The sequence below is a fragment of the Thiofilum sp. genome (genome assembly GCF_016711335.1).
Taxonomy (GTDB): domain Bacteria; phylum Pseudomonadota; class Gammaproteobacteria; order Thiotrichales; family Thiotrichaceae; genus Thiofilum.
On sequence record NZ_JADJTF010000001.1, the window covers coordinates 55933 to 112505 of the forward strand.

Annotated in this window: 60 protein-coding genes, 1 tRNA gene and 2 riboswitches (1 of these 63 running past the window's edge); of the genes, 29 read left to right on the forward strand and 32 right to left on the reverse strand. The window is 43.9% G+C overall.

What is annotated here, in order from left to right:
* The 3 genes in view from IPL34_RS00320 to IPL34_RS00330 are tightly spaced (at most 4 nt apart) and all read left to right on the forward strand, a layout consistent with a single transcriptional unit that may run on beyond the window.
* Positions 1-1746, forward strand: the 3' portion of a protein-coding gene (locus IPL34_RS00320) for a DUF927 domain-containing protein (protein WP_296835989.1). 48 nt of this gene lie to the left of the window's left edge; only the last 1746 of its 1794 coding nucleotides appear in the window; the start codon falls outside the window, past its left edge; it ends in the stop codon at positions 1744-1746.
* Positions 1736-1939 (forward strand): hypothetical protein, encoded by a 204-nt coding sequence (locus IPL34_RS00325; protein WP_296835993.1) that lies wholly within the window; start codon positions 1736-1738, stop codon positions 1937-1939. The genes IPL34_RS00320 and IPL34_RS00325 overlap by 11 nt, the downstream gene beginning before the upstream one ends.
* Before the next feature lie 4 nt (positions 1940-1943).
* The gene (locus tag IPL34_RS00330; protein ID WP_296835999.1) at positions 1944-2168 is read left to right on the forward strand and encodes a hypothetical protein; all 225 of its coding nucleotides are present in this window, start codon (positions 1944-1946) and stop codon (positions 2166-2168) included.
* A gap of 175 nt (positions 2169-2343) precedes the next feature.
* On the opposite strand, the gene IPL34_RS00335 is transcribed toward IPL34_RS00330, so the two are convergent.
* The 3 genes from IPL34_RS00335 to smpB form a co-directional block, all read right to left on the reverse strand.
* Positions 2344-2419: transfer RNA gene (locus IPL34_RS00335), tRNA-Thr, on the reverse strand.
* A 36-nt stretch (positions 2420-2455) separates the two neighbouring features.
* The gene (locus IPL34_RS00340; RefSeq protein ID WP_296836004.1) at positions 2456-3220 is read right to left on the reverse strand and encodes an RNA methyltransferase; all 765 of its coding nucleotides are present in this window, start codon (positions 3218-3220) and stop codon (positions 2456-2458) included.
* Between the two features lie 3 nt (positions 3221-3223).
* Positions 3224-3709, reverse strand: a complete 486-nt coding sequence (gene smpB, locus IPL34_RS00345; RefSeq protein ID WP_296836008.1) for an SsrA-binding protein SmpB — start codon at positions 3707-3709, stop codon at positions 3224-3226.
* Positions 3710-3803: 94 nt separating this feature from the next.
* Between smpB and IPL34_RS00350 the strand changes: the two genes are divergently transcribed.
* Both IPL34_RS00350 and IPL34_RS00355 read left to right on the forward strand, forming a co-directional pair.
* Positions 3804-4238 (forward strand): type II toxin-antitoxin system RatA family toxin, encoded by a 435-nt coding sequence (locus tag IPL34_RS00350; RefSeq protein ID WP_296836014.1) that lies wholly within the window; start codon positions 3804-3806, stop codon positions 4236-4238.
* Positions 4216-4566, forward strand: coding sequence for an RnfH family protein (locus tag IPL34_RS00355; protein ID WP_366931015.1), 351 nt, complete (start codon positions 4216-4218; stop codon positions 4564-4566). Before IPL34_RS00350 ends, IPL34_RS00355 begins: the two co-directional genes overlap by 23 nt.
* A 48-nt stretch (positions 4567-4614) precedes the next feature.
* On the opposite strand, the gene bamE is transcribed toward IPL34_RS00355, so the two are convergent.
* Positions 4615-4929, reverse strand: a complete 315-nt coding sequence (gene bamE / locus IPL34_RS00360; RefSeq protein ID WP_296836019.1) for an outer membrane protein assembly factor BamE — start codon at positions 4927-4929, stop codon at positions 4615-4617.
* A 68-nt stretch (positions 4930-4997) separates the two neighbouring features.
* Between bamE and fur the strand changes: the two genes are divergently transcribed.
* The 4 genes from fur (at position 4998) to hemE (ending at position 7289) form a co-directional block, all read left to right on the forward strand.
* Complete coding sequence (gene fur / locus IPL34_RS00365; RefSeq protein WP_296836023.1) at positions 4998-5414, forward strand: ferric iron uptake transcriptional regulator; 417 nt, start codon at positions 4998-5000, stop codon at positions 5412-5414.
* Between the two features lie 87 nt (positions 5415-5501).
* Positions 5502-5717: a 30S ribosomal protein S21 gene (rpsU, locus tag IPL34_RS00370; RefSeq protein WP_020560000.1), complete on the forward strand. Its 216-nt coding sequence runs from the start codon at positions 5502-5504 to the stop codon at positions 5715-5717.
* Positions 5718-5733: 16 nt separating this feature from the next.
* The gene (locus IPL34_RS00375) at positions 5734-6180 is read left to right on the forward strand and encodes a GatB/YqeY domain-containing protein (protein ID WP_296836030.1); all 447 of its coding nucleotides are present in this window, start codon (positions 5734-5736) and stop codon (positions 6178-6180) included.
* A 41-nt stretch (positions 6181-6221) separates the two neighbouring features.
* A complete protein-coding gene (gene hemE, locus IPL34_RS00380; protein WP_296836032.1) occupies positions 6222-7289 on the forward strand; it encodes a uroporphyrinogen decarboxylase in 1068 nt (355 codons plus the stop codon).
* 277 nt (positions 7290-7566) lie between these two features.
* Here hemE and truA read toward each other — a convergent pair whose 3' ends face one another.
* The 6 genes from truA to leuC form a co-directional block, all read right to left on the reverse strand.
* Entirely contained in the window at positions 7567-8346 is a 780-nt protein-coding gene (truA, locus tag IPL34_RS00385; RefSeq protein ID WP_296836035.1) for a tRNA pseudouridine(38-40) synthase TruA, read from the reverse strand.
* A 66-nt stretch (positions 8347-8412) separates the two neighbouring features.
* Positions 8413-12012, reverse strand: a complete 3600-nt coding sequence (locus tag IPL34_RS00390; RefSeq protein ID WP_296836039.1) for a FimV/HubP family polar landmark protein — start codon at positions 12010-12012, stop codon at positions 8413-8415.
* Between the two features lie 250 nt (positions 12013-12262).
* Entirely contained in the window at positions 12263-13279 is a 1017-nt protein-coding gene (locus IPL34_RS00395) for an aspartate-semialdehyde dehydrogenase (RefSeq protein WP_296836044.1), read from the reverse strand.
* Between the two features lie 14 nt (positions 13280-13293).
* On the reverse strand, positions 13294-14373 hold the full coding sequence (leuB, locus tag IPL34_RS00400; protein WP_296836047.1) for a 3-isopropylmalate dehydrogenase: 1080 nt from the start codon (positions 14371-14373) through the stop codon (positions 13294-13296).
* 17 nt (positions 14374-14390) lie between these two features.
* Positions 14391-15029: a 3-isopropylmalate dehydratase small subunit gene (gene leuD, locus IPL34_RS00405; protein ID WP_296836050.1), complete on the reverse strand. Its 639-nt coding sequence runs from the start codon at positions 15027-15029 to the stop codon at positions 14391-14393.
* Positions 15029-16432, reverse strand: a complete 1404-nt coding sequence (gene leuC, locus IPL34_RS00410) for a 3-isopropylmalate dehydratase large subunit (RefSeq protein ID WP_296836053.1) — start codon at positions 16430-16432, stop codon at positions 15029-15031. The genes leuD and leuC overlap by 1 nt, the downstream gene beginning before the upstream one ends.
* 267 nt (positions 16433-16699) lie before the next feature.
* Here leuC and IPL34_RS00415 point away from each other — a divergent pair, with 267 nt between their 5' ends.
* Complete coding sequence (locus IPL34_RS00415) at positions 16700-17566, forward strand: LysR family transcriptional regulator (protein WP_296836056.1); 867 nt, start codon at positions 16700-16702, stop codon at positions 17564-17566.
* Positions 17567-17703: 137 nt separating this feature from the next.
* Positions 17704-18993: a trans-aconitate 2-methyltransferase gene (locus IPL34_RS00420; RefSeq protein WP_296836060.1), complete on the forward strand. Its 1290-nt coding sequence runs from the start codon at positions 17704-17706 to the stop codon at positions 18991-18993.
* Here IPL34_RS00420 and IPL34_RS00425 read toward each other — a convergent pair.
* Positions 18988-19740, reverse strand: coding sequence for an autoinducer binding domain-containing protein (locus IPL34_RS00425; protein WP_296836063.1), 753 nt, complete (start codon positions 19738-19740; stop codon positions 18988-18990). The two genes, IPL34_RS00420 and IPL34_RS00425, sit on opposite strands and share 6 nt — an antisense overlap.
* A gap of 622 nt (positions 19741-20362) precedes the next feature.
* On the opposite strand from IPL34_RS00425, the gene IPL34_RS00430 reads away from it, so the two are divergent.
* A complete protein-coding gene (locus IPL34_RS00430; protein ID WP_296843027.1) occupies positions 20363-23368 on the forward strand; it encodes an NACHT domain-containing protein in 3006 nt (1001 codons plus the stop codon).
* 104 nt (positions 23369-23472) lie between these two features.
* Positions 23473-24075, forward strand: a complete 603-nt coding sequence (locus IPL34_RS00435; protein WP_296836065.1) for a c-type cytochrome — start codon at positions 23473-23475, stop codon at positions 24073-24075.
* A 192-nt stretch (positions 24076-24267) separates the two neighbouring features.
* On the opposite strand, the gene IPL34_RS00440 is transcribed toward IPL34_RS00435, so the two are convergent.
* Positions 24268-25074 carry an outer membrane protein assembly factor BamD gene (locus tag IPL34_RS00440; protein WP_296836067.1) on the reverse strand — a complete coding sequence of 269 codons (807 nt, stop codon included), beginning with the start codon at positions 25072-25074 and terminating at the stop codon, positions 24268-24270.
* A gap of 60 nt (positions 25075-25134) precedes the next feature.
* Here IPL34_RS00440 and rluD point away from each other — a divergent pair, with 60 nt between their 5' ends.
* Genes rluD through pgeF form a run of 3 tightly spaced genes read left to right on the forward strand, consistent with a single transcriptional unit; the run spans position 25135 to position 27826 of the window.
* On the forward strand, positions 25135-26103 hold the full coding sequence (rluD, locus tag IPL34_RS00445; protein ID WP_296836070.1) for a 23S rRNA pseudouridine(1911/1915/1917) synthase RluD: 969 nt from the start codon (positions 25135-25137) through the stop codon (positions 26101-26103).
* A gap of 13 nt (positions 26104-26116) precedes the next feature.
* Positions 26117-27046, forward strand: a complete 930-nt coding sequence (locus IPL34_RS00450) for a hypothetical protein (RefSeq protein WP_296836073.1) — start codon at positions 26117-26119, stop codon at positions 27044-27046.
* Between the two features lie 21 nt (positions 27047-27067).
* On the forward strand, positions 27068-27826 hold the full coding sequence (pgeF, locus tag IPL34_RS00455; protein WP_296836077.1) for a peptidoglycan editing factor PgeF: 759 nt from the start codon (positions 27068-27070) through the stop codon (positions 27824-27826).
* Positions 27827-27853: 27 nt separating this feature from the next.
* On the opposite strand, the gene IPL34_RS00460 is transcribed toward pgeF, so the two are convergent.
* From IPL34_RS00460 to IPL34_RS00475, 4 genes are all read right to left on the reverse strand, one after another.
* Positions 27854-28249, reverse strand: coding sequence for a polyhydroxyalkanoate granule-associated phasin (locus IPL34_RS00460; protein ID WP_296836080.1), 396 nt, complete (start codon positions 28247-28249; stop codon positions 27854-27856).
* Between the two features lie 150 nt (positions 28250-28399).
* Entirely contained in the window at positions 28400-28843 is a 444-nt protein-coding gene (locus tag IPL34_RS00465; RefSeq protein WP_296836083.1) for a YiiD C-terminal domain-containing protein, read from the reverse strand.
* Positions 28844-28912: 69 nt separating this feature from the next.
* Entirely contained in the window at positions 28913-29278 is a 366-nt protein-coding gene (locus IPL34_RS00470) for a hypothetical protein (protein WP_296836086.1), read from the reverse strand.
* Positions 29279-29581: 303 nt separating this feature from the next.
* Positions 29582-29914, reverse strand: a complete 333-nt coding sequence (locus tag IPL34_RS00475; RefSeq protein ID WP_296836089.1) for a cupin domain-containing protein — start codon at positions 29912-29914, stop codon at positions 29582-29584.
* 110 nt (positions 29915-30024) lie between these two features.
* Between IPL34_RS00475 and IPL34_RS00480 the strand changes: the two genes are divergently transcribed.
* Complete coding sequence (locus IPL34_RS00480) at positions 30025-30441, forward strand: XisH family protein (RefSeq protein WP_296836091.1); 417 nt, start codon at positions 30025-30027, stop codon at positions 30439-30441.
* Complete coding sequence (locus tag IPL34_RS00485) at positions 30429-30764, forward strand: XisI protein (RefSeq protein WP_296836094.1); 336 nt, start codon at positions 30429-30431, stop codon at positions 30762-30764. Before IPL34_RS00480 ends, IPL34_RS00485 begins: the two co-directional genes overlap by 13 nt.
* 41 nt (positions 30765-30805) lie before the next feature.
* Here IPL34_RS00485 and IPL34_RS00490 read toward each other — a convergent pair whose 3' ends face one another.
* From IPL34_RS00490 to mtnA, 10 genes are all read right to left on the reverse strand, one after another.
* Complete coding sequence (locus IPL34_RS00490) at positions 30806-31507, reverse strand: endonuclease/exonuclease/phosphatase family protein (protein WP_296836097.1); 702 nt, start codon at positions 31505-31507, stop codon at positions 30806-30808.
* A gap of 5 nt (positions 31508-31512) precedes the next feature.
* Positions 31513-31719: a hypothetical protein gene (locus IPL34_RS00495; protein ID WP_296836099.1), complete on the reverse strand. Its 207-nt coding sequence runs from the start codon at positions 31717-31719 to the stop codon at positions 31513-31515.
* The gene (locus tag IPL34_RS00500; RefSeq protein WP_296836102.1) at positions 31703-32125 is read right to left on the reverse strand and encodes a PIN domain-containing protein; all 423 of its coding nucleotides are present in this window, start codon (positions 32123-32125) and stop codon (positions 31703-31705) included. Before IPL34_RS00500 ends, IPL34_RS00495 begins: the two co-directional genes overlap by 17 nt.
* A gap of 115 nt (positions 32126-32240) precedes the next feature.
* Positions 32241-35129 (reverse strand): aminomethyl-transferring glycine dehydrogenase, encoded by a 2889-nt coding sequence (gcvP, locus tag IPL34_RS00505; protein WP_296836105.1) that lies wholly within the window; start codon positions 35127-35129, stop codon positions 32241-32243.
* 25 nt (positions 35130-35154) lie between these two features.
* Positions 35155-35547 carry a glycine cleavage system protein GcvH gene (gene gcvH, locus IPL34_RS00510; protein ID WP_296836108.1) on the reverse strand — a complete coding sequence of 131 codons (393 nt, stop codon included), beginning with the start codon at positions 35545-35547 and terminating at the stop codon, positions 35155-35157.
* Between the two features lie 42 nt (positions 35548-35589).
* Complete coding sequence (gene gcvT, locus IPL34_RS00515) at positions 35590-36669, reverse strand: glycine cleavage system aminomethyltransferase GcvT (RefSeq protein WP_296836112.1); 1080 nt, start codon at positions 36667-36669, stop codon at positions 35590-35592.
* 54 nt (positions 36670-36723) lie between these two features.
* A riboswitch (glycine riboswitch) is annotated at positions 36724-36870 on the reverse strand.
* 24 nt (positions 36871-36894) lie between these two features.
* Positions 36895-36998: riboswitch (glycine riboswitch) on the reverse strand.
* 48 nt (positions 36999-37046) lie between these two features.
* Entirely contained in the window at positions 37047-37895 is an 849-nt protein-coding gene (locus IPL34_RS00520) for a DsbC family protein (protein WP_296836115.1), read from the reverse strand.
* A 109-nt stretch (positions 37896-38004) separates the two neighbouring features.
* The gene (xerD, locus tag IPL34_RS00525; RefSeq protein WP_296836118.1) at positions 38005-38937 is read right to left on the reverse strand and encodes a site-specific tyrosine recombinase XerD; all 933 of its coding nucleotides are present in this window, start codon (positions 38935-38937) and stop codon (positions 38005-38007) included.
* Positions 38938-38948: 11 nt separating this feature from the next.
* A complete protein-coding gene (locus tag IPL34_RS00530; protein WP_296836121.1) occupies positions 38949-39290 on the reverse strand; it encodes a Rieske 2Fe-2S domain-containing protein in 342 nt (113 codons plus the stop codon).
* A 19-nt stretch (positions 39291-39309) separates the two neighbouring features.
* Positions 39310-40365 (reverse strand): S-methyl-5-thioribose-1-phosphate isomerase, encoded by a 1056-nt coding sequence (gene mtnA / locus IPL34_RS00535; protein WP_296836124.1) that lies wholly within the window; start codon positions 40363-40365, stop codon positions 39310-39312.
* Positions 40366-40409: 44 nt separating this feature from the next.
* On the opposite strand from mtnA, the gene IPL34_RS00540 reads away from it, so the two are divergent.
* The 4 genes from IPL34_RS00540 to IPL34_RS00555 all read left to right on the forward strand — a co-directional run bounded on the left by IPL34_RS00540 (position 40410) and on the right by IPL34_RS00555 (position 43893).
* Positions 40410-41732, forward strand: a complete 1323-nt coding sequence (locus tag IPL34_RS00540) for a TRZ/ATZ family hydrolase (protein ID WP_296836128.1) — start codon at positions 40410-40412, stop codon at positions 41730-41732.
* Positions 41729-42439: a bifunctional 2-polyprenyl-6-hydroxyphenol methylase/3-demethylubiquinol 3-O-methyltransferase UbiG gene (ubiG, locus tag IPL34_RS00545; RefSeq protein WP_296836132.1), complete on the forward strand. Its 711-nt coding sequence runs from the start codon at positions 41729-41731 to the stop codon at positions 42437-42439. Before IPL34_RS00540 ends, ubiG begins: the two co-directional genes overlap by 4 nt.
* A gap of 4 nt (positions 42440-42443) precedes the next feature.
* Complete coding sequence (locus IPL34_RS00550; RefSeq protein WP_296836135.1) at positions 42444-43028, forward strand: hypothetical protein; 585 nt, start codon at positions 42444-42446, stop codon at positions 43026-43028.
* Positions 43029-43287: 259 nt separating this feature from the next.
* Complete coding sequence (locus tag IPL34_RS00555) at positions 43288-43893, forward strand: DUF4360 domain-containing protein (protein ID WP_296836138.1); 606 nt, start codon at positions 43288-43290, stop codon at positions 43891-43893.
* 51 nt (positions 43894-43944) lie between these two features.
* Here IPL34_RS00555 and IPL34_RS00560 read toward each other — a convergent pair whose 3' ends face one another.
* The gene (locus tag IPL34_RS00560) at positions 43945-44391 is read right to left on the reverse strand and encodes a HEAT repeat domain-containing protein (protein ID WP_296836141.1); all 447 of its coding nucleotides are present in this window, start codon (positions 44389-44391) and stop codon (positions 43945-43947) included.
* A 158-nt stretch (positions 44392-44549) separates the two neighbouring features.
* Between IPL34_RS00560 and IPL34_RS00565 the strand changes: the two genes are divergently transcribed.
* Positions 44550-45155: a DUF4360 domain-containing protein gene (locus tag IPL34_RS00565; protein WP_296836144.1), complete on the forward strand. Its 606-nt coding sequence runs from the start codon at positions 44550-44552 to the stop codon at positions 45153-45155.
* A gap of 79 nt (positions 45156-45234) precedes the next feature.
* The gene (locus IPL34_RS00570) at positions 45235-45810 is read left to right on the forward strand and encodes a DUF4360 domain-containing protein (protein ID WP_296836147.1); all 576 of its coding nucleotides are present in this window, start codon (positions 45235-45237) and stop codon (positions 45808-45810) included.
* 102 nt (positions 45811-45912) lie between these two features.
* Here IPL34_RS00570 and katG read toward each other — a convergent pair whose 3' ends face one another.
* Together katG and IPL34_RS00580 are read right to left on the reverse strand one after the other, a co-directional pair.
* Positions 45913-48117: a catalase/peroxidase HPI gene (katG, locus tag IPL34_RS00575; RefSeq protein ID WP_296836149.1), complete on the reverse strand. Its 2205-nt coding sequence runs from the start codon at positions 48115-48117 to the stop codon at positions 45913-45915.
* A 263-nt stretch (positions 48118-48380) separates the two neighbouring features.
* Positions 48381-49754 carry a TrpB-like pyridoxal phosphate-dependent enzyme gene (locus IPL34_RS00580; RefSeq protein WP_296836152.1) on the reverse strand — a complete coding sequence of 458 codons (1374 nt, stop codon included), beginning with the start codon at positions 49752-49754 and terminating at the stop codon, positions 48381-48383.
* Positions 49755-49818: 64 nt separating this feature from the next.
* Here IPL34_RS00580 and IPL34_RS00585 point away from each other — a divergent pair, with 64 nt between their 5' ends.
* The 3 genes from IPL34_RS00585 to IPL34_RS00595 are packed head-to-tail and all read left to right on the forward strand — an operon-like array spanning position 49819 to position 51954.
* Positions 49819-50556 (forward strand): DUF599 family protein, encoded by a 738-nt coding sequence (locus IPL34_RS00585; protein ID WP_296836154.1) that lies wholly within the window; start codon positions 49819-49821, stop codon positions 50554-50556.
* Positions 50553-51434, forward strand: a complete 882-nt coding sequence (locus IPL34_RS00590) for a Rossmann-like and DUF2520 domain-containing protein (protein WP_296836157.1) — start codon at positions 50553-50555, stop codon at positions 51432-51434. Before IPL34_RS00585 ends, IPL34_RS00590 begins: the two co-directional genes overlap by 4 nt.
* Before the next feature lie 34 nt (positions 51435-51468).
* On the forward strand, positions 51469-51954 hold the full coding sequence (locus IPL34_RS00595; protein WP_296836160.1) for an asparaginase domain-containing protein: 486 nt from the start codon (positions 51469-51471) through the stop codon (positions 51952-51954).
* Position 51955: 1 nt separating this feature from the next.
* Here the strand turns inward: IPL34_RS00595 and IPL34_RS00600 are convergent, their stop codons facing one another.
* Positions 51956-52690 carry a phosphatase PAP2 family protein gene (locus IPL34_RS00600; RefSeq protein ID WP_296836164.1) on the reverse strand — a complete coding sequence of 245 codons (735 nt, stop codon included), beginning with the start codon at positions 52688-52690 and terminating at the stop codon, positions 51956-51958.
* Between the two features lie 162 nt (positions 52691-52852).
* Positions 52853-54070, reverse strand: coding sequence for a DUF3828 domain-containing protein (locus tag IPL34_RS00605; RefSeq protein WP_296836167.1), 1218 nt, complete (start codon positions 54068-54070; stop codon positions 52853-52855).
* 330 nt (positions 54071-54400) lie between these two features.
* Between IPL34_RS00605 and IPL34_RS00610 the strand changes: the two genes are divergently transcribed.
* Entirely contained in the window at positions 54401-55462 is a 1062-nt protein-coding gene (locus tag IPL34_RS00610) for a 3-deoxy-7-phosphoheptulonate synthase (RefSeq protein WP_296836170.1), read from the forward strand.
* A 116-nt stretch (positions 55463-55578) separates the two neighbouring features.
* Positions 55579-55926, forward strand: a complete 348-nt coding sequence (locus tag IPL34_RS00615) for a DUF3579 domain-containing protein (protein ID WP_296836173.1) — start codon at positions 55579-55581, stop codon at positions 55924-55926.
* A gap of 134 nt (positions 55927-56060) precedes the next feature.
* Here the strand turns inward: IPL34_RS00615 and rraA are convergent, their stop codons facing one another.
* Positions 56061-56549, reverse strand: a complete 489-nt coding sequence (gene rraA, locus IPL34_RS00620) for a ribonuclease E activity regulator RraA (protein WP_296836176.1) — start codon at positions 56547-56549, stop codon at positions 56061-56063.
* Between the last annotated feature and the right edge of the window lie 24 nt (positions 56550-56573).

Sequence of the window (56573 nt, forward strand, 5' to 3'; positions counted from 1 at the left end):
TTTAAAACCGATAAGCCTCACACCAAGACCGTGCAAGGGGACACAGGCACGTTTTTTGTAAAAGAGGACGGTATCTATTTTGCTGGATTCGCTAAGGAAGGAACGCCACCAACAGAGAAACGTATTTGCTCTAAGCTAGACGTGTTAGCGAGTACCTGTGACGAAAGCAGCCATAATCACGGGGTACTATTGAAATGGAAGGATAACCGGAACGTCACGCATCAATGGGCTATGCCTAAAGCTTTTCTTGCTGGAGAAACCAAAGACGCAGTAAAACCACTTTACGCTGGTGGCTTAGACATTAAGGCAGGTAGAGGCAATAATCAAAAGATAGTTGAATATATCCAGTCGGCTACCCCTCACCAATGGCTAACGTGTGTAAGCAAAACGGGCTGGACTAATGGCGTTTATGTCACCGCTAATAAGGTTTATGGGCAAGAAGCTGATAAGTACATTCTGCAATCTGAAAGCATTACTACCAGCGCTACTAATCAGACCACCACACTAGGCACACTCGAAGAATGGCAAGCCCATATAAGCCGTTATGCAGTGGGTAATGATAGGTTACTACTCGCAATCTGTGCAGCTTTTGCGGGTGCGCTTAAGAAGTTTAGTGACGTAGGGAACGTGATTTTACATTTTCACGGGAACAGCACCGACGGCAAAACAACAGCCGCTAGATGCGCGGTTAGTGTGTTGGGTAGTCCCGACAATTTGCAACTATGGAAAGCTACAGCTAACGGACTCGAAAGCATAGCCGTTAAATACAATGATAGTTTGCTGGCACTGGATGAACTCAGACAAGCAAGCCCTAAAGAAGTAGGCGACATTGTGTATATGCTAGGCAATGGACGCGGGAAAGTGCGAGCTGATAAAGGCGGTAATGCAAGGGAAGCCGCAACATGGAACGTGATAGGACTATCAACGGGTGAAATCACGTTAAGCGACTATTTAAAAAGTGAAGGTAAAGAAGTCTATGCAGGGCAAGAACTACGCTTGCTCAATATCCCTAGCCATGCGGGGGCGGGTTTTGGTGTGTTTACTACGCTGCACGGGTTTAGTCATTCGGCTGATTTAGCTAACCATTTAAATGCTAGCATCCATAAATATTATGGTGTAGCGGGTGACGCATGGTTAGAGCGTATTACTCAAGACGTTGACACCTTAAGCGCTCAAGTACCGAGTGCTATCACTCAATTTGTAGCGTCTCTAGGCACTATCAGCAATCAAGCGAAACGTGCAGCGCGTGCTTTTGGGCTACTGGCAACCGCTGGAGAGTTAGCCACCTCTTACGGTATTACCGGATGGAGGGAGGGAGAGGCAACACAGGCTTGCAAAACCCTGTTTAATGTTTGGTTGCAGGGCTTTGGTACTGGCAATCGTGAAGAAGAACAGATTTACAAGGCAGCCGTCGACTTTATCCAAAAGAATCCTAATCGCTTCCACCTCATTTATAGACCTAAAGATGTTAACGGTGTGTTTTATCCCAATGCTGAGTATCAATTAAACCAGACTCAATACTTGCATAACCGAGTAGGCTTTCAGAAAGACGGTACTTATTACGTACTACTCGCTCAAATGAAAGAACTTGCCCTTCATTCCGCCTATGACTCTAAAGCTATTCTAAAGGTGCTTAAAGCGCGTGGTTTTTTTGTAGGCGATACCTCTAAACCGCTAAGAGTAACAACTTTTGACAACCCAATTAAGGTGTGGGAAGTGTCAAAGGATGTTCTAAATGCTGAATAAATCACTTTTTAGCGCTTTTTTTCATGCCTTAAAAAGCACAAATTCCTTTAAAAACAACCATGTAACCGATGTAACCGCTCAATTTTGGCTGCGGTTACATGAAAACCCCTTTAAAATCAATCGTGTAACCGATGTAACCGATGTAACCGCGAAAAAACGCCAACTCGACATTGCATTCAGAGTAAGAGGGTAGTTTGATGACTGCACACACCAAGACCCACCTAGATGATTTTTTCAAGCGTTTTAATGACCGTCTGAAGAATCCACAGACTCCAGACGAACAAGCCGACTTTAACGAATGCCTAGAGGAACGTAGCGCGATAATGGAGTATGAAGGCGGACTGCCAAGACATGAGGCAGAATTGCAAGCGCGGGTTATCTGTTTGACCGAGTACCGGAACAAGCGAGGTATTAAAGCCTGATAGTGAGTAGGGTAATCACTGGCTACCCGTAGCACCTCAAAAAAATAGTTTTGAGGGAGTCAAAATGCCAAAAGTACACCGCAAAGTACACCGTAAAACGGTTTTAGACCGATTTTAAGCCTTAGCTCCAAAAGCAAAAAGCCTTGTAAGTGCATGACCTACAAGGCTTTTAATTTGGTGCCGGCAACCGGAATCGAACTGGTGACCTACTGATTACAAGTCAGTTGCTCTACCTGCTGAGCTATACCGGCAATGGAGGCGTATAATATAGATCGATCCTTTAAGCGTCAAGCCTTTTCTTGTGCTCTTGGTCGGAATTTTCGCCCTTGAAACGCCGCCAAAATACCACGCAAAATATTCATCTCACTTTGGGTCAAATGCGTGCGCCCAAACAAACGTCGTAAGCGATTCATTAATAAGCGCGGATTCTCTGGATCTAAATAGCGTACCTCAATTAAGGTCTGCTCTAAGTGCTCATATAAACCCTCTAGCTGAGCACCTGTGGCTAAAGGCTCTCCTAATCCCTCTGCTGGTGTCGATTCTGGATGTTTTAACCCCTGTACCGCCATCGCACATTCATAACAATAAAGTTGAATTGCTGCTGCAATATTGAGCGAGTAGTAATCCACCGCCATCGGAATATGGGTAAGATACTGGCATTGGGCCAACTCCTCATTAGTCAACCCCGTGCGCTCACGCCCAAACACTAAAGCAATTTTCTGCCCCGCTAATTGAGGTGCTACAAACTCACCACACTCACGCGCGGTCAATTGCGGCCAAGGCAAAGAGCGTTCAGAACGTGCACTCGTGCCAATCACTACTTGGCAGTCGGCTAGTGCTTCACTCAAGGTCTGGACTCGCTTAGCATGCTCTAAAATGCTATCTGCGCCCGAAGCCATCGCTTTAGTTTGAGGGGAATTAAAATCTTTGGGTTGAATCAGGCGTAAGTCACTCACCCCCATCGTTTTCATCGCGCGAGCTGCCGCACCAATATTACCCGGATGCGAGGTTTGCACCATGACAATGCAGAGATTATCCAATACTGAAGTCATAAATTAACGCGTACTATGTTTCATCAGGCGCTCTTTCTCACGTCCCCAATCACGATCTTTTTCAGTATCGCGTTTGTCGTGTTCTTGTTTACCCTTGCCTAGACCGATTTCGACTTTTACCCGATTATTTTTCCAATACATCGCAATCGGTACGACGGTATAGCCTTTACGATCTACAGACCCCATGAGTTTATCGATTTCACGCCGATGCAATAGGAGCTGCCGATCACGAAATGCATTAGGGATGATATGAGTCGAGGCGGATAAGAGCGGTGTGATGAGGGCTGCAAATAAATAGGCGTTACCATTGCGGAAGATCACATAGCTATCCTGCAACTGTACGCGCCCGTCCCGAATACTTTTTACTTCCCAACCCTCTAAAGCAACACCTGCCTCATAGGTGCTTTCAATCGAATAATTAAAGCGAGCTTGCTTATTGAGCGCAATCGTATTACTTCCGGCGGAAGATTTTTTCTTTTGTTTAGCCATTGAGATTGATATGTTTATCCAGACATAAGGAGCCGATAATAACGCTATCAGCCTAGAATAGAAACGCCGATTAACTTAAAAGGAATCTGATTACATGGCGCAGATTAGTCGCAGTGCTTTAGTCCCTTACAGCCCTGAGCAAATGTACCGCTTAGTGGATAATATTAGTCAGTATCCGCAATTTTTACCGTGGTGTGGGCAAGCTCAGGAATACGAACGTAGTGCTGAGATGGTAAAAGCCAGTGTCGAAATCGCCAAAGGTGCTATCACTAAGAGCTTCACCACGCTGAATCGACTCCAACCCTATCACAGTATCGAGATGTCTTTAGTCGATGGTCCCTTTAAACACTTACATGGGTTTTGGCGCTTTACTCCTCTAGATACGGCGTGCAAGGTCTCTTTTGATTTAGAATTTGAGTTTTCTAATAAACTCGTAGCCTTTGCTATTGGCCCTATTTTTAATCAAGTAGCGAATACGCTAGTGGATTCATTCGTAAAAAGAGCACATGAAACCTATGGAAAGTCCTAATACTCCCGCCCTCATTCCTATTGAGGTGATTTATGCCCTGCCTCACGAGCAAGTATTACTCACCGCTAATTTACCGGAAGGGAGTACTATTGCTGAGGGTATCAAAGCATCTAAAGTGTTAGAGCGTTATCCAGAGCTGAAGCTAGACACTCTCAAAGTGGGTATTTTTAGTAAGCTAGCTACCCTAGATACTCCACTAAGAGCGCGAGATCGTATTGAAATCTATCGCCCGCTCATCGCTGATCCTAAAGAGGTGCGTAAACAACGTGCAGCGGAAGGCAAGAAAATGAAAAAAGGTGCTAGCGAAACAGAAAACTCGGAAGGCTAGCCCCCCGAGTCCCTTTTAATGTTATATACTGAGCACTAAGATCAAGTATTAAGAGCCTACTTGATCTAAACGTAAATCAGATACAACGCCATTATTAAAGAACACGGTGACGCCCTGTTTTTTAGAGGTTCCATTACCTTGTTTGAGATAGAACACATAATCCCAGCGATTTTGGTTGAAATCGTCTTTTAATAAGGGTGTACCTAAAAGCATTTGTACATCCGTAGGTGACATGCCTCGTTTGACCTGATTTAACTCTTCTTGTGTGACGATATTGCCCTGTTCAATGTCCGCTTTATACGAGCTACAACCCGTCAGTAATCCTATCGTCATACAGGAAGCTAAAATGATTGATTTGATCATGGTAACCTATCTTATCTAGTTAGAACTAAGCGTTACCATCATAGACTATTCACCAAGGAGAATGCAGGGTGGAAGAGAAAGATATTAAACGCGCTGGACTAAAAATCACCCAGCCACGCCTTAAAATTCTTGAACTATTAAGCACTGCTCCTGATCGGCACATGAGCGCTGAAGAAATATATCGCCGCCTATTGTCTAATGATGAGGATATTGGGTTAGCCACCGTTTATCGGGTACTGACACAATTTGAAGCGGCTGGACTGATTACACGTCACCACTTTGAAGGCACTCAAGCTGTATTTGAAATCAGCAGTGAGGATCATCATGACCATATGGTGTGTAGTAAGACGGGGCGCGTGGTTGAGTTTTTTGATGAGGTGATTGAACAACGTCAACAAGCTATTGCAGCTGCGCATGGCTTTAAAATTAGTGGTCATTCACTCATTCTTTATGGCGAATTTACTCAAAAAGCTGACGAAAGCTAAGCAAAACGCTTGATCTTTTTTTGCATTTCTTGGTGACCACGGTATAATCTTGCGTTCACTAAAATCCGTAATTTTTGAAGTGGTACTATGCCAAGCGTAAAAGTAAGAGAATCAGAGCCATTTGAAGTGGCACTCCGCCGTTTTAAACGCACTTGCGAAAAAGCAGGTGTTGTTGCTGAAGTTCGTAGCCGCGAATTTTATGAAAAACCTACAGCGATCCGTAAACGTGAACGCGCTGCTGCGGTCAAACGCAATCTAAAGCGTATTTCTCGTGATTTAAATCGTCGGGTTCGCTTGTACTAATAAGCAGTACTCTACCATGTCACTTAAGACTCAATTGACAGACGACATGAAAGCAGCCATGCGTGCTCAAGATAAAGCACGCTTGGGGGCTATTCGTCTGATTCTCGCAGCGGTCAAACAACAAGAAGTTGATACCCGCACCGAACAAAGCGATAGCGATATTATTGCCACTCTGACTAAGATGGTGAAACAACGTCGTGATTCGATTAGCCAATTTAGCGCTGCTAACCGCATGGATCTTGTGGCTCAAGAGCAAACTGAGCTGGATGTGATCCAACAGTATTTACCCCAAGCCCTGAGCGAGGCAGAAGTAGCCGCCTTGATTAGCCAAGCTATTCAAGAAACAGGTGCTGCAACCGCTCAAGAAATGGGCAAAGTCATGAACTGGCTGAAACCCAAGGTACAAGGGCGTACCGATATGGGTAAACTTAGCGGCTTAATTAAAGCGCAACTCAGCGCCTAATTTTTTCTTGCTCTTAGTATTAGCTCAGCAGAGGTAATTAAATGAAACCTATGAATGATCGTTTCTTGCGTGCTCTGCTGCGCCAACCTGTCGATACCACGCCTTTGTGGATTATGCGCCAAGCAGGACGTTATTTACCCGAATATCGTGCTACTCGTGCGCGAGCGGGTAGTTTTATGGATTTATGCAAAAATCCAGAGCTAGCCTGTGAGGTCACGCTCCAACCGCTAGAACGTTTTGATTTAGACGCGGCGATTCTATTCTCTGACATTCTCACCGTTCCCGACGCTATGGGGTTGGGTTTATATTTTTCCGAAGGTGAAGGTCCACGCTTTGAGCGCCCCGTACAAACTGAAGCCGCGATTCAAGCCTTAAGTATTCCCGACCCCGAATTAGAGCTAGGCTATGTGATGGATGCAGTACGCACCATTCGTAAAGCACTGAATAATCGCATCCCGCTGATTGGCTTTTCCGGTAGCCCTTGGACACTAGCGACTTATATGGTTGAAGGGGGTTCGAGTAAAGAGTATGGCAAAGTCAAAGGCTTACTCTATGACAATCCTAAAGCTATGCATTTATTGCTGGATAAGTTAGCGGACAGTGTGACCAGTTATCTCAATGCCCAAATTGCAGCCGGTGCACAAGCGGCAATGATTTTTGATACTTGGGGTGGAACCTTAACACCGAGCACTTATCAAGAGTTCTCCCTACGCTATATGGAAAAGATTGTTAAAAACCTCACTCGGACGGTTGATGGCGAAACGATACCTGTCATTTTATTCACCAAAGGCGGTATGCAATGGCTGGAAACAATCGCGGCTACAGGCTGCGATGCCTTAGGTTTGGACTGGACGATTAATATTGGTGAAGCGCATCAACGGGTAGGCTCCAAAGTAGCCTTACAAGGCAATATGGACCCCTGTGTACTCTATGCCTCGCCTGAGACGATTCGCGCTCAAGTCAAGCAAATCATCAGTGACTTCCCTGCTCCGACAGGTCATGTATTTAATTTAGGTCATGGCATTCATCAGCATATTAATCCTGATCATGTCAAAGTACTGGTGGATGCCGTACATGAGTTTGGGCGTGTGGGAAAAACGCTTAACTAAATCATAGCCCCTACATCACCAACCTTTAGTATGACTAAGTACTTGAGCCAAAGTAAGCGCATGTCCTATGCAGCCACATATGTCCCTATAAGCTTCAAGGCAGCTTCTTTGCTGCTAAGACTGCTTCACAGTTGCTTTTAGCTAGATGCTTATTTCTATATCGCCGTTTGGGGCAGAATTAGTGTATTACCCCTACAAACATACGATTAGATAAAAGACAAGGTTGTTTCCACTCGAAATTAGATAAAAAACAAGGTTGTTTTATCACCACTATCCACTAAACCAACGTAGGTGCATTACTCGGCTCTGGTAATTGAAAGCGTTCTGGATAGTAAGCTTGCACAAAATACAGCCCTTGAGGAGGAGCTGTCATTCCTGCCTTAGTACGATCTTTTAAAGCTAATAACTCGGCTATCCATTCAATCGGTTTTTCACCCGTACCGACTTTTAATAATGACCCAACAATATTGCGCACCATATGATGTAAAAAGGCATTAGCTTTAATATCCACATACAGCATTTCACCTGAGCGCCAAATGGTTAACTCTTGAATTTCACGCATGGCATGGCGGGCTTGACATCCAGCCGCACGAAAGCTAGAAAAATCATGCTCACCTAATAAGACTTGAGCCGCTTGATGCATGGCTTGATCATCGAGTGGGTAATACACCCACGCCGTTTTATTTTGGAATAAACCCGGACGCGCTAAACGATTTAAAATAATATACCGATAGCGTCTGGCAAACGCTGAAAAGCGAGCATGAAAATCTTCTTCAATAGGTACAACCCAACGCAGCGCAATATCGGCAGGCAATTTAGAATTAGTCCCAAATAACCAACCGCGCGGGTCACGCTTCGCCTCAGTATCAAAATGGATAATCTGCCCTACCGCATGCACACCGCTATCGGTACGCCCAGAGCAAGTGACTTGGATGGGATGCGCGGCAATGCTAGACAGCGCTTGCTCCACATGCTCCTGTACGGAAGGTGCATGACCTAAAATCTGCCAACCACAATAATGGGTTCCCTCATACTCCACACAAGCCGCAAATCTCATCACTATATCCCAAATAAAAAAGGCCAGCCAAACGGCTAGCCTTTATAACGAGGATTAGGACTAATCTCAACCCGCTTGATGCAGCAATTGTTGCGCCTCACGCCGTTGATCATCATTACCTTCAACCACTACTTCCTCTAAAGTACTACGCGCACCCTCAATATCCCCCATATCTAAGTAGGCACGGGCTAAATCAAGCTTAGTGCTGATATGAGCTTCATGCAGATCGATTTCTTCATCGGGTAAATCCAAGAAAGATAAAGCGTCATCAATATCACCCAACCACTCTTCTTCAGTCGCTGTTGTGGCATGCACTGGAGCCACATTGGAGGCTGAATTGGCTGATTTAGTATAGAAGTTGTTTTCCGGTAAGATCTTATTGAGGTCGTTATCTTTAATATGCAGCTCTAAATCCGTGACCTTGGGTTTAGTACTACCTACTACATTAGCAACATTGGCAGTATTAGCGACTAAAGCGGCTTTATTAGCATCGGCTGCTGAATCGGCTAGGGTTAGATTATGCTCTTTGAGTAAATCATCCAGTGCTGAGTAATCCGCATCATCTAATTCGTCAAACTCATCTAATGCTTGATCCGCCGCTTGAGCAGCCTTACTGTTGCTAGCTGCATTCATTACTCCAGCCGCTAAAGCGCCAGCCCCTGCTACTGCTGCCGTGGCAGCCGCACCCACTTTACCACCTAATGTGTCTAAACCTTGTCCTGCTGCTGCCGCTGTCGCATTCAGTGCCGAACCTGCTTGACCAGCTACTTGCTGAGCTTTATTAGCCACGGTATCACCCGCTAAATCCAGCTCATCAAATAAATTGACAATACCCTTCTCAGGTGTTTTAGGCTCCACCACTGGTAAAGGATCAGTATCAAAATCAAGACTATCCAGCTCATCTAGCATGCTGCTAGCGGTCGGACGAGGTGCATCGGTTTTAAGAGTAGAAGTTGGTAACTTAGGCTCATCAAAATCTAAATCAAAGTCAAAATCGTCTAACTCGTCAGTGATTTGATTAATAGTGGGCGCACTGTAAGTCGTTTCTTTATCAGTTTTTGTTAGATTAATGCCTGCTAAATCATCTGTTTTAGTAGCATTATTAGCTGTTAAGTTAGAATTGGATAGGTTCGTTTGTCCTAAATCAGCTTTTAACTGGCTGGAAACTTGTGGCAGGTCTAGATCCGGTAAATCTAAATCATAGTCATCAAAATCATCATCATCCGCTTTTAAGGCTGCATTCGCCACCGCGACTGCACCCACACTAGCCGCCGCTGCACCGGCAGTAGTGGCTACTCTATTAGCACCTAGTTCAGACGTTACGGTTTGCGAGGTATTAGCGGCATACAGTGAATTATCGGGGCTGATTTTACGCCCCCACACGACAATATCGTCCCACAAACGCTGTTTATTCACACCGGATTGCGCCATAAACTCTTGTGCTGTTTGATCAAACGCAGCACGGTTATTCGCAGCAAAATAATTCTCTAATAATTTATGACGATACTCTAAGCGCTGAGGATGCTTTTCAATAGCTTTTTTCAGCTCACTTTCGGCTTGTTGATGCAGTCCGTAGGCAATATAAACATTAGACTCCATCAGCACATCGTCTTCTTCTGAAGGTGCTGCATGTTTGGTATCCAAGGTGGTATCAGTGACCTTAGTGCTACCAGCACCTACACCTACCGCCGCTCCACGCACGGGCACATCATGGCGTTGTTCAGCGTGCTTAATTTCATCTTCTAAATTAGCGAAAACATCAGCGCCATGCAGTTTTTCGCCTTTAGTAGGATCGGCAATATCATCTTCTAAATCGAAGATGGCATCATTATTCACTACTTTCTGTCTTCTACGTCCCAAGAAGCGCCAAAGCAAACCAAGCCCTAATAAACCCAGTAAAGAACCTGCACCAATTTGTAAGGCTAACGGTGAAGTTAGCATACTCAATAAGTCATTACCTTCTGCGGTTTCATCAGTAAACGCCGGTGTGGGTTTCACCTCATTAGGCTTAGGCGTATTGGGCTGTGTGACAGAGCCTTGATTGACCGGAGGCACTGTGCGGTTAATGGTATTATTTTGATTAGCCGCCATATTGCCTACGGTCTGCTGTAAGTTAGCCCCTTCAGCATTAGGTGTGACGGGTGGTAAAACAGTACCATTGGCAGTAGTCGCCCCTACATTAGGTAAAGTGCCATTATTGGGAAGGGTTGGAGTAGTTGCATTAGGTGCAACACCCGCCTGCATCGAAGGCAGTTGAGTAGCCGTCGTGGTATTAGGTTGAGCCGGTATGGGATTAACAGCAGCCTCCGTACCATTAGCTATAGGTGTTGAAGTAGTCGCATTAGGGTTAGCGTTATTACCTAGAGAATTTTGTAAATCAGCCATTTGGCTATTACCCATAGCCACTAGACGATTTTTCTTCTCCAACATTGACTCTAAATCAGATAAGCGTGAGCGTAACTCGGTGTTTTCACGTTGCCGCGCTGAAATCGATTCACGAGTCAAGGAAAGCTGTTTTTCTAACTCTTGTAAGCGAGCCTGACCGGCGGCAGCGGTCGCATTATTACTGGGAGTCGCCTCTTGATTGCCTCCTAATACCTCTAAACGTGGTTTAGTATTAGGCTTATCTGGCTGTTGAGGTGTAGCTGGTTTAGTGGTTTGAGCGGCATTCGTAGCAGGAGTGCGAGTAGTATTGTTACCTTCTTGTGCCACCGTAGTAGCGGCCGCCCGACTACGAAACTCTTTCCAATCCGCATGCTGCTGGCGCACTTGTTGGCGAGCGGTAGTGGGGGCAACACTTTGTGCAGCCTCCATAGTAGGAGCACGTAATACTGCTCCGCGTTTCAAGCCATTAATATTATTACGAATAAAGGCATTAGGATTCGCACGATACAGTGCAATCATCATTTGATCAGTTGTTAGCTCTCTAGGACGAGCTTTTTCCGCAATACCATATAAGGTATCACCCGCACGGACTCGATAAGTACGGTTAGCTGCTGCACGTCTCGCGGGGCGTGCAGGCTGTTGTGCTTGTACGGGTTGGGGCTGGGCTTGAGCAACGGGCTGCGGCTGAGCTTCAACTGGGCGTGGCGCTACGCGCTCACGTTGTACGGGTTGCGGCTGGGCTGCTCTAGGTTGTTGTGGAGCAGTGGCAACACGCGTAGGTTGTTGTGCTTGGGCTTGCTGCGGTGCTGGACGCGCTACTCGACCACCTGCACTAGGCTCAGCACGTACTGTTGCTTCAGCAGTACTGGTATTGCCCGGCTGCATTAATACCGGAGGATCAAGCATCACGGTATATTCTTTTAATAACTGTCCCTGAGGCCAGCTTACTTCTACTAGAAAATTGACAAAGGGTTCATCAATGGGTACATCAGAGGACACTACAATAACGGGCTTACCGTTTCTAATAGTAGTTGAAAACCTTAAGCTTTCTAGATAGGCAGGGCGGTCAATACCAACGCGATTAAACACACTAGGAGGTGCAAGACGAACCTGTAATTGTTGAGCTTCCTGAGCATTGGTTGAAAGCAGCTCAATTTGCGCTTTCAGCGGTTGGTTCAGGTTGGAGTTAGACTCAATATCGCCTAGACTCAGCGCATTGGACACCGCTGGATATACACCTCCAGCGACGAACATGGCTAAACTTAGAGCCTGCTTATTCACTGCGATTCCCCTTTTATGTGTGCGACTGTTGCATCTCTGATCCATCCCCTGAATTTGACTTAGCCCTATTGTAATTATGGATGAATAGTGATCGTAATTATTATCAGTTTTTCAACTATATATGAGCACGTATTGACAAGCAATTGCCTACCTGAAGCCCTAACTAGCCAAAATAAGCGAGACTAATGACTAGATAAGCTTATTCTCACAGGAACCCATTAATTTGAGCTGAACTTTTTTTAGTAGCGCATCAAGCATTTTGTACTAATAACTCAGCTATTTGTATACCATTCAAAGCAGTCCCTCTACGCACTGTATCGGCAACCACCCATAAATCGAGTCCACACGGGTGAGAATAATCCTCACGAATCCGCCCTATAAATACCGTATCTTCATTAGCTGCTTCAGTAACGGGCGTAGGATAACCCCCATCCTCAAGAGTGTCCATTACTGTAATGCCAGCCGCTAATTGTAATACTTCATAAGCCTGCTCAGCGGTCACTTTACGCTCAGTCTCTATATGCAAAGCCAGTGCATCACCAAAAAATACCGGAACCCTAACAAAAGTCGGATTCACACCCAAATTGGAATTTGCTAATAGGCTACGCATTTCTTGTATGAAACGGTTCTCATCCACTGTATAACCATTATCTTGTAGAGCATTAATTTGCGGCAATACATTGAAAGCAATTTGTTTGGGGTATAGTTTGGTGTCGATAGGTTTTGCATTGAGCAATTGTGCTGTTTGACCTGCCAACTCATCAATACCTAACCTACCAGAGCCTGACACAGCCTGATAAGACGTAATATTGATTCTTTGTATTCTAGCTACATCATCTAGCGGTTTTAAAGCCAGCAAAGCCTGAACGGTAGTACCGAGCGGACTAACGATAATATTGTGGTTTTTATACTCACTAATACGGTCAGGATTTACCTCTGGAATCAGTAATGGCACACCCTCTCTGCCATTAAAATAACCACTTAAATCAATAACAACACAACCAGCCTGCGCCGCTTCCTCGCCATATTGTGCGGTTAGTTGAGCATCAACACAAAAAGCAATCTCAGCTTCAGTAAAGTCAAAACCCGCTATATCTTGAATCTCTAAAGTACGACGACCAAACTCAACCTCATCATCTTCAAAAGCCACTGGAGCTAATGCATATAACTGACTAATGGGAAATTTACGCTCAGCTAACAACTCAATCAGTGTTTCGCCCACTAATGAGGTAGCTCCGATTACGGCTATGGTATATTGTTTGGTCATCGTTTCTTATTTCCTTACGCTTTCAAAGCCGCCACTACCGCATCACCCATTTGCGCAGTACCGACACGTTGGCAACCTTGGGTATAAATATCACCCGTGCGCACACCTTGTGCGAGTACTTGCTTCACCGCTGCCTCAATCCGCTCTGCTAAGGGTGCTGCATTTAAGCTATAACGTAACATCATGGCAACCGACAAAATGGTGGCTAATGGATTAGCAATACCTTTGCCTGCAATATCAGGAGCAGAACCGTGAATAGGCTCATACATACCTACACTAGACTCATTCAATGAAGCCGAGGGCAACATACCAATCGAACCAGTGAGCATAGCGGCTGCATCCGATAAAATATCACCGAAAATATTACCCGTGACCATGACATCAAACTGCTTGGGGGCGCGGACTAATTGCATGGCGGCATTATCCACATACATATGGCTTAATTCCACTTCTGGATAATCTTTACCCATTTCAGTCACAATCTCACGCCATAATTCAGTGGCTTCTAGCACATTGGCTTTATCCACTGAGCATAGCTTTTTATTGCGCTTCATGGCAGTTTCAAAGCCCGTTTTAGCAATCCGCTTAATTTCAGACTCGGTATACACCATCGTATTAAAACCGCGACGTTCACCATTGGCTAAAGTCTCGATACCACGCGGTTGACCAAAGTAAATATCCCCTGTCAATTCACGCACAATCATAATATCGAGATTAGCCACCAGTTCAGGCTTTAAAGACGAAGCACTGGCTAACTCTTCATATAAAATCGCTGGACGTAGATTGGCATAGAGTCCTAAATCCGAACGAATTGCTAATAGACCGCGCTCAGGACGCAAAGGACGATCTAATTTATCATACTGAGGACCACCCACCGCTCCTAATAGGATAGCATCGGCTTTTTTAGCTAAGGCTTGAGTAGAGGCTGGATAAGGTTTGCCTTCCGCATCATAAGCAGCACCACCAATATGAGCATGCTCTAATTCAAAATCGAGGCTACCTTCGTTTTTAAAGACATTTAGTACTTTTAATGCCTCAGCCACAATTTCAGGACCAATACCATCACCGGGTAATACTAAAATTTTATTTGTCATTACACATTACTCTCAAATCAATTAAACAACCAAGGCGCTGCTACTTTGCGTTTTGCCTCGTAAGCCTTAATTTCATCCGCATGCTGCAAGGTCAGACCAATATCATCTAAGCCATTGAGTAAACAATACTTGCGAAACTCATCAATAGTGAAAGTAAAAGCTTGACCGCTGGGTGTAGTCACGGTTTGCTGAGCTAAATCAATTATTAATTGATAACCTGCTTGTGCAGCCGTCTCTTTGAATAATTGATCAACGACTTCGGTGGGTAATACAATCGGTAGTAGCCCATTTTTGAAGCTATTATTAAAGAAAATATCGGCAAAACTAGGCGCAATCACTGAGCGAATACCATAATTTTCCAATGCCCACACCGCATGCTCACGCGACGAACCACAACCAAAGTTTTCCCGTGCAATGAGCACTGAACCGCCTTGATACTGCGGAAAGTTCAATACGAAATCAGGGTTAATGCGCCGTTTAGTGTGATCCATTCCCGGCTCACCGACATCTAAATAGCGCCAATCATCAAATAGATTAGGACCAAAACCCGTGCGTAAAATCGATTTTAAATATTGCTTGGGAATAATCGCATCGGTATCTACATTCGCACGATCCAGTGGAATCACTTTGCCAGTATGTACGGTAAATTTTTCCATTATAAAGCCCTCACATCAACGAAGTGACCTTTAATAGCTGCTGCCGCCGCCATTGCTGGACTGACCAAATGAGTACGTCCACCCTGTCCTTGACGTCCTTCAAAGTTACGATTAGAGGTGGAGGCACAACGCTCACCCGGCTCTAAACGATCTGCATTCATCGCTAGACACATGGAGCAGCCCGGATCACGCCATTCAAATCCCGCTTCACGGAAAATTTGGTCTAAACCTTCACGCTCTGCTTGCGCCTTTACTAGACCCGACCCCGGAACCACCATCGCTAATTTGACATTACCCGCAACTTTGCGACCTTTGGCAATTTCAGCAGCAGCGCGTAAATCCTCAATACGGGAGTTAGTGCAAGACCCAATAAATACTTTATCTATAGGAATAGTATTCATCGGCTGATTCGCTTTTAAACCCATGTACTTAAGCGCTGCACGAATACTATTAGCCTTAGTGCTATCGGCTTCTTGCTCTGGATCGGGCGTACTACCATTCACATCCACTACCATCTCTGGTGATGTTCCCCAAGTGACTTGAGGTTGAATACTTGCAGCATCTAGTGTGATTTCTAGATCAAACACTGCATCGGCATCAGAGTGTAAATCACGCCATGCTGCTACCGCCTTATCCCAATCTTCCGCTTTAGGGGCATAAGGACGACCTTTGACATACTCAATCGTGGTGTCATCCACCGCAATCATGCCTGCACGAGCACCGCCCTCAATCGCCATATTGCAAACCGTCATGCGCCCTTCCATAGACAGGTCACGAATCGCTTCACCGGCAAATTCCATCGCATAGCCCGTACCCCCTGCTGTACCGATTTTACCGATAATAGCGAGTACTATGTCTTTAGCGGTTACACCTTTACCGACTTTGCCAGCTACGGTCACGCGCATATTTTTCATTTTTTTCTGAATCAAGCATTGGGTCGCCATGACATGCTCCACTTCAGATGTACCAATGCCGTGTGCTAATGCCCCAAACGCACCGTGCGTAGAGGTATGCGAATCACCACATACCACCGTCATTCCGGGTAAGGTAGCGCCCTGCTCTGGTCCCATCACATGCACAATACCTTGGCGTGGATCGCCAATATTGAACTCAGTCACACCAAAATCACGGCAATTTTGATCTAAAGTCTCGACCTGTAAGCGTGAAACCGGATCAGTAATACCCTTATCTAAATCTTTGGTGGGAATATTATGATCAGGAACCGCTAACATCGAACCAATACGCCACGGCTGGCGATTAGCGATTTTAAGACCTTCAAAAGCTTGCGGGGAGGTCACTTCATGGACTAAGTGACGGTCAATATAAAGTAAACACGTTCCATCAGCTTCACGGCGTACTACGTGAGCGTCAAAAACTTTATCATAAAGTGTTTTGCCTGCCACAGGTGTCATCCTCATTGAATGATTAATGAACACAAGCCTAACAGCTTGCTATGAATAAATAAAATTCATAATTTTCATATTCTACATTCCGATTTAGAATAGTTAGTTCATACAAGTAGGTTAGTAGTAGGGGTAAAGCAAGGTGTCTACCTAATAGTTGTGTATCTGCTTGTGCTACCTAGCGCTAGGGCAAACACATAGGTTTGCCCCTACGGTAACTCATGATGGTAACAAGCAACTAGAGCAATACGAATTACTAGGAATTTCATGGACATTCAAACCTTAAACGCTTTTATCGAAGTCGCCCGCCTACAATCGTTTTCTAAAGCGGCTGAAGTATTATTTGTCACACAACCTGCTATCAGTAAGCGCATTACTGCCTTAGAAACTGAATTAGGCACTTTGTTATTTAATCGTATTAATCGAAAAGTGACCTTAACTGAGGCAGGGCAAGTACTATTACCTAAGGTGCAAAATTTAAGAAATGAATTGACCGATATTCGCCGTATTGCTTCTAATCTATCTAGCACTGTGAATGGCGAATTAGTTATGGGGACGAGTCACCACATTGGTCTGCACCGTTTGCCTCCTATTTTGAAGGCTTTTAATCAACACTATCCTGAGGTGCGTTTGGATTTACGTTTTGTCAGTTCCGAAGAAGCTTGCTTAGGGGTAGAACAAGGTGATTTAGAATTAGCAGTGATTACGTTACCGAGTACCTTACCTGAACAATTACAAGCCCAAACCCTTTGGGTTGATCCTTTGCATATTGTCGTGAGTCCAGAGCATCCCCTAGCACTAGCACCCCATACCGACATTACGACTCTAGCCTCCTATCGCTGTGTGCTACCTAGCCCTGAAACCTATACTTATCAAATTATTGCCCAAGCCTTTGCTGAGCAAAACCAAATGCTTAATACCTATCTCAGCACTAACTATTTAGAAACTTTAAAAATGCTGGTAGTCGCTGGATTAGGTTGGTCACTGCTACCGGAAACCCTGCTGGATCAGAGTGTGGTGGTATTGAAGACTGCCCTACAGTTACAGCGACCGCTGGGCATTATTACGCATCGCAAGCGCTCGCTATCGAACGCAGCTAGACATTTTTTGGAGCTAATGACGGGATCTAGTTAGCGGGTTGGATGAGTCTCTACTAATTCACCCCAATTCATCTCCAAATCCCCAGTATTCACCCTCAACTCACCACGCCACTCACCTGCTACTCACTTAATCATAGTCCTCGTAATCAAGCACTGATGAGGAACCCAACCATGACTGTTAGTATTCACGCTAAGCCTATAGATCTCAGCCCACTGGTCAAACCAAAGACTATTGTGCAAACAATTGAAGCACTACTCCCACAAGGCTTTTATCTGGTAAAAACCGCTGAAGAGTTAGCACGAATTAAAGCTTTCAAGCAGAGTTACTACACCGCCGACCGCCCCAATGTCCACGCTTTTCATGACGATGGTTTAGATCAGTATAGTTACGTGCTTTACGGCACAAATCACCACGGCGAGCTGACTAGCACGTCACGCCTATTATTGGATGATGGGCAAGGTTTTCCAGAAGAGGCGCTTTTTCCAGAGTCGGTGCACCAGATGCGCCGTGATAATAAACGTATAGCCGAATTAGGGCGCTTGCTAATTACCCAAGATAAAGTCAATGGCTTACGCACTCATTACCGCCTTACGCACGCGATTGCCAATGTATTAGGCATTGACTATGTGCTGATTGTGATGAAACAACGCAATATTCCCTCGCATAAAAAAATGATGGCGGTTGAAGTGCTATCCATGGATATGGGCTATAGCTGGGATGAAGAACAAGCACCGCTATGCTTAATAGCTTGGAATGTGCAAGCTGCTCAGCCTAAATTTCATAAATGGGTATCTTCCAAGCAGCACCCTTTCACCTCGCAACACTGGGATCACTATAGCAGCGCACATTTAAGCTCCTATCTATCTGTACAAAAGGAGGTCTATCAGCAGGTAGCCCAACGCATCCGTGGGCAAGTGTTGGATTTAGGTTGTGGTACGGGACGTATCATGGCTTATGTACAGGATAATCCCCACGTTAGCCGTTATACTGGTGTCGATGCTAGTACTGCCATGATTCAACAAGCGAAATGGCTTAAAACACAACTAGAATTTGAACCAGCATTTTTAATAAATGCCGATATTAGCGATATACAGGGGCAGTATGACGCTATCTTTTCGATCCATAGTTTTTATAGCTGGTCAGAACAAGATAAATTATTAAAGCATATCTACACACTATTAAAACCAGACGGTATTTTCATCTTAGTTAATCCTAATGCCTCTTTTAATGAGGAACGTTTAGCGCATTTAGCTAAACAAGAGTTAATAGGACATCCACATTATGAAAGCTTTATGGAAATCAATTATGCCATTGTTGCACAGGCTAAAGCTCAAGGGCGTTATATTGCTTTAGATAAATTAATTGAGCAAGTAAAGCGTGCAGGTTTTGTAGTAAAAACGGCTCATGATCAATTTTTCCTTGGTGGGGCATCTTATTTAGAGCTAGGCAAAAATTCATAAGTATTCATAGATATCGACCATACCTAAAATATAAATGAGTTCGTTGGTAGTAATATCACCGAACTCTTTACGAATATTATTCCATACTTTTTCAGCATAGCGCGGCGTAATATTATGCGTTTGCTGGATACACTTCATTGGTGTGCCCTCTAAAGTATGTTTAATCACTTTTTTCTGAGTATCGTTGAGACGCTCTAATAAAGGACGCAGAAAAAAGCGCAGTTCTTCTTTAGAGTTGACGATTTTGACATGATACAGATTAGCTAATTCATACAGCTTTTCCAGATGTGCTTGTTTTAAGCGCTGAAAATGGATAGGACAGGGATTTTGACTGATGACCGAGATACCGGCTATAGCGTAAGTCCCATTCAGTGCGGGAATAGACAGCCCATAATAAATACCAAACTGGCGTCGTGCTTCTTCGGTCACTTGTTGCTCTGCAGGTGTCACATGACCTGCATGAATTTCCTCCCACCAATCTAGCGGACGCTTTTTATAGTTTTGTAAAGCTAAACGCAACACAAAATCCCGATTACCGTAATTATTAATAATATAATGTGCGACAAATTGAGCTAAAGCGCTGGAGTAATGCAACACGGGCTGCACTTTCGCATTCAGATACATGGGCTTGGGATAAAAGGAATACAGCACCCCATCAAAGCCTAGCTGCTGGATCGTCTCAGTTAAGTGAGTAAACTCAGTCCCGAAGGGGTGAGGTTGTTGAGGAATGGGCGGAAAATGGGTCATAGGAGCACACGAGCACTAAATAATAGACCCTTCTTTTTTAACAGCTTTTTTTAGTGAAAAAAAGGGGAATTTCCTTTCCCCTGAATCCCTTGTAAGGGCTAGTGAACTAGATTAGAAACTATTTAACATCTATTGAATCAAGTAGTAACAAAGGGGTTAAGCACAGCTACTTTATCTTAGATTTAAACCTCTCACTTCAACTGCGAATTTAATACTATCTTGCAAAATTGGCGTGAGAAACTTCAATACGCCTACTCTCTATGTAATTGATGCTGGGGACAAGGGTAGGAAAATACACCCAAGCACTAATCACTCGTTTGTTCTGCCCTAGTAAGAGCTATAAATAGGACTATTACCTAGCTTCCTTAAGAGCAGCGGTAAAGTCTTTATCCCTTGAAAGTGATAGCTCTATGCACAAACCATGAACCTAGAAGAAAGCATTTTAAATAAAGCTAAGCAATATGATGCAGCAAGTAAGGTAGTAAATAATCAACTATTACTTAACAACCAAACATTCAATCTCACACCGTTGTTGAGGCTCCCCCAACGCATGCTCAACTCTCCTGAGTTTACTCACCTCCCTCCACTCTTTGATGCATCAGAAAATTTTCCGATTGCGGATATGTATGTTGAATTAAGGGTAGCCAGCGTTAAAGGAGTGGCACATCCAGTATTATTACAACACGGAAGAACTATCGCTGAGGAACAAAAGGAGCGCCAACAACGCCACGCCTCTCAGCCGCTAAGTCTTGATCACTGTATTAACCTAACTCAGCACCAGCATATAGTTATTCTTGGAGACCCCGGTAGTGGTAAAACCAGTTTATTAAAACACCTATGCCTTGACATAGTTTCCACTAATAGTCCACGCTGGCTCATACCTATTTTTATTTCATTACGTCGCTATTGGATAGAAAAACAAAAAACTCCCTCTATGAGTTTACTCCACTATGCCTCTATTTCACTATTTGGCCAACAAGCTGCTAATAACCTATCTAGCCAATACTCCTTATTATTGCAAGGAGCCTATCACCATAATAGATCTGAAATTAATGGATTAGAGCAATTACTTTTGCACTTATCCGGTGAGAAAAAAGAAACTATTTTATTTTTACTAGATGGCTTAGATGAAATCGCAACTAACAACACAGCTATTGAAATTATTACACAAGATATTAGACAGCTTAGCCAGCATTTCTCATGGGTACTAACCTCAAGACACAGCGGTTTTTTTGGCGACTTAGAGCAAGATATTTGCTATGACATTATTAGTTTGAATAAAGCAGGCATAGAAGAGTTAGTGCTAAGCTGGTTTAGAAACAGTAATACTCCTGACAGACAAACCAAACAACAAGAACTACTAAGGCAAATAGAAACCAACTCTCGTTTACGTGATATGGCAAGTAATCCTTTTTTATTAACCTTACTGTGCCATATTCAATATTATGCTCAGAAAAAATCATTACCCTTATATAGAATTGACATCTATGCTACTATTATCGAGCTAATTCGCTTACAACTGAGAAATGCGAACAAAGATAATACGCTTTTCCGTACTCCAGAAATGAATTATCTAGCAAAATTTTGCTATTATCTTTATACCATCGCACCTAACGCACCTTTACAAATTTTTGAGTACGATCATTGGGAGGATTGTGCTAAGCCCCATGCTCCGCCTAGCTTTGATCAGCATTTTTTATCCTCTCGACTGATACATAGTTGGCGTCAAGGGGGAGATTTTCATTTTATCCATTTAACTTTTCAAGAGTACTTGATTGCACTCTATATCGCTGATACCTCTTTTGAAGCAGTTAAGCAGTATATTTTTAGTCCTCATTGGAAAATGGTATTTCGCTTTTTAGCGGGTATTTACGGTAAATACTCTAACTTTAAGATGCTAAAAGTGCTCTTAAATACCCTACTTAACACTATCGATCAAATAGGATTTTTATACTTAGAAGCAACCCACTACTTAATAGAGGCTAATATTGAGAATAGTACTGAGTTACTTGGTTATGATATGCGAGATAAACTATGGAATTTGTCTTTAGATAGTCAAAGCCCTATTAAAGAAACAGCAGGCGAACTATTAGCACTACTATCACCCAACTTTATTATTAAAAATATTATTCATATTGAAGCACACCTAGAGCAACAAGACCCTAATAGTTGGCAATCAATTAAACTACTTGGTTTTATTAACAACACAGAGGCGGATTATTTAATTTTAAAACTATTGAATAGTGAAAATCCCGAAATACAAGAATACGCTTTGATAGCTTTAGCTCAAAAAAACACTTCTAATCTAAGACAAGCAATTATTGAGCTTTATACTGCTTCACCTAGGGAAAATTTAAATTTACTCTGCACAGTCGCTGCCAAAACTAAGCATAAAGATTTTTTTAGTCATCTAGCTGCCTATTTACATAAAGAACCAGAAAAATTGATTGACTACAATCCTATATTGCAAACTATCACTACGATAGGGGCAGCTAACTTTAAAGATGAATTATTAAATTTCATTAATTTTTATTCGCCAACATTATTAACCGATAAAGCAATTGAGGCAGTGATTAGCCTTCAAGATGAACAAAGTAGAGAATGGTTTAAGAATGTCTTATTAATAAAAAATGCCGAGCTAGCCTATACTGCTAGTTACTACGCTATTCAATACAATATTTTAACCGCAGAGGAGTTACTTCAACTCTATACAAAGGCAGACTACTCCTATAAGCAAATCTGGCTTAATGCTATCCTTAAGCAAAGCGAAATTAGTGCTAAAATACCCAAAAGCAGTATTACTATCCTATTGGAGCTACTTTTCTCTAACTCAGAGCATAGCTTCCAAATATTAGCCAACCTAAGTCGATCTGATCTTTATTCATTACTTAATACAGATCAATTTTTAAAGTTGGCAGATTTTTGTAGACCTATTCTAGATCAACCTCATAGTGAACTAGCCGTAAATGCTATTAAAATCTTAGGCGCTATTAAAGATATATCTGCTTATATTAAAATAAAGGCAATTGCATTTAAGCATGATGATTGCCAATATCAAGCCTGTGCTATTTATGCTATGGCTAACTATACAGCTATTTATCCTAATGAAGTTAAAGATACGCTACACTCACTTTATCATAGAATAAATCAACACAATATTAGATTAAAAAAGGATATTTTGACTGTATTGGCTAATATTGACTTAAGCGAAATAATGCGCTATAGAACTGAGCCTATTTTGCAAGCTATAATAAACACACTGTGCGCCCAGCAAGGAGTATTACTTTTTGAGGAAGGTTATATTGATCATTCAGGCATTAAGCATTTATTTAACCCGCTCCCTAAACTATCTTTCAATACTCCAGCAAAAGACCAGCTTGATCAGCTCAGACTTGCCTGTAACTATGCACTGGAAAAGAACTTAATTAGAAAAACCAGTAGCAAGCGTGGCGAAATAAAGCCCTTATTTCAAAAAACACAAGCCGGATATAATGACTATTATTTTCCTGATAGTGTTGATGTGAATACAGGCAATAAATTTATTAGAGGAGGCTCGATCAAAGCTGAAACAGCTCAACGTATTATGAACCGTTTGCAATTGATTTGTCCTATGCTGTTTGATCATTGAAAACGGCACACTACACTTAATCCAACATAGCTTTGCTGTTTAAGTTACTTTGTGTGAGATTTTCACTACCCTAGTGGGCTGATTAGTGTTAGCAAGAGATACTTATGCGTGGGTTATTACAGAGTTCAATAGGTCTAGTATTGAGTATGGGGCTACTTCTTTGTGCTCAGGCGGCAGATCAACCCCTTAATCGCACGGCGCTCATCGCTCAAAATTGCATGAGCTGCCATGGCACTAATGGCATTAGTAATGGCCCTGCTATCCCTAGCATTGCGGGCTTTAGCCGCTCCTATTTAGAGCGCAGCTTACTGGAATATAAAACTGATAAGCGTCATTCTACCATTATGGGGCGAATTACTAAGGGTTATAGCGCTGAGGACTTAAAGCTACTCGCTGACTATTTTGCCCAGCAACCTTTTATCCGTGCCTCTCAAGTCACTGACCCTCATTTGGTGATGCAAGGCAAGTCACTACACCGCCAACATTGCGCGGTGTGCCATATTCAAAATGGTACAGTAGATAAAACCGGAGCGGCGATTCTAGCAGGTCAATGGAAAACATATTTGCAATTTGCCCTGACTGATTTTCAACAGGGCGCACGGACTAGCCCTAGAGGGATGACTAAAAGTGTAGAGGCGGTTGAACAACGCTATGGTGAAGAAGGCTTCAAGGCCTTAATTGAGTTTTATGCTAGTCAACCGGAATAACCAGCCTGAAGCAGTTTAGGTGGTAGCACTACACTAAGTAGCCATTCAAAAGTTATCGAGCATGCCTTCCGCAGTCGCTGTGAATTCATCCTTGTATACTTCAAGGCGGCATCCCTACCGCCAAAACTACTTCAGAAATATCCGATAACTTTCACTTAAGTACTTAATTCTCAAGACCTAGTTTAGCGCTAATTAACGAAACTTCGCTGCCCGCTCTGGGAAATTCGCTTCTAGCACTTTGAGATTATCCGCTGCTAAGTCGGGTTTACCCATTTTGCGAGCTGCGGTAATTTTAATCTCTAATGCATCAATGACCGCCGGTGAGCCTTGATAATGCTTAATCGCATATTCGGCACGATTAAACGCTGCCAGCCATGCCCCACGCGTCATATAGTACTTAGCTACATTGACCTCAGAGGATGCCAAAGTATTACGTAAATACTGCACGCGCTGTTTAGCATCTCCCGTGTAACGACTCTCAGGAAAGCGATTGATGAGCGTTGAGAAATCGTGGAAAGATTCTTTTTGGCGCACTATGTCCAAGTCAGCAATACTACGCGGGAATACCTTATCGACTAAGCTACTGCCGCGATTAAAATTAACTAAGCCACGCAGATATAAGGCATAGTCCACTTTACTACTCATCGGATTCATGCGGATAAAGCGATCAATCGCATCCAAGGCAGAATCTGGCTCATCGTATTTATAATACGCATACGCGGCCTCTAATTGAGCCTGCTGCGCATAAGGGCCTAAGGGGAAACGGGCTTCTAAGGTTTCATACAACGAAATCGCCGTTTTGTAGTCACCTGATTGCGTTGCCTTTTGTGCCTTAGAATATAACTGATTGGCAGTTAAGGAGTTATTAGGATCAACCGCTGGTTTAGCTTTACTACTTTGAGATGAACAAGCCCCCAAGGTCATCGCAAGAACAGCAGCTAATAAAACCGTATTGGCGCGGCGCAGATGCATCTTAAACATTTTTGTGGTTATCGACATTTGCTTAATAACACGTATGATGGATCGAAGTTTGTTAGTATAGCCACAAAGCCGTTCAAGATGTATCAAAATCAGCAGATTACCTACACTGTTCCTATGGAGCTTTCCGGTCAACGTTTAGATCAAGTACTTGCGACTCTCTGCCCCGACTTTTCGCGTAGCCAATTGCAAAAATGGATTAAGTCCGATGGGGTATTAGTTAATGGCAAAGTCGTTAAGCCTAAGGAGCGTCTCTTAGGAGGTGAACTCATTGAAATCGATGCCGAATACGAGGTGCAAACCGAGTTTGAGCCTGAAGATATTCCGCTCGATATTGTCTATGAAGACGATGCTATTTTAGTACTGAATAAACCTGCCGATTTAGTGGTGCATCCCGCTGCGGGTAATTGGACAGGTACATTGGTCAACGCCCTACTTTTTCACGATGAGTCATTAAAACAAATTCCTCGCGCGGGAATTGTGCATCGCTTGGATAAAGATACTTCGGGCCTCATGGTAGTGGCTAAAACCCTAGAAGCGCATTTTTCGCTAGTCAATCAACTCCAAGAACGCACCGTCTCCCGCGAATATTTGGCTTTAGTGCAACGCTCGATCATTGCGGGCGGTACGATTGAGGGCAATATTGGACGCCATCATAATGACCGCAAGCGTATGGCCGTATTAGAGGAAGGCGGACGCGAGGCGATTACCCATTATCGGGTGGAGGAACGCTTTACTAATCATACTTTACTCCGAGTTGCGCTAGAAACTGGACGTACTCATCAAATCCGTGTGCATTTAAGTAGCCATCATATGCCGATTGTGGGTGATCCGGTGTATGGCGGACGCTTTAAAGTGCCTGCGGGTATTTCGGATGAATTACGCAATGCCTTAAATACTTTTCCACGCCAAGCCTTACATGCCACATTATTGGCACTCGAACACCCCGAAACAGGTGAGGAAATGGAATGGGAAGTAGAAGTACCTGATGATATGGCTGATCTTCTAGACCTATTACGCGCCGAAGATGAGCGTTTAACTGAGCTTTAGCGAGTGCGCTACGATGGGAAGTAAAGATATTGTCAGTAAACAAGTGCTTAGCCACTTGGCAGCCGATATTGCCAATTTATTATTGCATTTGGATGTTGATTTACACTCAGTCGAGTTATTAGATACTGAACACCAACGCATCGAGCTGCGTCGTGCTGATTTAGTTGCGCGTATGCGTAAAAGGGTAACGGGCGAGCACTTTATCTTGCATATTGAAATTCAAAACGCTAATCACCCCGAAATGCCAACGCGCATGTTGCGCTACTTCACTGATATACACTTACAATATCCTAGCGAGCCTATCCATCAGCATCTCGTTTACATTGGTAAAAAGCCTTTGGAGATGGTAAGCGAAATTAACCAACCACTGTTCACATATCGTTATGCGATATTGGATATGCGCACTGTAGACTGTAGCGTTTTATTGGCACAGGACACTCCTGATGCCTTAGTTTTAGCGATATTGTGTGATTTTAAGCAACGTCCAGTACAAGAAATGGTCAATTATATTGTCACACGCTTAAAAGAGCTAACCGCAGACGATGAGAGTAGTTTTCGCAACTACTTTGAAATGCTCGAAACGCTAGCAGATAATCGAGATTTACAACCTCAATTGAGCGAGGCTAAACAAATGTTAACCCAAGTCAATGTTAAAAAATTCGCCTCCTATAATTGGGGGCTACAGGATGGTTTATTACAAGGAATAGAACAAGGTCTTGAACAAGGTATCGAGCAAGGCATTGAACGAGGTCTTGAACAAGGACTGGAGCTGGGCAAAAAAGAGGGTAAACAATTGGGACTACAAGAAGGTCAACTCATTAAAGCTCGTGCTATAGCATTAAAATTACTCAAGATGGGTACTTTTAGCCTTGAACAAATTGCTGATCTTGCAGAATTATCACTTGAGGATATTCAACAGTTGCAACGTGAACGAGCCAATTAATTCTTTTCTGATGAGTATTGTATGAATCAAGCTGCAATTGTGAAACAAGGCTGGTTAATACCGGATTGGCCAGCTCCTAATAATGTCAAAGCCTTTACCACGACGCGTCATGGCGGAGTGAGTGTTGCACCCTATGAGAGTTTAAATCTGGGTGATCATGTAGAAGATGTACCTATGGCCGTAGCACGTAATCGGCAGATCGTGGGGGATATAGCCCAACTTCCTAATGAACCGTTATGGCTGAAACAAGTGCACGGTACGGTGGTCATGGGTATGGATGGCGGTGGGAGTTGTTACCCAACCGCAGATGCTTCTATTGCATTACGTCCTAAACAAATCTGTGTTGTGATGACAGCTGACTGCTTGCCCGTGCTGTTTTGTAATAAGGCGGGTACTAAAGTGGCTGCTGCTCATGCGGGTTGGCGTGGCTTATGCGATGGTATGTTAGAGCAAACGGTTAAAACCTTTAATGAAGACCCCTCTAGTTTGCTGGCATGGATTGGCCCCGGAATTGGTCCGAATGCGTTTGAAGTGGGTCCTGAAGTGAGAGCTGAATTTATTACTGTTGATGCTCAAGCAGCAGTGGCGTTTCGACCTGCCGTAAATGAAGGTAAATGGCTAGTGGATTTATATCAAATTGCACGGCAACGCCTAGCGAATGTAGGAGTAAAAGCTGTTTATGGTGGAGATTATTGTACTTATCAGGACAATGAGCGCTTTTTCTCTTTTCGCCGCGATGGTAAAACTGGACGCATGGGCAGCTTTATCTGGATGGCATGAGTATTACTCATGCCTAAACCACGTCGTTTAGCTACGCGTTAAACGTTTAGCGTTAGAGACCACACGCTTGTGCACGGGAGTCATACCTTTACTCAATACATTTAAGGTAGCGCTTTCTAAGCGTTTAGTAGAGTGATTGAGTGAACCGCCCTGACTCAGCGGATAAGCAGTGAACGCATTGAACCACATACGCATCCATTCTTGGTTCACTTTCCACATTTGCATGCTCATCGCTAACCAAGCTTCACCAAATGCTTCTACTTTTTCAGCTCCCATTTGATAAAACTCGCGCTGATCTTTAGCGCTGGGATTAGCACCTGCTAACATCATACGCATAGTGCGCATCGCAATCACTTGAGGGGCCGCTACAGCAATTTCAGCCGCTTGGGTGGCAAGGCGGTAGGATTTATCGAGGGTCGACATACAGGAAGCTCCAAATTAAGCAAGACAAGCCAATACATTTATTGACTTCAAACAATAGCATAGCAAAATCATCAAGAAAGCAATACTAAAAAGGATTAGCATAGATTTAATGTCGATTATTGAGCTAGTCAATAGTTACTTTAGCAACTATTAAACCTGTAAAGCTACGAACTCACCGTTAAACTGAGCACTTACCTGACCCGCATAATCTATTACTGCCTCTACTGCGATTTTCGCTTTACCCTTGGTCTGTAAAGTTTGCTTGAAGCTCTCCCACTGTGTTGGATCAGCAAAGTAGGCTTTTGCCGCAAAATCGCCTTCAACCGGACGCTGATACTCCAAAGCACTACGGCGCACCACTAAGGTGCTGGATATAGCTTCCGCTTCTAAGCGTGTATGCACTAATGACCACGCCGCTAAAGTTAAAATCGTCGCAATACTGCCACCGAATACGGTGTGGTGAGGGTTTTTATTGGGGGCTAAGGGAGCTTGCAGTATGAGTTGATCACTAGCAATGCTCAGTACTTGAATCTGCATCGCTTGAGTGAGTGGAATATGCGTATTCAAATAGACTTGTAAGTCCTGCTCTGTCATGGCTGATCCTAGACTAAATGGGAGGCAGCTATTATGAGCCTAAACAGAGTCCAGTATCAAAACGAGACGCTAAATCCCCCAAGTGATCGTCACTTTACGATGCCCAAAGCGGCGCGCTTTTGCATGATCATCACCCATATAAATATCAATTTTCTTTTCCCAGCGTTTGTGCATTTTATCTAGTACTAAATAATCACCCTGAAAGCCGCTGATTTTAACTTTAGTACGGGGTTTTAAGCCAAATTTAGCTAATAAATCCCGCGATACTGCAATTGCTTTCATCCCCGGTTGCAAGTGTACGCCCCACGCGGTACGCATAGGTTTAGGTAGATTAAGGGAGGTATAGGCTGTTGCTTTGACTTGTAAGGACTTAGCCTCTTTGTGGGCAGTACTCGCAGCCATGACGGAGGACATATTAAGTAATAGTGCTAGCACCGTTATCAATCCAAACACTCTATAGTTCATAGCTCAACTCAACTAAGCGGGTTAACTAACAGCAATCTATCGGACTTATTAAGTGTTTTGACTGTAGCATAAGTATTATTTAAAGCTAAGTCTTTGATTTTTAGATTTTTTAGATAGGCTCTGCTCTCTAAAAAATGAGCATTGGTAATTAAGCAACACTGTAAGCTAGCAATTACCTACTAAAAATAAGGATATTAATTAGAAACCCTAGGATTAAGTGGTTTAAATACAACAACTTCATCATCTATTTTTTAGAATAAAAATGCTTTTTGATTAATAAAAGATCGCTAACCAAATAGTTTCTTGCTCAGGCATTGTCCAAGCAACTCGATGCTTAACATGAGCAGGCAAATTGATATAGTCCCCTGCTTTGAGTGTTACTTGTCGATCCTCCAGCTCTAATATGGCTTCGCCTTGCAGGATTAATACCCATTCATGTTCATTTTGGTCGTACCAAAAATCGGGCGGTGAAGCCTGTCCTTTAGACACAATACGCTCGATACGCAATTGCACCGCATTGACTAATGTTTCAAATACTTCGGCTTTAAGATCAGTAGGTAGTTGGGCGAATAGGTTGCCAGTTTCAACGGAGAGTGTGGATTCCATAGATTTAGCTCAATAGCTATGAAAGCCTTAAGCATAGCCTAAAGCTAAGGTTTGGTTGTAGTTGATACTGGGTTTGCTAAAATGAACCTTAGTTTTACTGGAGACAATTAATGCCCGCACGAGATGCATATCACCTAGCCGTGCGTCACGCACTGGAAAAAGCTGGTTGGACAGTTACCGATGATCCTTATCTAATAAAACAAGGTGTCATATCTATGTATATTGATCTAGGTGCTGAGCATTTAGTAGCTGCCACAAAGGGTCAAGAAAAAATAGCCATTGAAATTAAGTGCTTTACACAGCCTTCTTACCTAGCTGAGTTTCATACTGCTTTAGGACAGTTTATCAATTACAAAATTGCTTTAGAAAAACAAGAACCAGAGCGTGATCTCTATTTAGCTATTACTCAATCTACTTATGATGCTTTTTTCACAGTTCCTTTTATTCAGCAAGTCACTAATAAAACTGGAATAAAGCTAATGCTATTTGATGCTGATCAAGAGGTTATTACCCAATGGATAAACTAAAACTTTATCGTCAGGCTATTAAAGCTGTATTGAAAGATTATGCAAATCTTTCGCCTTCTAAGGATGAGCTTCTTACACAATTAATTTTTGATGATGAAGGAGGTCATTATCAATTAATGTATGTAGGATGGGATCGTGGTACTAGAGTTTATGGTGTGATTATTCATATTGACCTTATTAATGGTAAAGCATGGCTACAATATAATGGTACTGAGTTTGATATTGCTAAGGAATTAATGGCTCAAGGTGTAGAACGCGAAGATATTGTATTAGGCTTTTATCCAAAATCGACTCGTAAATATACGGATTATGCAATTACTTAAAGATTTTATTGATAAATAACTTTTAACTCTTAAAATTTTATTCATATGTCTAGCTCTACAACGAGTGGTATATGATCACTGTGTTGTAGCCAAAAATTTTTATCTCCGATTTCTAAGCTAGATTTTTTCAGTAAAAATTGTGAAAGAAATACATAATCAATATGATAAGGCTTATCAGATTTTCGATACATATAGAAAGTTGATTGGCTCTCTTGACCATGTGGCTCTTGATACTGTTCGTGATAAATACTGCAAACTCCTATTTCAGCTAACTCTCTAACTACATCACTATGATTCCACCATCTATCCCAAATATCCCAACAAGTATTACTATTAAAATCCCCTAATATGATGGAGTTTTCATTACTAAAAACATGCTTGTGTTTTTGTAAGTACTTCCATATTTGCCCTATATAAGCAAAAGTTGGAGAATTATTCTGCTTAGACCATACTGCTAAAATAGATACCATTTTATTGAGTTTAAATGGTAAAAAACACTCTAGCCCCCCAGCATCCAAGTTTAAACGCTCTAAAACTAGAGGGGCTTTAGCAAACACACCAACCCCTTTAGATTTATACGAACCTTCCCATAAGTAATTTTCTGCCCAATTTTTATAAATCTTTGATGAGGATTCGCTAGGATTTTCACACTCCTGAACAACTAAAAGATCAGCTTTTAATGTATCTATAACATCTAGCTTATTTCTTAATGCACCATTACAATTCCAAGTTACAATACGCATATGATCTAAACTTTAAGTTTTCTATAGAGCATCGCCTGTTGACTCAACTCTTCAAGGCTTACATCTTGCCAAAGATTTTGCTGCCATTGGGTATAATCAAATGGCTCTCTTAAAACCAAACTAATAAAACGCTCTGCTTGTACTTCGCCCAAAGCAGCAATTAATGCATTAATACCTTTTAAACGAATTTCAGTATCAGTGAGTTTTTCCATTAGGAAGCTCCTTTATATAGTCCATTGGATTTAATGCAGAAATTAATGGGTGATCCTGTAATTTTTTTAATAATTTATCATCAGTACTTAGGAAATAATTTGCCTTACCTTCAATAGCACAAGCAACATGCAAAGCGTCTTTGGGCTTAATCCCTTTAGCTAATAACAGCTTAGCATTAGCTAAAACAGTAGGGTTCTCTCCAATATCAACAATAGCTAAGCATTGCCATTGACTAATAGCCTGTTGACGCTCTTGGTAAGGGTTTTGAGCGTTTTCAAAATCTAATAAATATGACCAAACCAACTCTAAATGACCATTACGGATTTGTTGTTGAATATACAACTTAGCTTCGGCTTCCAAACGAATCCGAATATAGCTTTGATCATCAAAAGGTCGGTTAAACATGCAGTTATCTAAATACACCCGCATACAATATCCTTGTATATAGCATGTAAGTAGCATAACGCATTTTTAGCGGGAAAGGTGAAAAGTACCTATGTACCTTTCACCCTTTATAGCATTAACGATAACTATCCACACTCGGACAAGAACATACTAAATTCCTATCACCGTAGACATTATCGATACGATTCACGGTCGGCCAGTACTTTGCAGTCGGATGAATACCTTTGGGGAATACCGCTTCAGTTTGGCTATACGGACGTTCCCACGCATTGACCAAATCATCCAGCGTATGCGGTGCATTCACCAAAGGATTATTATCCTTAGGCCACACCCCATCCTGTACTTTTTGAATCTCTTCACGAATCGCAATCATCGCATCACAGAAACGATCTAGCTCTTCCTTAGGCTCCGATTCAGTTGGCTCAATCATCAAAGTACCCGCCACCGGGAAGGACATCGTAGGCGCATGAAAACCGTAATCCATCAAGCGCTTAGCAATATCCGACTCATCCATACCCGACGCGGCTTTTAAGGGGCGAATATCAATAATGCACTCGTGCGCCACCCGACCATTCGCGCCACGGAATAACACCGGATAATGAGCACTGAGGCGTTGCATAATATAATTAGCATTCAAAATCGCCATTTGCGTGGCTTTCTTGAGACCTTCCGCCCCCATCATCTTAATATACATCCACGAAATCGGCAGGATTGCACCGCTACCATAGGGAGCCGCTGATACTGCGCTATTGCCTTGTGGAATACCTTCGGGTGGATTGACCACATGACTGGATAAGAACGGTGCTAAATGCGCTTTTACCCCGATAGGCCCCATTCCCGGTCCACCGCCCCCATGTGGAATAGCAAAGGTTTTATGCAGATTCAAATGCGACACATCAGAGCCAAATTTACCGGGCTTAGATAGACCGACCTGCGCATTCATATTCGCGCCGTCCATATAAACCTGCCCACCAAACTCATGCACAATGTTGCAAATCTCGACAATATCCTGCTCAAACACCCCATGAGTAGAAGGGTAAGTCACCATCAAGCACGACAAACTCTCTTGGTATTGCTCAGCTTTAGCACGTAGATCATTAATATCCACATTGCCATTGCTATCACATTCCACCACTACGACTTTGAGATTCACCATTGCAGCCGAGGCTGGATTCGTACCGTGAGCAGAACTAGGGATTAAGCACACATCACGATGACCTTGCCCTATGCTTGCTTGATAGCGACGAATCGCGACTAAGCCCGCATACTCACCCTGAGCACCGGAATTAGGCTGCATAGAAATCGCATCATATCCGGTAATTTCAACCAGCCACGTCTCCAGCTCTTGAATCATGGCTTGATAGCCAACGGTTTGGTCTTTAGGCGCAAAGGGGTGAATATGGGCAAACTCAGCCCAAGTCACGGGTATCATTTCCGCTGTAGCATTAAGCTTCATGGTGCAAGAGCCGAGCGGAATCATGCCATGTACCAGAGAAAAGTCCTTATTCTCTAGACGCTTGAGATAGCGCAGCATTTCGGATTCAGAGTGATGCGTATTGAATACCGGATGCGTGAGGAAAGTACTGGTGCGTGCATAGCCGGATGGAATACCATTCACGCCCTCATTCATGACCCATTGATCCAGTTGCTCAGAATCTAAACCATGACCTTCACCTAATAGCACTGTGAATAAGTAATCCACATCACCACGAGTCGTCGTTTCATCAAGGCTAATACCAATATTGCCATTAGCAAACTGACGGAAATTAACCACCACTCCCGTCCCCACCTGTGGGGGAAGGGCTGGGGATGGGGGGTTAACCAGCGTCAAAGTATCAAACCAAGTATCGTGCAGTAGCTTCACGCCTTTTTGCTGTAAGCCTTGGGCTAAAATGCTGGTCAAACGTTGAATACGTCCGGCAATTCTTTTTAGACCTTCAGCGCCGTGATACACCGCATAAAATCCTGCCATATTGGCAAGGAGCGCTTGAGCCGTGCAAATGTTTGAAGTGGCTTTTTCGCGGCGAATATGTTGTTCACGGGTTTGCATCGCCATACGTAGCGCTTGCTTACCGTGACTATCAATCGAAACCCCAATCAAACGTCCCGCCATCGTGCGTTTAAACGCATCTTTGGTCGCAAAGAACGCAGCATGGGGACCACCAAACCCCATAGGCACACCAAAACGTTGCGAGTTACCCACCACAACATCAGCACCACACTCACCCGGAGATTTGAGATTGACTAATGCCATTAAATCCGTAGCGACACAGACCAAGGCTTTTTGGTCGTGAGCTTGTTTGACAATCGCATCTAAATCAATGATTTCACCAGTAGTACTAGGGTATTGCACCACGACACCAAACACTTCGTGCTTAGACAACTCACTAATGGGCGCGACTACTAACTCAAACCCAAAGTACTCGGCACGGGTTTTGAGTACATCAATCGTCTGAGGATGCACATCATCGGCTACAAAGTACTTATCCGACTTGAGCTTATTAGAGCGCTTACAGAGCGTCATTGCCTCCGCTGCTGCGGTCGCTTCATCGAGCAATGAGGCATTAGCAATGTCCATTCCGGTCAAGTCAGTGACCATTTGTTGATAGTTCAACAAGGCTTCTAAACGACCCTGAGAAATTTCCGGTTGATAGGGTGTGTAGGCGGTGTACCAACCCGGATTTTCTAAGACATTGCGCTGAATCACGGGCGGCACAATAGTATTGTAATAGCCCATACCGATATAGGACTTAGCCACCACATTACGCGCGGCGAGGCTTTTTAAATACTCTAGCGCTGCGGTTTCGGTATGGCTACCTTCGAGATCTAAACTATTCGGAATCAGAATATTGGCAGGTACAGTACTGTTGATGAGATCATCTAACGAGTCTGCACCCACCGTTTGCAACATGACCTGTGTATCAGCGTCACTAGGGCCAATGTGGCGGGCAATAAAATCGTCGCGCTGTTCGAGATCAGCCAAAGCGACGCGTGAATTCGTCATAATGCTATACCTTTAAATCAATCAATTAAGCTTCGCTGTCTAATAATGCTTGATAAGCTTGCGCCGTTAATAAGCTATCTAACTGCGCGGTATCCGCTAATTTCACTTTGAAAATCCAGCCTGTACCATATGGATCAGCATTCACTAACTCAGGGCTACCCTCTAAGGTTTCATTCACTTCAGTGACTTCACCCGCTACCGGGGCGTACAAATCAGAAGCCGCTTTCACCGACTCCACCACCCCACAGTCCCCCCCGACCTCCAAAGTTGAACCTATCTCCGGCACTTCCACGAATACCAAGTCCCCTAATAAGGCTTGCGCGTGATCGGTAATCCCTACCGTCGCAGTACCATCGCCATTATCCAGTACCCACTCGTGTGATTCGGAATACTTTAAATTGTCCAGAACATTGCTCATGATTGATCTCCAAGATTGAATAAAATTAGGGATTGATTAACCCTATAAAACGGATTTACCAAAGCGTACAAAATTAGGTTTAACGATTTTGGCGGGTTGTAATTTGCCACGAATATCGACTTGGCACTCGGTATCCGTACCGACTGGAATACGCGCTAAGGCAATCGATTCTTTGAGCGTAGGTGAAAAGGTACCGCTAGTGGTTTCGCCCTCACCATTACTACAGATCACTTTCATATGGCTACGTAATACGCCTTTGCCTGTGAGCACTAAACCGACAAAGCGCTGTTGAACACCTGCTGCTTTTTCTGCTTCTAAGGCTTTGCGCCCAATAAAATCACGACTTTCAGGTTGCCAGCCTATTGTCCACCCTAGCCCCGAAACCAGCGGCGATGTGGTTTCATCCATATCTAAACCATACAGATTCATACCCGCTTCAAGGCGTAAAGTATCGCGTGCCCCTAGACCAATGGGTTTAATACCCGCCGCTAGTAATGCATCCCATACTTTCGGCGCTTGTGTGGCGGGGAACATCATTTCAAAGCCATCTTCTCCGGTATAACCCGTGCGACCGATAAACCAATCTCCAATAAACGCACCATAGAAAGGTTTTAAAGGCTCAGCAATAGCCACTTCATGAGCGGGCATAATCCCTAATACTTTGGCACGAGCATTCGGGCCTTGCACTGCAATCATGGCTAGATCAGCACGGAAGGTGAGAGTGGCATTGAAAGGTTTAAGCTGTTCATTCATCCACGCAATATCTTTTTCGCGCGTGGCAGCATTGACCACTATGCGGTATTGCGTATCGGTGAGGTAATACACAATGAGGTCGTCGATCACACCACCTTGCTCATTGAGCATAGCGCTATAAAGGGCTTTGCCAGACTCTTTGAGTTTATCGACATTATTAGCAAGGAGTTTTAATAAGAACGGTTTAGCATCAGCGCCTTCAAGATCAAGAATGGTCATATGTGATACATCAAACATGCCTGCATCGGTGCGTACATCATGATGCTCTTGCAGTTGTGAGCCATAATGAATCGGCATTTCCCAACCAGCAAAATCAACCATCTTTGCACCTGCTGCGAGGTGTTTGTCATAAAAAGGCGTGCGTTGCATAAGCAATCTCCCAAAGCTAAAAAACAAAAGGGGCGGCAGACACCATTAAGTATCTGCCGCCCCTCTGTCCTGAAACCTGAGAGATTCCTAGTGCACACTTTCTTTAGCCCTTCCCCCATTTCGGGGGAAGGGTTGGGATGGGGGCGAACTAGTTACTACCCTTCGGTGAGTGCGATTGCACTACTCTCCAGAGTTAACTTACACGTCCTATTACACTTTAAACGTGATTAGCAAACAGTCCTTTTACCTGAGCGTTTCCGGGCGGAAATTGCGCCTTCGGTGCTGATTGACTAGAAAGGCATACAATCAGTCTCTTCTGCTTACCTGCTGTTAAGCGTCGGAGTATAGCGGATTGCTTTACTTAATTGAACAACAGCCTATTGAGCTACTTTACTTTCCTCTAGGGCTTCAAACATTTCTTGTGCTGGGCGGAATCCGGCAATCATCACCCCATCTTGAGTCACAATGGCAGGTGTTCCTGTCACTCCTACTTTTTGACCTAGAGCATAATGATCCGCTACTGGGTTAGCACACTCTTTAGTCTCAATAGTTTTGCCTTCTTTTAGCTCATTTAAGGCTTTAATGGGATCAGCACTGCACCATGCATTCACCATTTCTTTATAAGGACCAGATCCCACGCCAGCACGAGGATAAGCGAAATAACGCACGGTCACACCCATATCATTGAGCTTGGGCACTTCTTGATGCAACTTCACGCAATAAGGGCAAGATACATCGGTAAATACCGACATCACATATTTTTCTTCGCCTTTCGCTTTATAGGTAATCGTTTTAGTCACATCCGCTTTATCCATCACTGCTTTACGCCCTGAAGCACGCGCATTTTCGGATAAGTTAGTACGTGTTTGAGCATCAATCAGATCACCACTAAACACATAGCGCCCGTCAGGGCTGCTATATAGCAACTCCATCCCAAAACTCACTGCATACACGCCTGCAACTGGACTAGCTTTAATACTATCAGGAGCCGAGCCAAATAAAGGCTTTAGCTTTTCAGTAATTTGCTTGACGACTTCAGGGTCAATAGTAGCCGCTTGAGTCGTAACCGCCTCTACTTTCTCAGGAATAGCAGCAGGAGCGGCAGCTTCAGCCGTAGCAGCGGGAGCGGCAGCAGCAGGAGCCGTAGCAGCAGGTTGGTCTTCAGCCCATGCAAAGGTCGATAATGCAGCACTTAACACTGCTGCTAGCACTAAATTTTTAGCCATAGTAATTGTAGATTCCAGACAGATTAGATCAATAATGTAAACACGTTATTATAATTAGCATTTAATAATACTTTCTAACATAACATGCTACCAGCATCGAGTACACTTACTACCCACGCGGGTGATGTTTACGATGTAGCTCTTGCAAGCGACTTTGTGCCACATGAGTATAAATTTGGGTCGTAGATAAATCGCTATGCCCTAAGAGTAGCTGCACCACCCGTAAGTTCGCCCCATGATTCAATAAATGGGTAGCAAACGCATGGCGTAAGGTATGGGGAGAAATTTCTTTATGAATATTAGCACTCGCCGCATAACGCTTAATCACATACCAGAATGCTTGGCGCGTCATCCCCGCTCCACGACTGGTAATGAACATTTGCTCACAATAGCCCTTGCCCTGCATCAGCTCTTCACGCGCCTCACGCAAGTATTGCACCAGCCAATGCAAAGCCTCCTCACCCATCGGTACTAAACGCTCTTTACGCCCCTTACCCATAATGCGCACAATGCCTTGTTCTAATGAAATTTCATCTTGGCGGATCATGACCAACTCAGATACCCGTAAACCCGTGGCATAAAGCAATTCCAACATAGCTCGATCACGAATACCCAAGGGATGCGTGGTATCTGGTGCTCTTAGTAACCTTTCTACTTCGATTTCGGTTAAAGTCCCCGGCAATACTCGCCCTTGGCGTGGCGATTCAATCAAGGCAGTAGGGTCAGAGTCCAGTAGATTTAAACGTAATAAATAGCGATAAAAACGCCGTAGACTCGATAATAAACGTGCATTACTCGAAGCTTTAGACCCTTTACCCACCTTAAAGCTTAAAAACTCTAATAAATCCTCATGCTGAGCTTGCTCTAAAGTTTTTTCACGCTCATTCAGCCATGCACATAAACTACGCAAATCTCGTTCATAGGCATCTAAGGTATTACGGCTGACGCCACGCTCAGCCCAAATATTATCAAGAAATTGATCAATTCGTGTTTGTTGTTGGCACTGCGCTTTACCGCTCACATCTGTTAACGCCGCATCCATACAGGTTTTCCTTAAGATTCAATTTTGAGCCATACTACACGATCTGTAATTTCGATAGATAGAGGAATTAATGACTTTCCTGCACAAGGCCCTGCAATACAATATCCTGTTTCCCTATCAAATAAGGCTAAATGCATAGCGCAGACAATGAACTGCTGATTTTGGTCTAAAAATTGGTGGGGATTCCAATTGAGCGGTAAATAGTGATGCGGGCAAGAATTTTTATAAGCCCGCCATTCTTGCTGAGGATTTTTTACTAAAAAACCCTCTATTAACTGATCAGGCGTTTGAATCTCAAAGCCAAAACTAGAGTACGGGGCTAACTCATCTAAAGTACTCACTGGATATAACATCAATACACACCCTATCGACCTAAGACCGCATCAACTGAGCGATTTTTTCAGTATTAGGATGATGAATGACACCTTTTTCGGTCACCAGTACATCTATCAAATCGGCGGGCGTTACGTCAAAGGCAGGGTTCCATGCATCCGCACCTAAGGCAGCAATACGTTGATTGCCTACCTGTAATACCTCCTCAATAGAACGCTCTTCAATCGGAATGTCACTCCCTGTACGAGTATCTAAATCAATGGTACTGGTAGGCGCTACGACCATGAACTTAACGCCATGAAAGCTAGCATTAACCGCTAAGCTATACGTGCCAATTTTATTTGCCACGTCACCATTCGCTGCAATACGATCTGCCCCTACAATTACCCAACCAATAGGTTTAGTTTTCATCAACGCCGCCATAGCACTATCGGGCACGAGTTTATAGGGAATATGATCTTTACCTAGTTCCCAAGCGGTTAGGCGGGAGCCTTGCCACCAAGGGCGCGTTTCACCTGCATAAATACGTTCAAATTTTCCCTCAGCAAAAGCACTACGAATCACACCCAAAGCCGTACCATAGCCCCCTGTGGCTAGTGATCCGGTATTGCAATGGGTAATTAAACCATGAGTAGCTCCAATCAATTGAGCACCTAATTGCCCCATATGATGATTAGCTGCAATGTCTTCGCTATGAATAGTTTTAGCCAACTCTAATAAGGTCGGAATGGGATCACCCTCAATACCCACTAGGGCATCGCACATACGCTTAAGCGCCCAACTCAGATTAACTGCGGTAGGACGTGCATTGGCTAGAATTTCTTTTTCAACCTCTAAACGATTGCGCCAGTCATTGGGGTATTGTTTATAACTTTTGCGGGCTGCCAGTACTAGAGCATAAGCAGCAGCAATCCCAATCGCGGGCGCACCGCGTACCACCATATTACGAATTGCTTCAGCTACATCTTCAGCATTATAAAACTCGATATACTGCTCATTCTGCGGTAGTTTGCGCTGATCTAATAGGATGAGATGATCATTTTTCCACTCAACAGCCCGAATGGAATCATGTTGGTTCTTAGCATTATTCAACATAATATAACTACCTTTACAGTGGCTCTACTGCGGACGACACTCAAATGACAATTGATTTATTAATTTTGGCGCGTTGGATTATAACGGTTGATCATGATAACAAGATACTCCCCTTACACGCGGTTGCGGTCGACAAAGGGATTATTATCAATATCCTGCCACATAATGACGCATTGCGCCAATATCAAGCAACACAAATCGTCGAGCTACCTGATCACCTCGTTTGCCCCGGATTAATTAATGCTCATACCCATGCAGCGATGGCGCTACTCAAGGGTTTAGCGGATGATTTACCGCTTATGGAATGGCTACAACAGCATATTTGGCCTATTGAAGCACAGCTTGCACGCGAAGCCTTTGTGTATCAAGGTACACAACTCGCCATTGCTGAAATGATCCGCTCCGGTACGACGTGCTTTAATGATATGTACTTTTTCACACAAGCTGCCTATGAAGCTGTTCATGAGAGCGGTATTCGTGCCAATTTAGGTTTAATTTTGATTGATTTCCCGACAGCTTATGCACCTGATGTTGCAGGCTATCTACAAAAAGCTCAAGAGCTGATACATATTATTGAGCCTGATCTTCTAGTCACTGCCTCTATTGCACCACACGCGCCTTATACTGTATCGGATGAGTCACTTCAAGCACTGCATGGCATTGCCAAGCAATACGGGTTAAGTACTCATATGCATATTCATGAAACCGCTGTAGAAGTTCAACAAGCCCTAGAACAAAGCGGAGTGCGACCACTCACCCGTTTAAATGAATTAGGTTTAATTGATGAACATCTCATGGCTGTACATATGACTCAACTCAATGATGAAGAGATTGCTTTATTAGCAGAGCGCCATAGTCACGTTATCCATTGCCCAGAGTCTAACCTAAAATTAGCCAGCGGCTTTTGCCCTGTGCAGCGCTTACTAGACGCAGGTATCAATGTAGCTTTAGGCACAGATAGCAATGCCAGCAATAATGACTTAGATATGTTAGGTGAAATGCACACGGCTGCACTACTCGCTAAAATGGTCGCGCACGATGCTAGTGCCGTACCAGCGCAACAAGCCTTACGTATGGCAACGATTAATGGTGCTAAAGCGCTAGGCTTACAAAATAAAATTGGCTCTTTGGAAATTGGCAAACAAGCCGATATGATTGCGGTTGATTTTGGCGTTTTAGAAGCTAAACCTCTATACGACCCTGTTTCCCACTTAGTTTATTGTACTAATCGCCAACAAGTGACACATAGCTGGGTAGCAGGCAAAGCATTAATGACTAAGCGCCAACTACTAACTTTAGATGAGCCTACTCTGCATCGTAATGCAGAACACTGGCAAGACCTGATTGCAAAACGAGATCATACATGAGTACCTCAACAACCAATGTGGATTTAAATGAAATCCGCAAATTTGAAGACATAGCCCATCGCTGGTGGGATCAAGAAAGCGAATTTAAACCTCTACACGACATTAATCCGCTGCGTCTAAACTATATCGATGAACGCTCAAACCTTAAGGGTAAAAACGTAGTCGATGTAGGTTGCGGGGGCGGTATTTTAGCGGAGAGTATGGCACGGCGTGGGGCAAGCGTGACGGGTATTGATTTAGGTGAAACGCCTTTATCTGTAGCGCGTCTACATGCACTGGATAGCGGTATTCAGGTCGCTTATCGCAAAATTAGCGCCGAAGCATTAGCCGCTGAAATGCCTCAAGCCTTTGATGTAGTAACCTGCATGGAGATGCTGGAGCATGTGCCTGATCCGAGTTCAGTGATTCAAGCCTGTGCCACTTTAGTTAAACCCGGTGGTCAGGTATTTTTTTCTACGATTAATCGTAATGCTAAAGCGTTTGCTCTAGCGATTGTAGGAGCAGAATATCTGTTAAATATGCTGCCACGCGGTACACATGAGTATGCTAAGTTTATTCGCCCCTCCGAGTTAGAAGCTTGGGCGTATGAGGCGGGATTAGACTTGCAACACACAACCGGTATGACCTATAACCCCTTGTTCCAACGTTATCGCCTTGGGCGTGATATTGATGTTAACTACATAATGTATTTCAAAAAGGAAGATTAATTTCATGGTAAGCGTTCGTCGTCTCGCATCCTTTGTGTTAGTCGCTGCAATGTCGACTGGGTGCGCAGTACAATATGATGGAGTCAGTATGACCCCCGGCTCCAGCCGTCCTCAAGTCAATAGCCTCTCTCCTGAACTGAAAAAAAATATTAGTGAACTACAAGCCGCTCTACAGTCTATGGATCCCAGCATAGACCCCCGTGAAGCCGCTGATGTCGCGTATGATGGTTATATTTATCCACGCCATCTTGCGAATGAGTGGGGGCTAACGTGGCCACCGCTTTATCATAATGTACTGCGTAACTCTAAAAAGCGTCCTGCGGGTCTATGCACCGACTGGACACAAGCGATGCGTACTCATATGTACAAAAAGAAGCTCAAAACCTTTGATCTATGGTGGGGAGTGGCTTACAAGGGTAATGCATGGCGCGAGCACAGTACTTTAGTCATGACTGCTAAAGGCAAGCCTTTTAATAGTGGTATTCTGCTAGACCCGTGGCGTAACTCAGGAGAACTCTTCTGGAGCCGAGTTCCTGACGATACTGACTATCCTTGGAAAGTATTCCAAGACCCCTCTATGGCTCGCTAATCCATTCGTAGATTATTCTTTTTTCCGCTATTCTACTCCATTAATGGCAACCTAAACTAGGTTGCCATCTAGACCTTCTAAGCTCTACTACAAATGCTACTACACTGTGAAGGGTAAAAAGTCACAAGACTAGAGTGAATGAGTCACAGTGCTTCAGCACTAGAGTCGGCATACTACCCTTACTGATACAAAAACAGTTTTGACTAAATAGATTGACTTATCAACCACTCATTTATAAAGCGATATTGAGGATTACATCATGAAATTAACAACTGCCCTATCATCTGCCCTAGTTGCTTTAACTTTAGGTTTGACTGCTACTTCTGCTCAAGCAGCAGCGGTAACGTTAGGTGATCCCAGCTACGGTGGTAGTGGTTGCCCTGCTGGCTCTGCTTCTGCCAGCCTTAGCCCTGATGGTACTGCGCTTAGTATCCTATTCGACTCATTCTCGGTAGAAGCCGGTGGTCCTAATGCAGCAGTTGCACGTAAAAGCTGTAATATCTCCATCCCGGTGAAAGTACCTAATGGTTTTAGTGTGTCTTTAATTGACGCTGACTATCGTGGTTTCGTAGATGCACCAAGCGGCAGTATGGCTCGTCTTGACACGGAGTACTTCTTTGCAGGCACTCAAGGACCTCGCTTCTCTAGCACTTTTAATGGCCCTTACAGCAACACTTACACCAAAAGCCATCGCTTAGCCGCTACTAGCAATATCTGGTCAGCTTGCGGTGCATCCGTCAATCTACGCGTCAATAGCGGTATGATGGTACGTGCGGGTCGCGGAGCGGAAGCCATAGCATCGGTTGACTCAGCTGACTTCAAATCCGGCGTGGTATATCACTTACAATATCGTCCTTGCCGTTAATTAGCTCTAAAAACCACCTATAACTTATCACTAATAGAGCTGTGCAACCCGCTACTGGACAGTGGCGGGTTGTGCGTTTAATAACTGAGATAAAGTTGCTACTGCATCCGCTGCCACCTCACGCACAGACGGATCTCTATCCTCCAAACACGCTTTGACACTCTCTAATGCGGCAGGATGAGCACTTAACTCTAGGTAATAACAAGCATCTGCTCGTAAGCGTGCATCCTCATCTTGTGTCAGAGATATTAATAGCCTTACATAGTCTTTCAATACCTGTGTCCCTGCTAAATCCTCCATGACTACACCTATTCCCATACGGGTACTTAAAGGTTTGCCTTTCGTAGTCAATAGCTCCATTAAGGCTTTAAAACTACTGGGATTTTTTAGAATTAGCTCTGATACTCGCGAGGCTTCACCGCTTAATAGCAGCGAGTTGTAATAGCTACTGAGATTATGTTCATTGATCAACCACTGTTGATAAATAGGTAAAGTCATTAGCACACCCCAAGGTTAAAAAATCACAATTTTAATGTGCATGAGTCACAGCCCTAAATACCCCCTTATTGCACACTACACTTACTGAAACACAGCAAGTATTAAATCCGAGACAACTGTCTCAATACCGAATAACACAGTGAAGTGAGGACATTATCATGAAATTAACAACTACTCTTAGCTCAGCTTTAGTGGCTTTAACTTTAGGTCTGACTGCGACTTCTGCTCAAGCGGCAGCGGTCACTTTAGGTGATCCTAGCTACGGTGGTAGTGGCTGCCCAGCCGGTTCTGCTTCTGCCAGCATTAGCCCTGACGGTACTGCACTTAGTATCCTATTTGACTCTTTCACAGTAGAAGCAGGTGGTCCTAATGCTAATGTAGCTCGCAAAAGTTGCAACCTCTCCATTCCTGTAAAAGTACCTAATGGCTTTAGCGTATCGCTGATTGATGCTGACTATCGCGGTTTCGTAGATGCGCCACGCGGTAGTATGGCACGCCTTGATACTGAGTACTTCTTTGCTGGTTCTCAAGGTCCTAGATTCTCTACCACCTTTAGTGGCCCTTATAGCAACACTTACACCAAAAGCCATCGCTTAGCTGCTACTAGCAATATCTGGTCAGCTTGCGGTGCATCGGTAAACCTACGTGTCAATAGCGGCATGATGGTACGTGCCGGTCGCGGCGCTGAAGCCTTGGCCTCTGTTGACTCAGCCGACTTCAAATCTGGTGTGGTATATCACTTACAATATCGTAAATGCCGTTAATTTAATCAGCTAAAACTCCTCTATACTTAAAGATGAGTCTTAAGCCATAACGCATCAGCACTACAAGGAGTAACTAGCTATGGAATGGATTACTTTATTAGCCGCAGGTCTAACGGTACTGACTGTAGCTAGCACTACTCCTGATACTAAGATCATTAGCTTCGGTGAAGTGGCTTACGGTGGCTCTGGTTGTTCAGCAGGTGAGGCACAAATCAAGTCGCTAGGCACACTCACCCGAATCCGTACCGATGACTTCGTAGTCAAAACGGGAGTTGATGATCCAGCAGTGGACCGCAAAAGTTGTAATCTTTCGATCCCAGTACAAGTACCCTCTGGCTATCAAATAGCTTTACCCACTATACAAGTGCGGGGCAAGGTTGATTTAAACGACCATAGTAATGCACGTTTAGATACTGAAATCTTTTTTGCAGGCCAAGCAGGAGTAAAGCAGTCCGAAACGTTTCAAGGTGGACTACAAAAACGCTTTAAGCTTAACTTTAGCACTAATAACAACGCATGGTCAGCCTGTGGGGCAAGTGTCAATATACGTGTCAATCTGGGATTGCTCGTCAGAAGTGCGCGGGGTCAAGCTGATCAAGGCATGATTACCTCGATTCGCCTACCTACAAACTTACAAGTAAGAGCTTGTCATTAAAAAGAATACTCTCTCAACACAACTCTCTGGGCATAGGTTTTAGCCCGCTAGTATCAGAACTGAGCTAGCGGGCTTTTTTATAACTTATGAGCAGAGTTTGTTTTAGAACAAATCAAACCGATCTAAATTCATCACCTTAGTCCAAGCAGCGACAAAATCATGGACAAACTTTGCTTCAGCATCACTACTACCATATACCTCAGCAATAGCACGCAGTTGTGAATTAGAACCAAAGATCAGATCAATACGTGAACCTGTCCATTTAAGTTCTCCACTACTCCGATCCCGCCCTTCAAACACATTAGGATTAGCGGTTGCTTTCCATTCGGTACTCATATCCAACAGATTCACAAAGAAATCTGTACTTAATACCTCAGGGCGTTGAGTCAATACACCAACTGCTGACTGAGCAACATTCGCATTGAGTACCCGCATACCCCCTACTAAAACCGTCATTTCAGGCGCTGTTAGAGTTAGCAATTGTGCTTTATCAACTAATAACTCTTCAGCAGGCACACTATATTGGCGCTTGAGATAATTACGGAAACCATCTGCAATAGGCTCTAGGACGCTAAAGGACTCCACATCGGTTTGCTCTACGCTAGCATCAGTACGCCCCGCTGCAAAAGGCACAGTAATGGTGTACCCTGCTTTTTGCGCAGCTTGCTCTACTGCTGCACAGCCACCTAATACGATCAAATCCGCCATGGAGACTTTTTTATGCGTAGTTTGTGCTGCATTAAAGGCTTGCTGAATGCCTTCCAATATAGTAAGCACTTTTGCTAAGTGCTCAGGTTCATTAACTTCCCAATCCTTTTGTGGGGCTAGACGAATGCGTGCGCCATTGGCTCCACCGCGCTTATCTGAGCCTCGGAAAGTCACCGCTGAAGCCCATGCAGTTTTAACTAACTCAGCAATAGATAAACCTGAAGCTAAAATCTTAGCTTTCAGATCAGCAATATCGGCCTCATTAATCAATTCATGCTCTACAGCAGGAACGGGGTCTTGCCAAATCAGTTCTTCGGTAGGTACTTCAGGACCTAAATAGCGTGAACGTGGCCCCATATCACGATGAGTTAATTTAAACCATGCGCGTGCAAACGCATCAGCGAACTCGGCTGGATTCGCATGGAAGCGGCGTGAAATCGGCTCATAAATCGGGTCAAAACGCATAGCCAAATCAGCCGTGGTCATCATAGGGCGATGTTTTTTAGCGGGATTGTGCGCATCGGGTACTAATTTATCCTCAGGTACATCTTTGGCAAGCCATTGACACGCACCCGCTGGACTTTTTACCAATTCCCACTCATAGCCGAATAGAGTATCAAAATAGCTATTGTCCCACTGGATGGGGGTAGGCGTCCAAGCACCTTCAATACCACTGCCAATCGTATGTTCGCCTTTACCACTCCCAAAACTATTGCGCCAACCTAAGCCCTGTTCCTCAATACTCGCACCTTCCGGTTCGCGTCCGACATGATCCGCACTGGCAGCACCATGACATTTACCAAACGTATGCCCACCCGCAGTCAATGCTACGGTTTCCTCGTCATTCATTGCCATGCGTGCAAAAGTTTCTCGAATATCTTTGCCTGACGCTACGGGGTCTGGATTAGCATTCGGGCCTTCAGGATTTACATAAATCAGCCCCATTTGTACGGCTGCTAGTGGGTTTTCTAGATCATGCTCGCCAGCATAACGTTTATCACCTAACCACTCGGTTTCTGCACCCCAGTAAATATCTTCCTCAGGTTCCCACACGTCTTCGCGCCCACCTGCAAAGCCAAAGGTTTTAAAACCCATAGATTCTAGAGCGCAGTTACCCGTTAACACCATGAGATCCGCCCATGAAAGGCTATTACCGTATTTTTGTTTAATCGGCCACAGCAAACGGCGGGCTTTATCGAGATTGATATTGTCCGGCCAACTATTCAGCGGGGCAAAGCGTTGTGTACCTGTTGATGCACCACCACGCCCATCACCCATGCGATATGTGCCCGCACTATGCCACGCCATACGAATGAAAAACGGTCCATAATGACCATAATCCGCCGGCCACCACTCTTGTGAGTCGGTCATCAGCGCATAGAGATCTTGTTTGACTGCATTGAGATCTAGTTGTTTAAACGCTTCAGCATAATTAAACGCTGGACTCATCGGATTCGATTTAGCGGAGTGCTGGTGCAAAATATTGAGTTTTAATTGATTAGGCCACCAATCGCGGTTGGAAGTCCCGCGCCCCATTTTATTAGCGGCGGGGGGCACGCTGTTACCGTGCATTACGGGACATTTACTTTCCTTAGACATGCTAACTCTCCTAGATAGTTAAAACGGCGGGCTGAGCAAGGATAGTGCTGTACTCAACCTGTAACTATAGTTTTAGCGCTTTATGATTTATCTATCCATTAGATTGTTTAGCATGTATCGATGGATTTTATTTATAAATTACGAAAATCACTGTTTAAATCGATACATTTAGAGCACTAAGCTATAACCATAAGAAAAAGCCCCCTACAAACTACTACTTGTAAGAGGCTTTTTATTCATTGGAACTTTAGAGTTAATCTGAATTAAGCAATATTATCCGGCACACTCGGTAAGCCCGACAAGGCCATGGCTAATTCTGACTCTTCATATTGCTGATCAGAGAGTTTACCCGCGAAATAGTCATTATAAGCCGCCATATCAAAATGACCATGACCGCAAAGATTAAACAAAATCACCTCGCTTTTGCCTTCACGCTTACAACGCAACGCTTCCTCAATCGCGCCTTTGACCGCATGGTTCGCTTCAGGTGCAGGTACAATGCCCTCGGCACGCGCAAACAATACCCCTGCTTCAAAACAAGGATTCTGCGCATAAGCGACTGCTTCAATTAAGCCTAATTCTTTAATATGCGAAATCATCGGAGCCATACCGTGATAGCGCAAACCGCCCGCATGGAATCCGGGGGGTGTAAAGGTCGAACCTAGCGTGTGCATTTTAGTCAATGGGGTCAAATGGGCTGTATCACCAAAATCATACGCATACTTACCCCGTGTCAATGAAGGACAGGCAGCAGGTTCTACCGCCACAATGCGACGACTACGCCCCCCACGTAATTGCTCACCTAAGAATGGAAAGGCAATCCCCGCAAAATTAGAACCACCACCTGTACAACCTACAATCACATCAGGATCATCACCTGCCATCGCTAATTGCAATAGTGCTTCCTGACCAATAATGGTCTGATGCAACAGCACATGATTAAGCACCGATCCCAGCGCATATTTAGTATCGTCGCGCTGTACTGCTAACTCCACCGCCTCAGAAATCGCAATCCCCAGACTACCCGGATGATTAGGGTCTTTAGCTAAAATGGCTCGTCCTGATTCGGTTAGGTCTGAAGGTGAGGCTACACAGGTTGCACCATAGGTTTCCATGACGGCACGGCGATAAGGCTTTTGATTAAAAGACACCCGTACTTGGAACACTTGCACTTCTAGACCAAATAATGAACCCGCATAAGAAAGTGAAGTCCCCCACTGCCCTGCGCCCGTTTCAGTAGTTAAACGCTTGACCCCTTCCATTTTATTATAAAACGCTTGGGGTATAGCGGTATTAGGCTTATGGCTTCCCGCTGGGCTCACTCCTTCATATTTGTAATAAATCTTGGCGGGAGTATCGAGTGCCTTTTCTAAGACTCGCGCCCGAAATAAGGGAGTAGGACGCCATTGTCTAAATACTTGGCGCACTTCTTCTGGAATCGGAATATAGCGTTCGGTACTCACTTCCTGCTGGATAATAGCCATTGGAAATAAAGGCGCTAAATCCGCTCCGGTAATCGGTTGTAAAGTACCCGGATGCAAGACAGGGGGCAAAGGTACTGGCAAATCTGCCGCTAGATTATACCAATCCTTAGGCATCGCGGATTCATCTAATAAGTATTTAATCTGATCACTCATGCAACGACCTCTCTTCTCTCAAGTGCAATAAAACAGACTAGGAGCTTAAAGGACTAGGTGAAAGATGTATAGGGTTAAGCCTTCCCGTTATAATCTATCTCTAGTCGCCACACTCATCAGAGGCAAGGTTGTGAATTTGGGCAGTTTAGAATGGGTATCTCTATTATGGTTTTTAGCCTGTTGGATTGGTTATGGGCGCTATTCAGGCTTAAAGTCCACGCACGGGCAACGTTTGCAAGACGCCCTACAACTGCATATTAAACGTTGGATTGCACAAGTAGAACAACGCGATAATCGCATGGTCGATACGGCTATTATTGCCAATATCGAGCGCAATGCCACCTTTATGGCATCGAGTAGTTTGTTAATTATTGCGGGTTTAGTCACTGCGATTGGGTCTGCTGATAAAGCTTTGGCACTTTTTACCCAACTACCCTTTGTACGTTTTGATCCGCAAACGTGGGAAATCGGCTTGATTATTATGACCACCGTATTTGCCTATGCGTTTTTTACCTTTACGTGGTGTATCCGCCAATGGGGGTTTGCTTCGATTTTAATTGGCAGTGTGCCTCACCCTAGCCAACCGATTGATGAGCGTTTGGAGCAATCATTAGGGCAAATCATCAGCCTTGCGGTGTATCATTTCAATATTGGCTTAAGGGCGTACTACTATAGTCTGGCACTCCTCACTTGGTTTATTCACCCGCTGATTTTTATCTTAGCCACCACTTGGGTAGTGGCTGTGCTCTATCGGCGCGAATTTCACTCTAAAACCTTAAAAGCATTGGCATCCGGCTTATGAAAACACTCAATATCTTAGGGGCGGGACGTTTAGGACAAACGCTAGCTCATTTGTGGCATAACACCCAAGTGCTTACCATTCAAGCCTTAGCTAATCGCACCTTAGAAAGCGCTCAACGTGCACAAGCATTTATTAGTACAGGGCAACTCTTTACCCTTGATCAAATCGAAGCTATGCCACAAGCTGATCTATGGCTTATAGCGTGCCCCGATGATCAACTTAAAATTTATTGCGAGCGCTTAGCAGCCACTCAAAACTTAACGCATAGCCTAGTCTTTCATTGCAGTGGTGCATTAACGGCTCAGGAAGTACTCGCTAGCGCCAAAGCTCAAGGGGCTAGCATTGCGAGTATTCATCCGATAAAAAGTTTTGCGCAACCGCAATTAGCTGTATCAACTTTTGCTGGAACCTATTGTGGAATGGAGGGTGACGCACAAGCGCTTGAGGTACTTGTACCTTTATTTACAAAGCTCAGTGCTCATACTTTCATAATTAAAGCCGAAGCTAAAACGCTTTATCATGCGGCGAGTGTAATAGCCTGCAATTATTTGGTAGCACTACAAGAACTCGCCTTACAAACTTATGCACAAGCCGGTGTAGAACGCACCCAAGCATTAGCTATTTTACAGCCGATTGTGACCACAACCGTACAAACTATGTTTCAATTAGATACCAGCAAAGCTTTAACCGGTCCCATTGCACGCGGTGATACTCAAACCGTCGCCAAACAACTCACCGCGCTAAATGCTTGGAACCCTGATTATGCGGGGCTGTATCAAAGTTTGGGGCAAATCGCTTTACAATTAACTCGAAAGCAACATAATTTAGAAGCTTCTAGCCTTGCAGTATTAGAACAATTACTAACTGCTAGACCTTAACCACCACAACTCTTTAACTAACTAAAGAAAGCATATGACTATTCATTTAATTGCCACTGGCGGAACCATCGACAAATACTATAGCCCTACTCAAGGCAAACTGACTTTTGAAGGCAGTCATCTACCTGAAATGCTTGCACAAGGCAGTTGTGAGATTGAACTGGAGCTTGAAGTTCTCATGCAGCGCGATAGTCTGGACTTAACTGACGAGGAAAGCAGCCTGATTTTAGCTACCTGTACTCAGAGTCCTCATAAGCATATTTTAATTACGCACGGTACGGATAGGATGGTGGATACCGCCAAAGCATTGAAGGCTTTAAATCTTCCTAAAACTATTGTGCTCACTGGAGCAATGATTCCTTATACCATTCGCAACTCAGACGCGCTTTTTAACCTTGGTTTTGCGCTAGGTGTCGTACAATGCCTACCTACCGGAGTGTATGTCGCTATGAATGGCAAGATTTTTAACGCTGATAAGGTTATTAAAAATAAAGTCATTGGACGCTTTGAAGCGCTTTAGTTCATAGTGCTTGATAGCTGGGCGCGAGGCGATTTCCGCGTGCCCCGCGAAAATAATAGGCTAAGGCTAAAATCACCAACCAACTTAACCACAATGACCATAAGGTGTGGCACAAAAAGTGTGCACCACGCATTTGCTGCGCCCACCCCGTCATGAGTGCAAGGCTAAAGGCTAATCCCCATACCCAACGTGCTTTAAAGCCATGCATAGGCAGATAAATAAAAGTACAAGCCATTAACCATGAGGTAGAAGTGACGTGCCCGGCTGGAAAACACTTACCACCAGACATAGAATTATTGAAACCAAACTCTACAGCACTCCCTCCATAACGCACCAAATCCCAAGGACAATGAATAGGACTTAACGCTTTTAAGATACCTACTAATAGAGGAATGATGAGTGCGGCACAGACAATAATTTTCAGATTAGCTAATTGCACCGTGTCTAACTTAGGTTTTTTACTTATTAGCTCATGTAATAGTAGGACTATTAAACCTAGTGCCAAGGCTAGCATGAGATATTTTAACCATAGGTGCATTACCGTAGCGGTAAACCAATGGTCTTTAAGTGGGAATTGCTGGGCATTCACATCAAAAAATAGATCCGCCAGCCAAATATCCAAACGATCATTCAATCCCCAATCCGATAACGCCAATAAGAGTGCAATGATTAATAAGCCCTTTAGTTGCGTGAGAAAAAACGCTCGTGTGATTAACCTATCTGACTGACTTAACATCTGAATCCTTTATTTAAACCTCTTGTTGTGTACGCAGACCTCGCTTAGCTGTACACGCTAAACAGTGCGACTCCTTATAATGGTGAAATTCACTGTGCATTAGGCAATGCATCACTTTTGGTCATGCCTCACATAGGTATGACCCACTGTGTTTTGTTGGCGCTACTTCACTATCACCCTAAAGGCGAATTTGCCGCTCCACGGATCGGCTTTCTTACACTCAACCACCTGAATGTTGTAATCGCCTGCAATGGTTGGTTTGACTATCGCTTTGCTGTGGCAGGACAAATCCATATCGTTAGCGTTTTCCCCCTTGGGATCGGTGATATAGATTGAAATAGAGCCATCACTTTTGCTGTCAAGCTGTTCAATAGTTAGAGTCTTGCCTTTACCTACCCCAAGGACATAGTTTTGTTCGCTATCGAAATCTGCCAACTTGCCTGTGACAGTGGTACTAGAAGCACCCTTGGCAAACTGGATGCGTTCAACTTTGCTGGCAGATTTGGTGGCTTGCTTTTTATCCAAAGCGCAAATTTCAGCCTGTTTACCAACCCAGCAACCGCCTTTGCGTTTGAAATCTTCACCTAACGGCTCTTGGGCATGGGATGCCTGCGACTTGCCATTCCACGACGCACCTGCCACACCTTGTTCCAGCATATTTAGGTAAACAAAATACTTGTCCCCAAACAAACGGAACGAACCATCCTTGTCAGCATCATAGATGCAAGTACCCTTGAGATAGGTTTTGCCCTGAACTTTCAAGGAGCAATCAACCTCACGTCCTTGCGCACCCTTACGCCAATCTGTCTCTTGCGCAGTCTGACTAATTTTCGCTAGCTGAGCACGTTCAGCCGTCAATGCCTTGCGGGTGGAATACAAGCTTTTACCATCGGGATACAGAATGTCGTCTGCTACCCACTGCCCGCTTTCCTGTACCATTTTGAAAATAATCGTGTTTTTACTTATCTCAGGCGCGGAAGGTGTTACATTGAGATCAACACGCACGGTATTAGGTGCTGTTTCCTTGAAACTGATGCCAGAGTTTACGTAGCTAAAATTAGCGTCATAATCTTGGGAATTGAGGTAAGGATCCGCATCTGCCCCCCAACCACAAGGACCATCGTCGAAATTTTTACAGGCTTGCTCACTTTTCTGAATTTCTGCTCGGAATGCCTTGGACATAGCAATGTCGGGCTTTGCTGGGTCTTTGGCAAAATCAGCTAAATAACGCTTATAAAACCCACTCACCGCATCAACAGCCGTAGGCGTTTTTGCGATGCCTTTTACTGGTGGTTTTTCAGCTGCAGTACTGGTCGACCACCCTGTCAATGGTGATAAAACACACAACGCCATCACCATTAGAGAAACACGCTTCTTCATGGACAACCCTCCACCCCTCGCACAGGAATTATTGCAACTAATAAAAAACACTAATCGTCAAAATACAACTTATATTCATATTTATCAATGTACTAAACCGCATTACCCTGAACTAAAAACAACCAGCACAATCGAGTACGGTAAGACAAATAGACACCTTTGGATAAGGCAAGCTATTCCCATGTCCTTTATTTAAATTTCTTGTTGTATACCTAGCTCTCGCTGAGCCTTACACACTGAGTGCATAAGAATACAACGCATTGTCTTATGTCTGCCTTAAGCAAGGTATGTTAAGATAACAACCCTGAATAATTAGGTCTTTCCTCGTTCATGAATACTGAAAATATTGTCTTAGAAAATATTAATATAGGCTCCTTCACTAGCTTAGTTACTCCCGCCGATTTACACCGTGAACTCCCCCTGAGTGACTCTGCTAAACAAACGGTCATTGAGGGACGTGAGACGATTCGCAATATTTTAGATGGTAAGGATGCGCGTCTTTTAGTCGTCATAGGTCCGTGCTCTATCCATAATCCTGAACAAGCGCTCGATTATGCGCGGCGTTTACGGGTATTAGCGGATCAAGTCAAAGATACGCTTTATATTGTCATGCGGGTGTATTTTGAAAAGCCGCGCACCACTACGGGTTGGAAAGGCTTAATTAATGATCCTTTTTTAAATGATACTTTTGAAATTGAACAGGGATTATTTATTGCTAGGCGCTTATTGATTGATATTGCCGAACTAGGGCTACCCACTGCGACGGAAGCGCTCGATCCTATTTCACCGCAATACTTACAAGACTTGATTAGTTGGTCAGCGATTGGAGCACGTACAACGGAATCCCAAACGCATCGTGAATTAGCCAGCGGTCTGTCCTGTCCGGTAGGCTTTAAGAATGGTACGGATGGTGGCTTAGCTGTGGCTATCAATGCGTTAAAATCTGCCGCTTCACCGCACCGCTTCTTAGGAATTGATGCAAATGGTCAAGTAGCCATTGTCAATACTCAAGGAAATGCTTATGCTCATGTGGTACTACGCGGTGGTGAAAAAGGTCCTAACTATCATGCTGCGGCCGTTGTGGATGCTGAGCAACGTTTAAAAGCAGCGGGTATTACTCCGCGTATTATGATTGATTGCAGCCATGCCAACTCTAGTAAAGATCATAATCGTCAGCCTATCGTATTTAATGACGCGGTGCAGCAAATTTTAGCTGGATCTGCTAGTATTATGGGTGTTATGATTGAAAGTAATTTAGGTGCGGGCAATCAAAAGATTCCGACTAATTTACAAGATTTACAATACGGTGTTTCGATTACTGATGCTTGTATTGATTGGACAACCACTGAGCAAGCGCTCATTGCAGGTCATCAGCAATTAAAAAATCGTTGAAAAATAAGTTAGCTAGCGCACTTAGACAGCTTAATAACGATTAAGCTGTGTAGGTTGTTGTGTGCAGGTAACTTATTCACTTATTATCCAAAGCTGAAGATAAAAAGATGACCAAGATGAGCTACCTTTTTGCAGGTAAAGCCTTAATTTCTGGTTGGGTGAATGGACAAAAATTTCGCCCTTCTAACTGGCCAGAACGTATGTGCGAAGTAGGTGCAACGCGTGATCCTATCAAAGGTATTATGCGTTACTCTAACCACCTTAATATCGCTCTAGATGATGAACATGGCTACTGTGTCCATGTTGATTTTGATGCCTTAGCTCAGTATCAACCAGAAACTTTTAAATATGTCTGCTGGTTCATCGAAAGCAACCAATTAACTTTAGTCGCTCGAGACGCTTCCCGCTTTAATGCACCTGCTTTTGAAGCACAGTCTCCTCTACTCACAGCATTAGTCGCCTAACTCAGTACTTAATCTAACCTATATCAACGCTTAATTGAATATCTCAATTGAGTGGGGTTAGAGAGTATGCTAATGAGCACTAAGGCATAGAAGCAGTGACTTGTTTAAGTCGCTGCTTTTTGTTTTTGCTACAGTTAGTCTACTAATTTTACCGGCGAGACAATAATTCCATCCTCATCCGAATAGACAAACTCACCTTGTGTAAACGTCACATCGTGAAAATGGACTGGTTCGCCCTTCACCCCAAAGCCGCGCTTCACACTTTTTAATGGAATAGTGCCCAAAGCCTTAACACCAATATCCATTTTGCCAATATCTACCGAATCACGAATGAGTCCATAGACAATAATACCCTCCCAACCGTTTTTAACTGCTTTCTCAGCTAGCATATCGCCGAGTAAAGCACAGCGGGTAGAACCACCACCATCGACGACTAATACTTTACCCTTGCCTTCCAGAGCGACAAATTCACGCACTAACGAATTATCCTCGTGAATTTTGATAGTCACAATTTCACCACCAAACTTATTACGCCCTCCAAAGTTATGGAAACCGTGTTGTACTACCTGTAGGGGTTTGTCTTCGTGATCGTCTAATAAATCAGCCGTTTTAAAATCAGTCATGGAGTTTTCCTTGAAAAGACTTAC

What these genes read in the sequence shown, in the direction of transcription:
- IPL34_RS00325 (WP_296835993.1), top strand. Translation starts at nt 1,736, where the DNA reads ATGCTGAATAAATCACTTTTTAGCGCTTTTTTTCATGCCTTAAAAAGC.
- IPL34_RS00330 (WP_296835999.1), top strand. Translation starts at nt 1,944, where the DNA reads ATGACTGCACACACCAAGACCCACCTAGATGATTTTTTCAAGCGTTTT.
- IPL34_RS00340 (WP_296836004.1), bottom strand. Translation starts at nt 3,220, where the DNA reads ATGACTTCAGTATTGGATAATCTCTGCATTGTCATGGTGCAAACCTCG.
- smpB (WP_296836008.1), bottom strand. Translation starts at nt 3,709, where the DNA reads ATGGCTAAACAAAAGAAAAAATCTTCCGCCGGAAGTAATACGATTGCG.
- IPL34_RS00350 (WP_296836014.1), top strand. Translation starts at nt 3,804, where the DNA reads ATGGCGCAGATTAGTCGCAGTGCTTTAGTCCCTTACAGCCCTGAGCAA.
- IPL34_RS00355 (WP_366931015.1), top strand. Translation starts at nt 4,216, where the DNA reads ATGAAACCTATGGAAAGTCCTAATACTCCCGCCCTCATTCCTATTGAG.
- bamE (WP_296836019.1), bottom strand. Translation starts at nt 4,929, where the DNA reads ATGATCAAATCAATCATTTTAGCTTCCTGTATGACGATAGGATTACTG.
- rpsU (WP_020560000.1), top strand. Translation starts at nt 5,502, where the DNA reads ATGCCAAGCGTAAAAGTAAGAGAATCAGAGCCATTTGAAGTGGCACTC.
- IPL34_RS00375 (WP_296836030.1), top strand. Translation starts at nt 5,734, where the DNA reads ATGTCACTTAAGACTCAATTGACAGACGACATGAAAGCAGCCATGCGT.
- hemE (WP_296836032.1), top strand. Translation starts at nt 6,222, where the DNA reads ATGAAACCTATGAATGATCGTTTCTTGCGTGCTCTGCTGCGCCAACCT.
- truA (WP_296836035.1), bottom strand. Translation starts at nt 8,346, where the DNA reads ATGAGATTTGCGGCTTGTGTGGAGTATGAGGGAACCCATTATTGTGGT.
- IPL34_RS00395 (WP_296836044.1), bottom strand. Translation starts at nt 13,279, where the DNA reads ATGACCAAACAATATACCATAGCCGTAATCGGAGCTACCTCATTAGTG.
- leuB (WP_296836047.1), bottom strand. Translation starts at nt 14,373, where the DNA reads ATGACAAATAAAATTTTAGTATTACCCGGTGATGGTATTGGTCCTGAA.
- leuD (WP_296836050.1), bottom strand. Translation starts at nt 15,029, where the DNA reads ATGGAAAAATTTACCGTACATACTGGCAAAGTGATTCCACTGGATCGT.
- IPL34_RS00415 (WP_296836056.1), top strand. Translation starts at nt 16,700, where the DNA reads ATGGACATTCAAACCTTAAACGCTTTTATCGAAGTCGCCCGCCTACAA.
- IPL34_RS00420 (WP_296836060.1), top strand. Translation starts at nt 17,704, where the DNA reads ATGACTGTTAGTATTCACGCTAAGCCTATAGATCTCAGCCCACTGGTC.
- IPL34_RS00425 (WP_296836063.1), bottom strand. Translation starts at nt 19,740, where the DNA reads ATGACCCATTTTCCGCCCATTCCTCAACAACCTCACCCCTTCGGGACT.
- IPL34_RS00430 (WP_296843027.1), top strand. Translation starts at nt 20,363, where the DNA reads ATGTATGTTGAATTAAGGGTAGCCAGCGTTAAAGGAGTGGCACATCCA.
- IPL34_RS00435 (WP_296836065.1), top strand. Translation starts at nt 23,473, where the DNA reads ATGCGTGGGTTATTACAGAGTTCAATAGGTCTAGTATTGAGTATGGGG.
- IPL34_RS00440 (WP_296836067.1), bottom strand. Translation starts at nt 25,074, where the DNA reads ATGTCGATAACCACAAAAATGTTTAAGATGCATCTGCGCCGCGCCAAT.
- rluD (WP_296836070.1), top strand. Translation starts at nt 25,135, where the DNA reads ATGTATCAAAATCAGCAGATTACCTACACTGTTCCTATGGAGCTTTCC.
- IPL34_RS00450 (WP_296836073.1), top strand. Translation starts at nt 26,117, where the DNA reads ATGGGAAGTAAAGATATTGTCAGTAAACAAGTGCTTAGCCACTTGGCA.
- pgeF (WP_296836077.1), top strand. Translation starts at nt 27,068, where the DNA reads ATGAATCAAGCTGCAATTGTGAAACAAGGCTGGTTAATACCGGATTGG.
- IPL34_RS00460 (WP_296836080.1), bottom strand. Translation starts at nt 28,249, where the DNA reads ATGTCGACCCTCGATAAATCCTACCGCCTTGCCACCCAAGCGGCTGAA.
- IPL34_RS00465 (WP_296836083.1), bottom strand. Translation starts at nt 28,843, where the DNA reads ATGACAGAGCAGGACTTACAAGTCTATTTGAATACGCATATTCCACTC.
- IPL34_RS00475 (WP_296836089.1), bottom strand. Translation starts at nt 29,914, where the DNA reads ATGGAATCCACACTCTCCGTTGAAACTGGCAACCTATTCGCCCAACTA.
- IPL34_RS00480 (WP_296836091.1), top strand. Translation starts at nt 30,025, where the DNA reads ATGCCCGCACGAGATGCATATCACCTAGCCGTGCGTCACGCACTGGAA.
- IPL34_RS00485 (WP_296836094.1), top strand. Translation starts at nt 30,429, where the DNA reads ATGGATAAACTAAAACTTTATCGTCAGGCTATTAAAGCTGTATTGAAA.
- IPL34_RS00490 (WP_296836097.1), bottom strand. Translation starts at nt 31,507, where the DNA reads ATGCGTATTGTAACTTGGAATTGTAATGGTGCATTAAGAAATAAGCTA.
- IPL34_RS00495 (WP_296836099.1), bottom strand. Translation starts at nt 31,719, where the DNA reads ATGGAAAAACTCACTGATACTGAAATTCGTTTAAAAGGTATTAATGCA.
- IPL34_RS00500 (WP_296836102.1), bottom strand. Translation starts at nt 32,125, where the DNA reads ATGTTTAACCGACCTTTTGATGATCAAAGCTATATTCGGATTCGTTTG.
- gcvP (WP_296836105.1), bottom strand. Translation starts at nt 35,129, where the DNA reads ATGACGAATTCACGCGTCGCTTTGGCTGATCTCGAACAGCGCGACGAT.
- gcvH (WP_296836108.1), bottom strand. Translation starts at nt 35,547, where the DNA reads ATGAGCAATGTTCTGGACAATTTAAAGTATTCCGAATCACACGAGTGG.
- gcvT (WP_296836112.1), bottom strand. Translation starts at nt 36,669, where the DNA reads ATGCAACGCACGCCTTTTTATGACAAACACCTCGCAGCAGGTGCAAAG.
- IPL34_RS00520 (WP_296836115.1), bottom strand. Translation starts at nt 37,895, where the DNA reads ATGGCTAAAAATTTAGTGCTAGCAGCAGTGTTAAGTGCTGCATTATCG.
- xerD (WP_296836118.1), bottom strand. Translation starts at nt 38,937, where the DNA reads ATGGATGCGGCGTTAACAGATGTGAGCGGTAAAGCGCAGTGCCAACAA.
- IPL34_RS00530 (WP_296836121.1), bottom strand. Translation starts at nt 39,290, where the DNA reads ATGTTATATCCAGTGAGTACTTTAGATGAGTTAGCCCCGTACTCTAGT.
- mtnA (WP_296836124.1), bottom strand. Translation starts at nt 40,365, where the DNA reads ATGTTGAATAATGCTAAGAACCAACATGATTCCATTCGGGCTGTTGAG.
- IPL34_RS00540 (WP_296836128.1), top strand. Translation starts at nt 40,410, where the DNA reads ATGACAATTGATTTATTAATTTTGGCGCGTTGGATTATAACGGTTGAT.
- ubiG (WP_296836132.1), top strand. Translation starts at nt 41,729, where the DNA reads ATGAGTACCTCAACAACCAATGTGGATTTAAATGAAATCCGCAAATTT.
- IPL34_RS00550 (WP_296836135.1), top strand. Translation starts at nt 42,444, where the DNA reads ATGGTAAGCGTTCGTCGTCTCGCATCCTTTGTGTTAGTCGCTGCAATG.
- IPL34_RS00555 (WP_296836138.1), top strand. Translation starts at nt 43,288, where the DNA reads ATGAAATTAACAACTGCCCTATCATCTGCCCTAGTTGCTTTAACTTTA.
- IPL34_RS00560 (WP_296836141.1), bottom strand. Translation starts at nt 44,391, where the DNA reads ATGACTTTACCTATTTATCAACAGTGGTTGATCAATGAACATAATCTC.
- IPL34_RS00565 (WP_296836144.1), top strand. Translation starts at nt 44,550, where the DNA reads ATGAAATTAACAACTACTCTTAGCTCAGCTTTAGTGGCTTTAACTTTA.
- IPL34_RS00570 (WP_296836147.1), top strand. Translation starts at nt 45,235, where the DNA reads ATGGAATGGATTACTTTATTAGCCGCAGGTCTAACGGTACTGACTGTA.
- katG (WP_296836149.1), bottom strand. Translation starts at nt 48,117, where the DNA reads ATGTCTAAGGAAAGTAAATGTCCCGTAATGCACGGTAACAGCGTGCCC.
- IPL34_RS00580 (WP_296836152.1), bottom strand. Translation starts at nt 49,754, where the DNA reads ATGAGTGATCAGATTAAATACTTATTAGATGAATCCGCGATGCCTAAG.
- IPL34_RS00585 (WP_296836154.1), top strand. Translation starts at nt 49,819, where the DNA reads ATGTATAGGGTTAAGCCTTCCCGTTATAATCTATCTCTAGTCGCCACA.
- IPL34_RS00590 (WP_296836157.1), top strand. Translation starts at nt 50,553, where the DNA reads ATGAAAACACTCAATATCTTAGGGGCGGGACGTTTAGGACAAACGCTA.
- IPL34_RS00595 (WP_296836160.1), top strand. Translation starts at nt 51,469, where the DNA reads ATGACTATTCATTTAATTGCCACTGGCGGAACCATCGACAAATACTAT.
- IPL34_RS00600 (WP_296836164.1), bottom strand. Translation starts at nt 52,690, where the DNA reads ATGTTAAGTCAGTCAGATAGGTTAATCACACGAGCGTTTTTTCTCACG.
- IPL34_RS00605 (WP_296836167.1), bottom strand. Translation starts at nt 54,070, where the DNA reads ATGAAGAAGCGTGTTTCTCTAATGGTGATGGCGTTGTGTGTTTTATCA.
- IPL34_RS00610 (WP_296836170.1), top strand. Translation starts at nt 54,401, where the DNA reads ATGAATACTGAAAATATTGTCTTAGAAAATATTAATATAGGCTCCTTC.
- IPL34_RS00615 (WP_296836173.1), top strand. Translation starts at nt 55,579, where the DNA reads ATGAGCTACCTTTTTGCAGGTAAAGCCTTAATTTCTGGTTGGGTGAAT.
- rraA (WP_296836176.1), bottom strand. Translation starts at nt 56,549, where the DNA reads ATGACTGATTTTAAAACGGCTGATTTATTAGACGATCACGAAGACAAA.